This window comes from Planococcus sp. CPCC 101016, from assembly GCF_007859295.1.
Lineage (GTDB): Bacteria > Bacillota > Bacilli > Bacillales_A > Planococcaceae > Planococcus.
In genome coordinates, this window is the sequence record NZ_VOHB01000002.1 from 922,967 (window position 1) to 980,637 (window position 57,671).

A 57,671-nucleotide genomic window follows, 5' to 3' on the forward strand; every position below is an offset into this window, starting at 1 on the left:
CGTGACCGGAAAAGGCAAGCGTGCTATTGAAGTTTACTTTAATCATACATTTGAGTTGGAAAATACACTCGTGATAAAAGGTAAACAAGAAATGCTAGATTCTGTTTTAGAAACTTCTATAGTAGAAATTCACTTTATTCGTCAGAAGCAACCGCTTGGCTTGGGCTATGCAATTTGGTCTGCATGTAAGTTTATCGGTAACGAGCCTTTCACTGTATTATTAGGGGATGATATTGTTGAAAATGATGACATGCCTGGCTTAATTGATGGGTCAGAACGAAAAGACAGGTAAAAGTGTTATTGGCGTAAGGCAAGTAACTGAAAAAGATCAGGAAAGATATGTTATTATTGATCCTGTTCCGTTGAAGGGAAATTGATTTAGGTTAGAAGATTTGTCGGAAAAACAACTCATAGAACTTCTCCATCCAATTACGCCATCATTGGTCGCTATATTTTAACTCCAGAATTATTCAAATACTTAGGAGAACATCAGATTGGGGCTCATGGGGAAATTCAATTGACCGATGCTGTCCAGAAGTTGAATGAAGTCCAGCGCGTTTTTGCATGTGAATTTGAAGGACAGCGTTTTGATGTTGGGGAGAAATTCGGATTTATCGAAACAACGATAGAGTTTGCTCTAAAACGTTCGGAACTTAAAGATCAGTTATTAGTATTATTTGAGAGAAAATTGGCGGAGCAGAAAGTTTTTATTAGACAGTAAAGAAATATCTTTAATTGAAATCTACTTTAACTTATTGACTAATTACGGTTTAATGGTCACTTTAATAGATCAGGTGTATCCGATATTGTAATCTTATTCTTAAAAAGTAGACAACTTTATTCAAGGTGATTGTTTATTAAGCTACCTTGGTACGATATTCAATCGGATTCAGCTGTCTTAATTTTTGAGTTACTTGTGATTTTAATGCCATGTGTATTTACTACTTCTATCACACTGCTCTTACACGTAACTACCTGCCGGTAAAAAGGCCTTGATTTATGAGTACAGCCAACGAGATGAGCCAATTATGCCATATTTTGATCCGAGTCGGACGGATTTCAGAGCTACTTGAGACAACAAGAGAGCCACTACCTGACGGTAGTGACTTTTTTTACCGTAAGCGCGTCCAATGGCGAACACATTCTAATAGAAGATTCTTCATTAGACACTCTTTCCAGAAATTCAATTCTGGAAAGAGTTTTTTTCAAAAGAAAAGAGAAAGAATTGTATTGGACAGCCCAAATCAGCAAATATCGGCAAAGCGGAAAAACGTTGGTGCAGTGGTGTAAATAGAACAAAATCAAAATCCGCGCGATGAAATATTGGCTGCGTAAGCAGTCGTCGGTATCCAGAGAGCCGGCAGAGACCGCTTGGGTCTCCTGTCTGGTGGAAGAACCAGTGAAAGACGCCATTACGTTGAGAATAAAAAATGTGGAAATCGAGGTGATGAGTGGCTTCCAGGACGAACTGTTACTGAAGTTCTTTCGGACACTTGACCAATTATGATGAACGGCCGAATCATCGAGCAGTTGTATCTGGCTGCTGGATCGACGGACTGGCGGTCATCGTCCAGGAACTGTTTCAGCTTGATCCTTTTTCCTTGTCTCACTTTATTGGGTCAGTTCAAGTGCCGGATGCTTATTTTGCTTGGCTACGTGAACAAAAAGAAACTGTTGACCTCAATCAGCAACCGGTAAAGCAATCACTTATTCGTTGAATCAATGCTACAAGCTTACAAAATTTATGAAAGAAGGACATATGGAGATCGACAACAATCGCGCCGAACGGTCGATTAAGCCATTCTTCATCGGTCGAAAGATTTGGCTGTTTGCCGTTTCGACGAGCGGAGCGAATTCTAGTGCCATCATCTACAGTCTCGAAGAAACCACCAAAGAGAATGGCTTGAATCCATTTTTATACCTTCAATTTCTTTTTGAAGAACTTCCCAAGCCGGACATGACGGCTGAACGGGACATCCATCATCTCATGCCCTGGTCGAAGGTACTTCCGAAAGGTTGTTATATCCAAAAGAAAGTGTCTTTCCGACAAAAAAACGGAAAGGCATTTTCTTTTCTAAGAAACAGCGTGTTCACTATTTGACCCTTACGTATCAAATAAAGAAAATGTTTTGGAATTTCCAATAACTTATATCAATTTTTTCAGAAAAGTTTCACTTGTTAAAAAACATATGAAATATAAATGTACGTTATTACTTTTAAAGAAAAAAAGGGATATTATTTTCGATAAAATGAATCAAGATAACTAAAAAAATATTTTTATTATGGTAAAAAGTCATTTTAATAAAAACTAAAAATTTTAAAATTTTAATATATTGTTAAAAAAAAGAGACTTTAGTATTTTTTTTGTAAAAAAAATAATGTGCATTTTACATTATTTTTTTAAAAAACAAAAAAATTAATATTTTTTTATAGATATATAAAATATAATTATAGAAAAATACAACTAAAGGAGCATTAAAAATATGAAAAAACTAATTTATAAAAATTTATGGGTATTTTTTTCTATTTTTTTGTTATATTTTATAATGTTTTTCTCGGTTGAAGTGAAAGCTGAACAGACTGTAAATGTAATGGACTTTGGTGCTAAAGGAAATAACCTTACGGATGATACAAAAGCATTTCAAGATGCCATTAATTTTCAAAGCAAAGCCGGAGGAGGAACTGTAAAGGTTCCGGAAGGTATATATCTGATAAATACTAATAACTCGGTAGTACTGAAAAGTAATATTACTTTAGACTTTGAAAAAAACTCTATTTTAAAAGCTATTGCAAATGATAGAGACCATTATGAAGTTATCAGAATAATTGATGTCGAAAATGTAAAAATTTTGGGTGAACTAAAAATACAAGGTGACAGGGATTACCACCTAGGGGAAACTGGCGAATGGGGATTTGGTATAAGTATAAGAGGGGCAAAAAATATTACCATCGAGAATCCACATATATCTAACTGCTGGGGAGATGGAATTTATATAGGAAGTTCATTAGAAGCAAAATTTAGTGAAAATATACAGATATTAAATCCAACTTTAATTAATAATCGTAGGCAAGGTATTTCTATAATATCTGCAAAGAATTTAGAAATTGTCAATGCTAATATTTCAAATACAAGTGGAACTTTACCAGAAAGTGGTATAGACATTGAACCGAATACTCCCGAAGAACTTTTGCAGAACATACGGATTACTAATTTGACAACAAAAGATAATGCACAGTATGGTTTTAAAATATTTTTAAGAAATCTAAAGTTAAGTGAAAATCCAGTAAGTATTGAAGTAGATTCTATCGCTAATATCACAGATGGGATTGCTGTAAAAGAAATTGAAGGCGTAAAAGGAACAATATTAATAGGAGGATACTATTATTTGTCTGATAGAGAAATAATATCAAAGCCATTAGCAAATATACCAACAAGTACATCAACAACCATAACAGGAACTGCGTTGGCTGGATCTTCAATTAGTGTTAAAGCTGGAACAACAGTAATTGGAACCGCTAAAACGACAGGCAGTGGGAATTACACAATTCCAATACCAACTCAAAAAGCAGGAACTATTATATCTGTAACAGCAAAAGATGCAGCTGGAAATGTAAGCAAAGAAACAAAAGTAACTGTAGTAGCTGAAAAGTTCTCTGATTTAGAGTTTAGTAATTGGTTTTATGATGAAATACTATATCTAATAGAAAAAAATATAGTCCAAGGATTTCCAAATGGAAGCTTTCAACCAAATAAAAATACGACACGTGCTGAAGCAGCAAAGATGCTTGCGACTGCATTGAAGATACCAGCATCGAATAAAAAAACTGAATATTCAGATTTATCAAGTGATCATTGGGCAAGTAGTGATATTGCTGCAGTAACATCTGCAGGCTTGTTCAATGGTTATGCTGATGGAACTTTCAAGCCAAATAAAAATATTACTCGAGCTGAAATGGCGAAGGTTTTGGCATTAGCATATAATCTAGGAGCAACTAATGAACAAGTATATAAAGACGTACCATCCACCCATTGGGCATCTAAATCAGTTTCAGGAATTACCCAAAACGGCATCGCTACTGGATATCCAGATAATACTTTCAGACCTAGTGCAGCTACTTCAAGAGCGGAGTTTTCAGTCTTCCTTGCGAGAGCTTTAAATAATGAGTTCAAGTAAAAAGAAGTTAGTTACATGAAGAGTGTAAAAGAGTGCAGTTAAACTTCATAATGTCTATAAAAAAGAAAGTAGCTAGAACAGATCAGTCTATTTACGCTAGAATAGACACCATATCCTCTATCTTCAGATACTTAGGAGAGTATCAATTAGACGCAGGCGGTGAAATCCAACCGACCGAAGCCATCTGGAAGTTGAAAAAAATATTGAGTTAACTATGATACGTTTGGATCTAAGAAATCAGTTGTTGGAGTTCCTCGAGAAGAAGCTTAGGAGTTACTTTCGTAAGTAAGAATTGAGATGTAAGTTTATCAGACAGCCAAATAACGCTAGCATATTTTCATATGCTAGCGTTATTTTTATATTCAAATTAAAGATTTTGTTAGTTTTAATCAATTCTTAAATATAAAATAAAAAGAGGTATAACATAACGTTATAACGTTATGTTTACAGAATATTAATACTATGTTATCTTGAACTTATAAAAGTACAGAAGAAACAACGGCAGAGCAGAAAAGGTGAAAACAATGGATAACCGAACGGTGCTACAAAATATAAAAATGCTTGATGACAAACAGGTTGATCTTGTCATTGAGCAAGGAAAAATCGCTGAGATTACTGAGGCTGGCAAAGGTCAAGGCGCTGCTATAGATTGCACTGGGATGCACGTATCCAGTGGCTGGATTGATTTGCATGTGCATGCCTTTCCTGAGTTCAAACCGTACGGGGACGACATCGATGAAATCGGTGTGAAGCAAGGAGTCACGACGATTGTCGATGCGGGCAGTACAGGCGCGAATCGTATCGGGGAGCTGGCATCAAATAGCCGAACCGCAAAAACAAATGTCTTTGCTTTTTTAAATATCTCGAAGATCGGCTTGGAACGAGTGGATGAGCTTTCAAAATTGAAATGGATCGACCGGCAGGCAGTGATGGAAGCGTCTCAGGCTCATGGAGAAATGATTGTCGGGTTGAAGGCGCGCATCAGCCAATCGGTGGTGGGTGACAATGGCATTGAGCCGCTGCGGATCGCACGAGAACTTTCAGACGCGACCTCAAAGCCTCTGATGGTGCACATCGGTTCTGCTCCTCCGAAAATTGAAGAGGTCATGCCGCTCCTGCAAAAGAACGACGTCATTACCCATTATTTGAACGGAAAAAAAAATAACTTGTTTGATGAACAAGGGAAGCCGCTTCAAGTGCTGCATGACGCCATCGCAAGAGGCGTCCATTTGGATGTCGGCCACGGAACGGCGAGTTTCTCGTTCAGAGTAGCGGAAGCCGCCAAAGCAAATGGCATCCATTTTGATACCATCAGTACCGATATTTACAAAGCCAATCGCTTGAATGGTCCGGTTTATGGCATGGCGAATCTGTTAACGAAGTTTCTTTCGTTGGGCTATTCGTTGGAAGACGTCATTGACGGGGTGACGGTTAACGCAGCCAAGTGGCTCGGGAAACCGGAGCTTGGCCGCATTCAAGTTGGGGAACCGGCGAACTTAACTTTATTTTCTCTTAAAGACGAACCGATTAAACTGACGGATTCGGTAGGGCAAGAGCGAATGTCAACAACCACCATACAAGCAGAGGGGGTATTTATAAATGGCGAATACATTAAGTGCTAAATACGGATTGAAGCGTGTCATTAATGCAAGCGGCCGCATGACGATTCTTGGAACGGCCACTTCATCCGATACGGTGATGGAGGCCATGAAAAACGGCGGACAAAATTATGTGGAAGTAGCGGACCTGGTCGACAAAGCGGGGCAGCACATCGCGCGCCTCTTAGGTTCAGAAGATGCTGTTGTCGTAAATTCTGCATCCAGCGGCATCGCGTTATCGATTGCGGCGCTGGTGACAAAAGGAAATCGCAGCAAAAGCGAACGCATTCATCAGGAACAGCTGCCAAACAATGAAATTATCTTGCTGAAAGGCCATAACGTGCAATACGGCGCACCAATCGAAACGATGATTTATTTGGGCGGCGGGAAACTGGTTGAAGTGGGCTATGCCAATGAAGGCAAGTCGTACCATATAGAAGATGCGATTTCTGAAAAAACGGCTGCGATTGTTTACGTCAAATCTCATCATGCCGTACAAAAAAACATGATTTCAGTAGAAGAAGCTTGGGAAGTGGCAAAGCGCAATGGGATTCCATTGATTGTCGATGCTGCGGCAGAAGAAGACCTTCAGAAATACATTAGCTGTTCAGACCTCGCCATTTTTAGTGGAGCAAAAGCCATCGAAGGGCCGACGTCCGGAATTGTAGCTGGTAAAAAGCAATACATCGACTGGTTGAAAGTTCAATTCAATTGCATCGGCAGAAGCATGAAAGTCGGGAAAGAAACAACGTTCGGGCTGCTTCAGGCACTTGATGAATACGGCGCAAAAGAAGATACCAGCGTACAGGAAAAAGAAGTGTTGAATTCATTGCTTTCATTAGATGAGCTGAAGGGCGTTTCGGTAAGAATTGTTCAAGACGAAGCCGGCCGCAGTATTTTTCGTGCTCGAATTCAAATTGACGCGAGTGAAGTAAACACGAACGCCATACAAGTCGCAGAAGCATTGCGCGAAGGTGATATCGCGGTCTACACACGAGACTACGGAGTAAGGGAAGGGTTTTTCGATATTGATCCACGCCCGCTCAGCGGCGACGATATCCACGTAATCGAATCCCGAATACGCGAAATCATAGGAGGCAACTAGCATGTCAAATATTTCAAAACGTTTTTATAAAAACCGGGTCGCGCTCAATGTGCTGGCCAACAGTATTGAAAATGCGAAAGACATCTTCGAAGCAGCGGAAGGCTATGTTGTGGTGGGTGTGCTTTCAAAAAATTACCCAACGGTCGAACAAGCGGTGACGGCGATGAAAGCATACGGACAGGAAATCGATGAAGCGGTATCGATCGGCTTGGGTGCCGGAGATAACCGTCAAGCAGCGGTCGTTGCGGACATCGCGAAATATTATCCGGGCAGCCATATCAATCAAGTGTTTCCGGCAGTTGGAGTGACGCGTGGAAATCTGGACGGAAAAGAAAGCTGGATCAATAGCTTGGTGTCTCCAACAGGAAAGGTTGGCTACATCAACATTTCAACCGGACCGATCAGCGCAGCGCAAAGCGAACAGGCCATCGTGCCAATCAAAACAGCCATTGCGCTCGTTCAGGATATGGGCGGAAACGCGTTAAAGTATTTCCCGATGAAAGGCTTGAGTACGGAAGAGGAATTCCGTGCAGTTGCACAAGCTTGTGGGGAAGCAGGATTTGCTTTGGAGCCTACCGGGGGCATTGATAAAGAAAACTTCGAAGCGATTGTACGCATTGCGCTGGAAGCAAATGTCCCGAAAATAATTCCTCATGTCTATTCGTCCATTATCGATAAGGAGTCAGGAGACACCAATATCGAGGACGTCAAGGAATTGCTGGGAACGATCAAACAATTGGTTGATGAGTATGAGTAAAAAAATCGCTGCTTTCGGCGAAGTGATGATGCGGCTGCAAGTTCCCGGGTTTGAATTGCTCACGCAAGCGAACACCTTAAATTATTCGTTTTCCGGAACCGGCGTCAATGTCGTCTCGGCACTGGCCAATTACGGTCATGAAGGCTACCTGGTGTCTGTATTGCCAGCCAACCCACTTGGCGATGCGGCAGCAAGTTATCTTGGGAAGCTTGGAATTTTAAAGAAGTTTATTGCTCGAAACGGTGATTACCTCGGCCATTATTTCCTGGAAACGGGATTTGGTTTCCGGCCGAGCCGCGTGACGTATTCGAACCGGCTGGAAAGCAGCTTTAATACAGCACCGGAAGCGATATACGATTTCGCGAAAATCGCAGAAGACGTCGATGTTGTCCATTTTTGCGGCATCACTTTGGCGATGAATGACGCGGCCAGAAACAATATCCAGAACTTTGCGCGCGCCGTGAAAGACAATAATGGAGTAGTGGTTTTTGACTGCAATTACCGGCCGGCGCTTTGGGGCGAAGGTGGGTACGAAAAAGCAAAGCCTTATTACGAAGCGTTATTGTCTTCGGCAGATATCGTCTTGATGAACGAAAAGGATGCGCTGCATGTGCTTGGCATGAAAACGGACAAAACGGGTCGCCAGGAACAGCTGGAAGAATTGATTCCAGTGGTCGCTGAAAAGTATTCCATTCAGGTGATTGCAGGAACGCACCGGACGATCAATGAAGACCAAACGCATTCCTTGCAAGGATTCCTTTATAAAAACGACACATTCACTTTTTCTGAAACGCTGACGTTTACAGTGCATGACCGAATTGGGGCAGGGGATGCGTTTACGAGCGGAATTATCCACGGTGAAATGGAAGGGTTTTCAAGTGAAGAGACGATTGCTTTTGCGGTTACAGCAGGAGCATTGAAACATACAACCGTAGGCGATACGCCGGTGTTATTGGATAAGGACATTTTTGAATCGATGTCAGTAAAAGGAGGGGATATTAAACGATGATGAACTTATCGAAACGAAAAGGTCCTTTGTATCTGCAGATCAAAAACATTTTAAAAGACCGGATTTCCCACGGTGTTTACGCGCTGAACGACAACATTCCTCCTGAGCCTCAGTTGGAAAAAGAGTTTGAAGTCAGCAAAATCACCATTCGCAATGCCATCAACGAGCTGGTCCAGGAAGGCTATCTTGAAAAAAAGAGCGGCAAAGGGACGAAAGTCATCCGCAATACGATCACGTCTAAGCTCTCTAAGGGTAAGCGCTTTACGGAAATCCTGGTCGGGTCCGGCCATAAAATCCATAAGCAATTGATCCAAGCAGAAATTGTTGAAAACGAACAGGGTACGGAAACCTACGAGTTATTCGGCAAGCATTGCCTGCGGATTGAACGGCTTTATCATTTCAACGATGTTCCGTATATCCACTTTACGCATTATTTGACGACGCGTATGGAAGAAATGGAACTGGGCGATTTGGATAAGCAGTCGCTGTACGGACTGGTTGAAGAAGAAGGAATTTCCTTGGAGAAGTTCCGGGATGAGTTTGCAGCTGTATCGGCACCGCCTGCTATTGCCAAGATATTGGGGATAGACGAAGGAGCACCAGTCTTAAAACGGATGCGCTACGCCTATGACGAGGCAGGAAATATCATTGAAAACAGTGTGGGCTATTACAATACCGAGATGCAGAATTACGTTGTGAATTACGACATCTAAAGATCGAGACTAATGGGGATTGGTTTGGAAATTCATGCTTTACATACTAAAGGGGGAATAATGATGGTAGAAAATCAAGGCGTGTATATTGGCGTTTTTATTGCAGTGACGGCTTTAATGATTTTGGTTGGTGTGTGGGCTTCACGGAAAGTGAAAAGTGGGGACGACTTCCTCATGGGCGGACGGAATTTGCCGCTGCCGCTATTGATCGGAACAACAGTCGCGACACTTGTCGGTACAGGATCCAGTATGGGGGCCGTCGGATTCGCTTACAGCAACGGCTGGGCTGGAGCGTTGTACGGTTTGGGTGGATCAATCGGAATCTTTGCGCTCTTGCTGCTATTTGCCAACGTCCGTAAGTATAATTTCACGACGTTTTCCGAAGAACTGTCGTTTTATTTCGGCGAAAGCAAATTGTTCAGAGGCGTCACAGCCATTCTGTTGTACTTGGCAGCTGTCGGCTGGCTCGGTGCCCACATTATGGGGGGCAGCTTGTACTTATCGTGGATCACAGGCATGGATTTGTTTACAGCTAAAATTGTAACGGCGCTTGGTTTTGCGGTTTATACCATGATCGGCGGTTACTTGGCGGTTGTTTACACGGATACGATTCAAGGATTTATTTTATTCTCAGGCTTTATCATGCTTGCGGTCTTGTCATTGTTCAAGGTGGGCGGTTATGAGACGATGTCTGCGCGAATTCCGAACGAGATGGTTTCATTCCTGGGAGTTGAAGTACTGGGCATCATTCCGGCTATCTCCTTAATTGTCGTCATCGCGATTGGTGTGTTAGCGGCGCCGTCGTATCGGCACCGTATCTACACCAGTAAAAACACACTGACCTTGAAAAAAGCGTTAGTGATTTCAGGTATTTTATTTGCTTGCTTTTCATTGTTCCCATCGATTATCGGGATGGCAACACAAATCATGAACCCGGATCTCGAACCGGGGTATGCATTCCCTTACCTAGCCACTGAAGTCTTCCCGGTATGGGTCGGTGCCATTATTTTGACAGCTGGGTTAAGTGCAACCATGTCTTCAGGAAGCTCCGACTTTATCGCAGGCGTTACCATTCTAGTGACGGATGTTTACCAAGTGGCTCTTGGGAAAGCAGTGCCAAGAGAAAAGCTGAAGATGTACTCTCGAATCGCCCTTCTTGTAACTTTGACGTTAGCGTTCGTAGGGACGATGGGTGCAACAAATATCATCAGCTACATTACCAACTTTATCTCAACCATTATGGCTGGATTGTTTGCCGCAGCCGTTATCGGAAAGTTTTGGCCGCGTGCCACTTGGCAAGGAGGCTTAGCATGTCTGCTCGGCGGATCAATCACTTCATTTATCGTGCTGAGCAGCACATCGCTTATGGAACTGTTCGGAAATCCAGTGCTGCCGGCTTTGACGGTAGCGTTCCTAGCCGGAATCATTGTCAGTCTCGTCACGCCTGCTAGCATCGTGACAAAAGAAGAGTCGTTGAAGAGACTCGAAAAGAAGAGAGAACGTGAACAAGCGGTTGCGGTTGATCCGTTGACGGGTGTTGAAAAGTAAATAGAGTGATTTATAGGAGAGAGGGGCAGCTTTTGGCTGCTTCTTTTTTTATTAGGGTGAGGTAGGAGCGATAAAATAAATAGATGAAAGCGTATATCTGTGAGGCGACTCGTAGGTATACGCTTTTTATGTGTCATTAATTATCTAGTGGAAGTGCTGAAACTTTTATGCTGTACTATATATTTATAATTAGGTATAAAGTATACTATTTAAGGAAATATAAAACACTTATAAAAAGACTTAGTAATCTGAAGGAGATAGTGAAGTGAAAAAGAGTTTGAAGGTTTCATCTATATTACTAAGTGCGGTATTGCTGTCCAATGGTTTGGGAGCTAATGTATATGCCGAAGGTAAAGAACCACTCGTTACACAGGAAGTAGAAACAGATCAAGTGATTGTTACGTTTAAAGAAGAATTGAAAAGTGAACCGGAAGAATTGGATATCGTAAGTGTAAAGACAGTGGAGACTGAAGAAATTGCTACGTTAAAAGTTCCTGAAGGAGAAACAGTTGAAACTTACACGAAAGAACTGGAGGCAAGGACGGATGTTAAAAGAGTGGAACCGGATTACTTGGTTCAACTCACACATACACCGAATGATCCTTATTTTAATTATTTTCAATACCATCATGACAATATAGAAACGGAAAGAGCTTGGGACAAAACAAAGGGATCTTCCGATGTGGTTGTAGCGGTATTGGATTCTGGATTTGATTTAAATCATCAGGATTTAACAAACCAAATCATCTCCGCTTACAGTACTTCATCCACTGGTTTTAGTGTGGATGATCATGGCACTCATGTTGCTGGAATCATCGGAAGTTCAATTGATAATTATGCGTTTGGAGCCGGAGTTGCACCTGAAACGAGTATTATGGCGATCGATGTTTTTGAAGGAGAATTTGCTTATACGACGGATGTGGTAGAAGGAATTTATACGGCTGTCAGTGCTGGGGCAGATATTATCAATATGAGCCTCGGCAGCTATGAGTCTAGTTATTATTACAATAATGCGATTCAGTATGCTTATCAGAATGGAGTAGTCATTGTCGCAGCGGCTGGGAATGATGCCACTACCCGTACTCATTACCCATCTTCATATGACAACGTAATTTCTGTGGGGTCGACAACCTCATATGATGGCTCCTCTTCTTTTTCGAATTATGGTTATGATATAGACATTGTAGCTCCAGGTTCCGGAATTTATTCAACCTTGCCGTACGGCAGCTTTGGCAGCATGAACGGGACATCGATGGCATCGCCTGTTGTAGCCGGTGTAGCGGCCTTGGTTTTAGCAAATGAACCCCAGTTAACGAATGACCAAGTAGTGAACCGGTTGTTAACCACCACAAAAGATTTAGGGAGTTATGGCAAAGACTATATTTATGGCAATGGTCTTGTCAATGCCAGACAAGCTTTGAAAATCATGGACATCCCTTCTCCGACTGTGAATGATATTCAAGATGACTCCACCAGTGTTTCCGGCTATCTTCCATTTGAGATTGAAAACGGAAAAGTTATTATTCGTGACCAGTCAGGGAATGTTATTGGTTCAGGGGACGGATATTCTAGTTATTCGTATTTTGATATCGCGATTCCTAAACAACCCGGTGGAAGTAAGTTAACGGTTTCCGTTATGGATTCTTATGGCAATGAAAGTGAAGGCATAGAAATCTCGGTCTTGGACGGGACAGCACCAGAAAAACCGGACATAGACACAATTACAGATCAATCTACATCCATCACTGGGGGAGCAGAACCAGGTGCAGAAGTAATAATTTCTGAAAGTGGGCAGTCTCTTTATAGCTCTTGGGTAGATGAGAATGGATTTATCAATGTTCCAATCACTCCGATAAAAGCTGATACAAAACTATCGATCGTTGTAAGTGATGCGGCAGGAAATACCAGTGAGCCCGCAGAAGTGACGGTTAAAGACGTAACGGCACCTTCAAAACCAAAAGCCAATGCAGTAACAGAAGAAGCTGTTCGAGTAACCGGAACGGCAGAGGCCGGATCGACTGTGACGGTGAAATCGAAAGAAGGCCTACTAGGTGAAGCTTTGACTGCAAGTAATGGCATATATTCAATCGCTATTGCCAAACAAAAGGCAGGAGTAGTTTTGTTTGTAAATTCAACGGATAAAGCAGGCAATACAAGTGCTGCAACTGAGCTGACCGTTAAAGATTCGAGTATACCAACTGCGCCTGTCGTCAATTCAGTAACAGACAAAATGACACAAGTGACTGGGTCTGCAGAAGCAGGTGCTACGGTATCGGTTAAAGCAAATGGAAATCAAATTGGGACAGCAGTTTCAGGAACTGATAGTCAATTCACTGTAACAATCGCTAAGCAGAAGGCTGGTACAATTTTGACGGTGACAGCAACTGATCAATATGATAATGCCAGTGCGGCCACAGAAGTCACCGTTAAAGATGTAACAGCTCCAACAGTTCCTGCAGTAGACAAGGTGAAAGAAACATCGATCGCTGTAACTGGAACTGGAGAAGTAAACGCGCTGGTAACAGTGAAAAATGGAGCAACCGTTTTAGGCACGGCAACAGTTGACCGTAACGGCATGTATGCCGTGGCTATTGCTAAGCAGAAAGTTGGAACAGTCCTTTCTGTAATTGCGACAGACCAAGCTGGAAACAGCAGCGCAGCAAAAGAAGTGACTGTAACGGATGGAACTGCGCCAGCGATTACATTGAAAAACAAAGTAACCCACCACTCCACACGCGTCATCGGGACAGCGGAAGCTGCTGCTCAAGTTGTCGTGAAGAACGGAACGACCACAATCGGCAAGGCAACGTCCGATGCCAAAGGTGAATATGAAGTGAAAATCGGGAAGCAAAAAGTCGGAACGAAGTTGTCCATCGTTGCGACGGATGTTGCTGGAAACAGCAGTGCAGCCATTCCGGTTACGGTCGTAGACGGCAACTACCCGGATTTGAAAGTCGTTCACTGGGCGTTGGATGAAATCATGTACTTAGCCGACGACCAGATTATCGGTGGCTATCCAGATGGCGGCTTCCAACCTGAGAAGAATACGACACGCGCCGAAGCAGCGAAGATGCTGGCATTGGCGTTGGACTTGAAGATTGAAGATGTTTCATCTGGCTATAAAGATGTGCCAGACAAGCATTGGGGCAAAAATTACATTGCGGCTGTTTCTAAAGCCGGTTTGTTTACGGGGAATCCGGACGGCACATTTGCGCCGAACGATGTGCTGAAGCGTGCGGAGATGGCGAAAGTGATCAGCATTGCTTATGAGTTGAAGGCAAGTGATAAGAATCATTTCAGCGACGTGAAGTCAGGATATTGGGCAAAAGGGTATATTTCGGGACTTTATGAAAATGGCATTACGACTGGTTACCCGGATAAGACTTTCCATCCGTTAGAGCCGACTACTAGAGCAGAGTATTCGGTGTTTCTGGCACGGGCGATGAATGAAGGTTTTAGATAAATAAATTTTATAAGATTACCAAGTATTTTAATGCCAATATAATATTTTAAAGAGAATGAGGTTACTAATTGTGGTAAAAAGACTAGGGTTTAAAAAAATTATAGTTCTATTTACAGTTATTTTAATGATATTTCAACTATTTTCAGGAATTGGTTCGGTATACGCTGTGGGAGATTCCACTGCACCTACCGTAAGTAATATTGAATTGAGTCCGAGCAATGTTGTAACTGGAGGAAAAGTAAAAGTGACAGCCGAGGTGACAGATGATATATCGGGAGTAAAAAATGTAGCTGTCTACTTTAAATCCCCATCAAAAAGCAGTTCGTCGTACAGCCCCCTGTATTACAACGAAACTTCAGGATTATATGAAGGCACTCTTACAGTAGACAAGTATGCGGAAGAAGGTAAGTGGACTTTATACTTCATAGGAGTCGGGGATAAGGCAGGGAATGACAAAAATTATCAGCCAAACGAACTTCCAAATGAAATCTTTTATCAAGTTACTAATGAATTGGGAGACAAGGCACCGCCTGTTATAGAGAGTATTGAAGTATCTGAACAAGAAGTAGGTGCAGGAGAAGTAGTAAAGGTAAAGGCCAATGTGACAGATGATATATCGGGAGTAAAAAATGTAGCTGTCTACTTTAAATCCCCATCAAAAAGCAGTTCGTCGTACAGCCCCCTGTATTACAACGAAACTTCAGGATTATATGAAGGCACTCTTACAGTAGACAAGTATGCGGAAGAAGGTAAGTGGACTTTATACTTCATAGGAGTCGGGGATAAGGCAGGGAATGACAAAAATTATCAGCCATATGAATTAACACAAGTCAGTAAGACTAACAGTTATGTAGTAGTATATAAACCAAGTGATTTAGATTCTCCAGAATTAAACGATCCTCAGTTACCGTATGCAATAACTACGAAAAACGAAACTTTAAGCAACAGAATTATCGAAAAAGATTTATATATAGGCCCTAATTCGACGATTTCGATTGACGGGAATGTAACCATAACCGGAAACGTATATGTATACGGTACCCTCATTAGTCATGGCGGACTAACAATCCAAGGCAGTCTTAATGCTAAAACAGTAACATATGGTTCCAATACTTCTGTATCTCCGGGTGCAGTAAGATTTGTTGGGGGACAAAATTCAATTCCTTCAACAATCGTCTCGAATCAAGCTTATAAGGTTCCATTTACAATCAAAAACAAAGAGTTAACAAATGAAACTGGAACAGCGATATTAGAAGGTAAAACATTGCCTTTCTTGGATGTTTCATTACAAGAAAATCCAATTTCACTGGGGGTGGATGGATCTTTTACCACTACAGCCGAAGATATAACTTCTGAAGGTCTTCAATTCAACTTAAGAGACGTTTTCGGAAACAATATGAAAAAAGACCTCGCAGTAAAAGATGTTTTGCCACCTGCAGAGGTTGTAGGACTTACTGTTTCAAAAACAACTCATAATGAAGCCCAAGTGAGTTGGAACGCAAGTACTGATAGTGACTTAAAAAAATATGCCTTATATTTGAATGGGGAGTTAGTAAGTACACTTCCTCCTGCTGATACTGCATACTTATTCGGAAGCCTTAAGGAAGGTACAGTATATGAAGTGGCTATAGCTGCAATTGACATAGCTGGCAATGAAAGTGAAGTCGTTAAAGCAAATGCGACTACGCTACTTTCAAAACCAAGCGTAGATCCGGTAAGTGATAAATCGCTTGTTGTAACTGGACAGTCTTCTCCTGGCACTACGGTAACAGTTTACAAAGGAGAGTCTATTATTGGTTCAGGAAAAACGGATCTTACTGGGAAATTCATTATTGAAATTCCAGCTCAAAAAGCGGGAACCGAACTAACTGTCACTGCAAGCAACGAAGCTGGCATTGACAGTAAGCAGCTCGTCATTACAGTTGAAGACATAACGGCTCCTGCCAAACCAGCGGTCAATGCTGTTTCCGACAAAGATTTAGCAGTTAGTGGAACAGCTGAAGCAAATACAGCAATTGCTGTAAAAGCTGGAGATAAGGTAGTAGGTGAAGGAACAACTGATGAGCTTGGGAAGTTCTCTATAGCTATTGCAAAACAGCAAGCAGGCATAAAACTGTCTGTGACTGCAACTGATTCAGCAGGTAATATTAGCGAAGCAAAAGAAATTACAGTAAGTGATCTTACAGCTCCGCAAAAACCGGCTGTAGATAAAGTAACTGATAAAACCATTTCAATTACAGGTACAGCGGAAGCTGGATCAGTGGTATCAGTTAAAGCGGGTACTAGTGAAATTGGTAAAGCGACAGTAAATCTAGAGGGCAAATATGCTATCAATATTCAAAAACAACAAGCTGGAACAATCTTGAAAGTAACAGCAACTGATAAAGCAGGGAATATTAGCCAGGCAGCCCAAGTAACCGTTTTGGATGCGACTGCACCTGCTGTGCCAACTGTAGAAGAAGTGACGGACAAATCAACAATTGTAAAAGGATCTGCAGAAGCAGGTTCATTAATTAGTATTAAAGTTGAGGGAACAGAAATTGGTAAAGCAACAACAAGTGGTGACGGGAATTTCAACGTTACGATTTCGAAGCAAAAAGCTGGAACAAAACTAAGTGTAACTGCGACGGACGCAGCTGGAAATGTCAGTGGGGTAAAAGCGGTTACTGTCTTAGATGCGACAGCACCTGCTGCTCCGACAGTTGATAAAGTTACAGACAAGTCAACAGTTATAACTGGTTCAGGCGAAGTGAATGCTTTGATTACCATTAAAGCTGGAAGTACGGAACTTGGAAAAGCCGCCGTTACTTCAGACGGTAAATATAAAGTGACTATCGCTGTACAAAAAGTAGGTACAAAAATTCAAGTCACAGCAACAGATACATCTGGTAATACGAGTACAGTAAAAGAAGTGACTGTAACGGATGGAACAGCACCAGCAGTTCCGACGGTTAACGAAGTAACAGACAAATCAACGACTATTACCGGAACAGCCGAAGTGGCTGCTCATATTTCGGTTAAAGCAGGCAGTACTGAAGTAGGGACAGCAACGGTTGATGCTGAAGGCAATTACTCGATCGCCATCGTGAAGCAGAAAGCTGGTACCAAGCTGTCAGTAACCGCAAAAGATGCAGCTGGTAATGTTAGTGAAGTTAAAGAAGTGATTGTTCTGGATGTTACAGCTCCAAGCACACCAACAGTAAGCAAAGTAACAGATCAATCGACAGCTGTTACAGGTGCAGCAGAAGCAGCATCACAAGTTGCTGTTAAGGTTGGAAGTAAAGAAGTGGGCAAAGCAACTGTAAATGCAGACGGTACTTATTCTGTAACAATTCCAAAACAGAAAGCTGGAACGGTTTTAGCTGTTACTGCGACAGATAAAGCAGGGAATATCAGCGACGTGACAGAAGTAACTGTGGTTGACGGCACACCTCCATCAATAGAATTGACGAGCAAAGTGACGCATCACTCGACACGTATCATCGGAACAGCGGAAGCAACTTCAAAAATTATCGTCAAAGCTGGAACGAAAGCCATCGGTATGGCTACGGCCGATGCAAAAGGGCAATATGAAGTGAAAATCGGGAAGCAAAAAGTCGGAACGAAATTGTCTATCGTAGCGACGGATGCGGCTGGAAACAGCAGCAAGGCGATTCCAGTTACTGTGGTAGATGGCAACTATCCGGACTTGAAAGTGAAGCACTGGGCTTTAGACGAGATCATGTATCTGGCCGATGATCAAATCATCGGTGGCTATCCAGACGGCGGCTTCCAGCCTGAGAAGAATACATCACGCGCCGAAGCGGCGAAGATGTTGGCATTGGCGTTGGACTTGAAGATTGAAGATGTTTCATCTGGCTATAAAGATGTGCCGGATAAGCATTGGGGCAAAAATTACATTGCGGCTGTTTCTAAAGCAGGTTTGTTTACGGGGAATCCGGACGGCACATTTGCGCCGAACGATGTGCTGAAGCGTTCGGAGATGGCGAAAGTGATCAGCATTGCCTATGAATTGAAGGCAAGTGACAAGAATCATTTCAGCGACGTGAAGTCGGGGTATTGGGCGAAAGGATATATCTCCGGGTTATACGAAAACGGCATTACGACCGGCTATCCGGATAAGACTTTTCATCCTTTAGAACCGACTACTAGAGCAGAGTATTCGGTGTTCTTGGCACGGGCAATAAATAAGCAATTTCGTTAATAGGAATTCAAAGATAACAGCAAAAAGCTCATTCCAGATTTTTGGAATGGGCTTTCTTATTAATTTGTAAAGAAAATTGAAGAAGAGCAATAACAGAAAGAAACAAATCATTTGAAATCACGATGCAGTGTCTAATGTTAATAATTTTACTTATGAGTGGTTCTCTGATGTCCGAAGTGGTTCTCAAACGTGTCTGCCATAATTCTATTTCATGGCACGACTGGTTCTCGAGTTTTTCCTTCTTCAATGGAGGAGGAATATATATTTAAGGTGCGTCCAAGCAAAGAAAAAATAGTTTACTCAATTGATTTTAATTTATTGTGTTATAGCTAATAAGTGGATATTTATTATATTTCTTTAAATAGTAGTCAAAAAACCATAGTTATTTGTAAATGTTTTGAAGTATAATGGGTATAGAATTATTTATTCTCATTTTTTCTAGAATATTATTTTAATTGATAGGAGGCTATTATGGATTTTCTTAAAGCAGCATATCCACAATCTACAATAACAAGTGTATTGAACAATAATGGCATTAATCTGAACGGCACTATTGCTATGCCATGGCCAGGGGATCAACTAATCCTGTTGGATTCGACTGGAAATGCGCTTGGTTATATAGCTCAAAATCAAATGGGTGGCATAACGGTCACAGATGCGCATATGGGTGTACAGAGTGTTTCGGCCGAACTACCTGGTGGTGGACAATCCATCATGGATGCTACTTACAATCAGCAAGCTTTTACAGTTGAAAATACTGCAGTAGCTGATATGACTTATACAAATGATTTTCAATTGGAGAGTATGTCTTTTGACAGCTCGACTGGGGAAACTGCCTATTACTCAAGTGATATGGAATTATTAGGTATTACGGAACAACTGGGAGATTCAACGCAATATTACTTCAATGGCTCATTAAATGAAAACAGTCTTCCCACTTTAACGGAATATGTAAGTGGAACCTTCGCCCATGGATCTGATGCAGCTTCAGTACTGGGCGGAGAATTGCTAATGGATTTTGATATGGATTCTTTAGATGCAGGATTAGGGATTTTTGAATGGTTATAAAATCTAAGGAAAAGTGATGAAGAATGAGATGAATAACAAGGGGTACAGTAAGGCTCTAAATGAACAAGTACAGAAACTTAAGATCACAATTAGCGAGGATATAAATCAGAACATTAATCAACAATTGCAGGAGCTGGCGAAAAAGGATGCGGCAAAAGATCTTGAGAAGATTAAAAATGCTATAGATAAACGAATTTTTAATCGCTTGAGTTCCATAGATAGGCAATTGAATGATAAAAAAACTACCCATGATTCACGGAAAAGTTTAGTTAGAGAACTTTCAGTTCTGATTCAACCGAAAACTGTTTTGGCTGAATTAAACAGTGTCTTAACTGTAGCGAATACATGGAAAAATTACAGTGATTTTTATGAAAAAGTCTCGAAGAATTCAATGTTTTCATCGATTCTAAAGAGATATAAGGCAGACAGCAAAGTTTTCACCTATTACCAGCAGGGACTATTGGAAAATACGAATGATTTATTAAAGACTCTTGAAACCCATGGTCAGCAACTACAAAGCTATAATCAGGTAATGCAGGAAATTGCGGCAGAAAGAGGCGAAAAGCAATTACTGAATTTGGGTGTTGGCTTAGTAGGAGCAGTGATTGCAGGACCGTTGGGAGGGATAGTTGGAAGGAAAATATCCCAAGCGATGACCAGCGATGAAGACAGGATAAATTATTCTGGTGGTTTGGTTGATAAAACCTGGGACCAGGTTTACGCCTCTTACCAGAAACTATTAACGAAACTGGGAAGTGAATACTTCAATATATACTTCTCACTTTACGGTGGCTTTGCGCAAAGGATAAATAGCGATTTGAATAAGTTTGGCTATGAAGCCGAAGCTTTCGACGGGGAAGCGATGTGTTTTTCATTTACGATAAAAGCGTCTGAAGTGAAAAAGGTTGATGTCTGGTTGCAGAAGAATACCCAGACGCTGGAAGAAGCTTTCCGTAGAAACCAGCATCCCTTCAGTCAGGATCTGTTTCAAAAAATGGAATCATATGTTAAAAGCAATGTTCCTTTTGGCGAAGTTTCAATAGACGGCGAGAAAGTGAAAGACACAATTTCTGCTCTCAAGTTCAATTATATGTTGGCCTTTATCGAAAAGGAATTCTGGCAGAAAAAGAACGATGCTGAAGCATTAAAGCAATACATGCTGTTATTGGAGAAGATGCCGGTACAAATTGAAACCTCACCTGCTTTCGCGGACATCCAGCTTCCATCCATGCAGGTAATCGTTTCGCGCATGATTCACTTATCCGTTACAAAATTTAAAGAAACCAAAAAATCGGTATTCAATTCTTTCCATCACTATCATTCGCTTCAAGAAGATGCGAAACCAAGTTCTGTTCAAATGATGAAGGTGTTTGAACTATACAATGGTTATACGACAAACAAAAAACGGATTTCATTAAAATTGAGTGATGTAAGTTATAAAGCGTTGCATTCGATTTATATGAAAGTTATTAAGGAAAGAGAATATTCAAAAGATGTCTTTTCAAAGCATCTGAAAAAGAAACTTTATAGAACGAAAACAAAACTAAAGCCTCTGTTCAGTTTCTATGATAGCTACAGGGAGGCATTTCTAAGATTTAAAATCATTCAGCCAAGGTATATTGTCTCTTTCTTGGTGGCTTTATCTCTTATGATGAACTGGGCATCATTTACTTCAGCGGGGAAATTCCTGCCGGGAGCAGACGGACTCTATTTTAATTTTATTGAAAACAAAACGTTCGATACGCAATTGGATGATTATGCTCTGAACAAAGCAGTGATCGCAGACAATAAACCGCGGATTCTGCAGCTATTGTCATTGGGAGTAGACCCAAACTTAGTATTGGATGAAGGGAAAACTCTATTGGAAAAGGCGGTTCTTGAAAAAGCAGGCTTGGCTTACATTGAAAACTTATTGACCTTAGGAGCTGATCCGAATATACGAAGCGGTAAAGTACCTTTAATCTATTTTGCTATTAACACTAAGGATGAGCAATTAGTAAAACTTTTGTTATCCTTTGGAATGGAGCCATTCGTTGAAGGGGAAAATGGTTACGATGCTTTGGTTTATATTGATTCACTAGGGACTTCAAATCAGTACTATGACATTATGATGCTATTACTGGATGAATATGAAAAAATGGATGGCTATGCAGTGGAAGGGACCATGCTTAAAAAAACCCTTGCTGAAAATGATTTGACTGCTTTAGAGAAAATGTTCGAATTGGGAGCAGATGCAAATGATTTAATTGATGAAAAGCCTCTTCTTTTTCACGCAGTTGACTCTGGTGCATCAAAAGAGATCTTTGAGTTCCTTTTTGATAGAGGAGCAAAAATTAATTCTACTGATCATGATGAAAAAAATATACTATTATATTTAACTGATCATCAAAACAAAACAATCTCACTATATAAATACTTTTTGGAAAAAGGTGGATACATCGATGCACAAGACTCCTCGGGTAATTCACCTTTGCTCATAGCAGCAAAAGAAAAAGATAACGCTATAATTAATTTATTGCTGAAGTCGGGAGCAAATCCAAATCTTGAAAATAAACAAGATTATACCGCATTGGAGTATGCAATGGAATATGAAGAACTCGACTCAATTGAAAAATTGCTTCCTTTAACTGAAATAAAAGAGGAAGATTATCTAAAATGGTTGGAAGCTGCAGTTACTGATCAGAATGTGGAATTTGTAAATTTACTGCTTGAATTGGACTCTGTACCTGAAATCATTGAAAAAGAAAAACAAAACCTACTATATATATCAGTTGAAAATGAAGACAGTGAAACTTTACTTTCTTTATTGAATCATGGAATTGATATGAACTTTTTAAATGAAGATAAACTTTCTCCATTAGAATATGCACAGGAAAATGAGTTTGAGAAAATTACTCAAATTTTGTTAGAGGGTGGAGCAATAAAGAATTTAGGGCATTTGGCCAAATTTGAGGGTTACTGGGAATCAGATGAGAATACTATTGCATATATTTATGCAGTAGATAATCACTATATTTGGGAAGAGTATAGTGCAGGAGAGTCTTTGCAGTATAGTATTAGCGATGAATTAGAATTTGTAAAAAACGACGAAGTTCATAGCCTAATAATGTCTAAACACCTTGGAGCAGAATTCAACTTTGATGAAATTAGTTTGGAAACCGAATTTAATAGCTATTTCAATTATAGTAGAATTGAGGAAGATGTATTTGAAACTATGTTAGAAGAGCAAAAAACTGAAAAAAAGGAAAAAGAAGCTTTATTGGCAAAGGAGGAAATTGAGGAAAGAAAGATAGAGAAGGAAGAAAATAGGAAAATAGAACTTATGCAACTTCATGAGCCTTTGGTAGGAGGATGGGTTACTGAAGAAGAAGGAAAAGATAAAGAAGAAATTTTTATCAACATAAGTAGCGAAGATGAGGAAATATTTATAGTAGTAGAAGGTTTAACATATACTTATGCAGTCGCTCTTGATATGAATACTACAACAGTTGATGGGAATGTTTTGCATTTTGGTGACTCTGATTACAACGGGAAGCTTGCGGATAAGGATACATTGCAATTTTACAAAGAAGTACACAAAAGTTCTAGCATATACAAAAGAATAGAGTGATATGTTAAATAATAAATAAAGGAAATCTGTATCGAAATCAATCCTACTAGAGTTCAGTCGATTTCACCATGAGATTTTTTTGGAATTTTTTATAATCATGGTTGATCGACATATAAGAGTATTTATAAACAGTAGAGCATGGTATTGGTAAAGAAAGATTCTATTTATTAGATAGTATGTCAGATTAGGTGTAACACTTCATCCACGGGCGCTTCGTTTACTATTCGCCATTTTATTAAATATCCTTACTTGTGAACGGTAATATTAATTTTGTTCAATAATTTGCTATGAACGTTGTCATCTTCAATGAAATAAAAATAAATCGCGCCACTGTGTCAGAGAGACTTCAGTTTATGCCTGAAAATTTCCTGCATCTTCTCTATATTTATCGGAAAATATAAATCGTTATAAAAGAGTGTGACACCAGGGGAATTTGTGGTCTGTTGGAACCCTCTAATTTTGTTCGCAATCAAATTCTAATTCGAAAAATGTAGTTTCTTTAACACGGAAGCGCCGATCTACCGGAATTATAGGGTCCGACAAATTGTGTTTAAAGCAAAAAACGAAACGGTTCTGACGCCACAACACAATGCCGCATGGGAAAACTCTTTGGAGTATTCCCATGCGGCTTTTCATGCTTATCTATATAGATGTTAGGATAGCCCCTTGTTTCAACCTTCTTAATGAATAGTCCCAGGGCTGTGCATAGTAGTCGCCTTTTTTGTGCGAATGTTGCTATACTATTTTTGTTCTCACACTACATCTTCAAAAGGAGAAAAAGATGCCTGAAGAATTTATGGATAAGTGGTTCAACAAGATAAAACCGCAATGGAAAACGGCATTTTATGCAGCCGCTTTCTTCGGTTTACTGACACATCTATATATTTTAACGAATTATTTGCCTCATCATGATGGCATTATTCGCATCTATACTCCTCAAAATGGATTTTTAATGGGTCGCTTTTTTCTGACGCCGTTTAATGGAATAGGTTCTTTTTTTGATCTGCCCGTGATCAATGGCGTCCTCTCCATTCTTTTTTTGGCACTGACGGCAGTTGCTCTGACCGAGCTGTTTCAGTTGAAAAAGAAAATCTCCATCATTCTGACAGCTGGTTTGCTCACTGCTTTTCCGGCCATCACCTCGACCATGTCCTATATGTACACAGCTACTGGTTATATGGCCGCATCATTCGTTACTGTACTGGCACTTCTCATCACCTGGAGATCTAAATACGGCTTTCTGCCGGGCGCTTTTTTGTTGTATCTGGCAGTCGGTGTCTACCAGGCAAACTTCCCTTTCCTCCTGACAATGGCTACTCTATTTTTTATCAATGAAATTCTGTTCTTTCAAAGCAGCCTGAGAAATCTTCTTCACTCGATTTTCCGTTTCATGTTGATGGCATTTATTGGCATGGGCCTTTATTTCCTGACATACAAGCTCTATACAAGCTTTTTCTCAGACGGGTTAAACGACTACCAGGGAGTAGATGAAATCGGCACGAGTTCAGCAGGCTTGCTGGAGACCATTCTGCTCATTTTAGAGAGGATGGTTGAGTTTTTCTTCAGAGGCTTAGCATCTGATTTTCCGGTAAATTTATTTGAAGTCCTGAATGTTCTGCTCTTCATCTTGATAGCAGTCGCCATTGTCGCAGCGATCATCGAAAACCGGCACCATCAGAAGAGGGGGATGCTGATCCTGGCCATTTCTCTAACTGTCACTCTGCCGCTCTCTGCATTCAGCCTATACTTTATCAATCCGGACATCTGGTATCACATGCTGATGGTTTTATCAGTGATCAGTTTTTATCTATTGCCTGTCTTGATTTATGACAAATTGACTGTTCCGGGTGGATTAACGAAATTCACTTCATGGAGTACGGTGATTCTCCTTGGTTTCATTATCTTGAATTTTGCAATCATCGCCAACATCGCATACTTGAATATGAACTTGAAATTCGAGAAGTCACAGGCCGTGACTTCTCGGATCGTCGACAGAGTGGAGCAGACGGAGGGGTTCGATAAAGATATCCCGGTTGCAATTTATGGCACGGTTCCTATCGATTCGGAAGTTTCCGATACCATCGGCCAGAAAATTCCCGAAGTGACGGGGCCCATGCAGCCAATCCTATTAAGAGATGCACGGCATTTCGAATCAATGATGAATAATTTTCTTGGTGCTTCTTTTAAAGTCATTACTGAAGAAGAAGAACTGTTGGAGATAAGCCAAAGTGAAACCTATGAAGACATGGGTATCTGGCCGGCAGCCTCATCTGTCCAAATGGTCGACGGCGTGCTCATCATTAAATTGGAGGAATAGGCTCGTCACTGGAATGAATAATTTAATGAAATAAGATTCAATGTTTATAAGACAGCCGTATTTCGTAACCATAAAGGTTATTTAATACGGCTTTTGTGTCTTTACTTGAAAAAGTAAATAGTCATTGTAACGGACAAAAGTAAGATTCGAGAATTACTGGAATCATACAAAAAGCTGGCATGAGCGCGGTGCAATACCGTGCGCATGCCAGCTAATTAGTTGCATAGTTAAAATTGTGGGTTCAAGGGATCACTACCTAATGATAGCAATCCGGGAGTTCTTTTTAATGGATGTTATTCAGTAAGCTGCGGCCAGCCATTTTCCCATACCAGCTGACGAATCTGCATACGAATGACTCCATTTGCGTTCGCGTCATAATAATGGTGAAGTAAATAATCTCTTCCTTTGTCAAAGATAACATCTTGTCCTCCTGGACCGTGCTGATTGCCTTCATTGGCAAGAAGAATTGTACCTCCTCCTTCTGTAAGAGGAACACCATTCTGATCATAGTAAGGACCAGCTACATTGTCTGCACGGCCTACAGCAATTTTATAAGTGCTGTCTAAACCATTGCAGCAACGGTCCCATGAAGTGAATAAGTAATAGTAGCCGTCCTTTTCATAAATAGTTGGAGCTTCAATTGGGTTATGTTCTACTCCTGGACGATTTGCGAGCGTCTGCACTTCGCCTTCTGCTTCTGTCATAGAACTTAACTTCTGCAGCTTAATACCGCTAAAGTGAGAGCCGAACGTAATCCACCATTCGCCTTTGTCTTTAAACACGTGCGGATCAATTGCGTTATAGTCAACGGTTCCTTGAGAAGAAGTGAGTACCGGACCATGATCTTCCCATGAATTAGGGTCTGCAGGCGTTTTAGAGCTTGCAACTCCGATCGCTGAGTTGTTGGTTCCGAAAGCAGAAACTGCATAGTATAAGTAAAACGTACCTTGAGATTTCACTACTTGTGGTGCCCATAGGTGGGCGGTGCCATAATCTTTTACCCATTCAGGGGATGGAATTTCTCCTACTGATTTCCATGGATTCGCCATGCTGTTGTTTGCAGTGCGAATATAAATTCCTCCAGGGTTTGATGTATTGCGAAGAATGCCGGTAGAAAATACAATGTATTGATTTCCGTCACGAATGATGGCCGGATCGTGTGCGGGGTCATCTATTTTTCCTTCCACATAATCACCAATAGCCCCCTGCATTGGAATTTTTCCCTCTGCCGGGGGATTTCCTTTTGATGATTGACCAGGAGCCGCAAGAGCACTAACAGATAAAACCAGTGACAATACAATTGCTGTGACAATAGTTATCCATTTCGTCATGTTATTCCTCCTTTTTTATAATAAAAAAATATCGTACAGATAATAGGTTAACTAACTTATACGGACGTGTCAACGCTTACATTTATAATATTCTAAATAGTACGTACAAATCTACAATTAATTTCTTAGATAGATAAAGTTGAAATTAGTGATCAAAAAGAGATAGACTAAGCGTTTATGGATTGATTTTGTATAAGAAGAGAATGTTTACTAGTGAATTAACAGTAGATATATTAGGCATGCGAAATTAAATGGGATAAATCAATACCAATCAGTTTATCCAAAGTGGAGAATCGGTTCTCGTCTTATTGAGTCAGACTCTAGTCATGGCTGAGTTTGGTGATCTGAAAAGATAAACCCGTTATTTTTATCGATGAATATGGTTTCTTAAGTAAGTTGTGATCTTGTTCCAAAGATTGCTCTGTTTAGCCAGGAAGCTTAAAATTGGACTGACGATTCAGCAATTTTTATTACTGTCAAAATATTATAACTACTCTAAATATATTTAGGTATACTAATTATTATAAGTTTTTCTCAATAAAGGAGAGGTAGCTGAACAAGTAGTGAGCAGTTTTGTCAGGTAGGAGAATAGTTAAAGTGCTATTCCTGTATTGATTGTTGTCCTGACTATGGTGAAAGTAACAACAGCTAACCAACAAAAAGAAAAGGCGGTTTTAGAATGAATACGAAAAAACGAATTCAAGCGTTGCGAGAAAAGATGGAAAGCCAAGGGATTGAAGTTTCCATTGTCATGAATTTTGAGAATCAGTATTATTTCAGTGGATTAAAAGCCCTCACGTATTCACGGCCGATTGTCCTGGTGATTGATCGACAGGAAACCGCGTTGATTATTCCGTCTTTGGAAGAAGATCACAGCAAAGAAAAAGCCGATGTCGACCGCCTGTATGTCTATCATGAAACGAAATTGCGTGCAGGGGAAGGGGGTTCGCATCTTGAACACCTGGCTGGGATCATGCGTACGTATCCAACCGGAACAAAAGTGGGGGTAGAGTTTTCATCCTTCCCTGTGAAACTTGAGCGGCTGCTGGAAGAACAAGCTTTTCAACTGGTCAACCTGGATCAGCCGATTGCGGAAATGCGTTACATAAAAGACCAAGAAGAAATTGACATGATTACCGAATCCGGCCGTTTGGTCAGTTTGGCAGTGGAAAGTTCCATTGGCAACGTCAAAGCGGGCATGACAGAAATGGAATTTGATCAGTTTGGCACCAACGCGTTGTTTACAGAGGTGGCGAGAAAACATCCCGATGCTACCTTGGATTATTTCGCGATGTCGCCTTCCGGTCTGGCGCGCACCAATATGCCGCATGTCTTTTCCAATACCCGAGTATTGGAGGAGCAAGACATCCTGATTCACAGCCGCCAAGTTGGATTGAACGGGTACCGTGCAGAATGCGAAAGAACCTTTTTTATCGGCCAGCCGACGGAACGGCAAAAGGAACTCTTTCACTTGATTCGTGAAGCGCAGCTCGTCGCGTTGGATTTCATCAAAGTAGGCGTTACAGCAAAAGAAGTGAACGAAGTGGCCCGCAAGATTTTTGAGAAAGGCGGCGTAGAAGAATACATGAATCACCGAACCGGACATGGAATTGGCATCGGTCTGCACGAAGAGCCTTCTTTGCGCTATGACAACGATCTCGTCTTGCAGGAAGGAATGGTCTTTTGTGTAGAACCCGGGCTCTACATTCCAGATGTCGGCGGTTTCAGGCATTCCGATACCGTTGTTCTGACGGAGAACGGCACAAACTTGATCACTCATTATCCAAACGATTTGGAGAGCTTGATTATTGATGATCGAGTGGGGAAGTCGAGTAAATAAAGTGTGTTGTCAAAAATAATTGGAAATTTAAAATCTCATTCCTATCCGGAGTGAGATTTTTTGATGATAAAATTTGGATAAAATTAGTAATTTATTATAATATAGTATATAATTGATTTATTAAACAAGCTAATAGTGAGACGGGGAGAGAATATGACTGAAAAAATGAAAACACGAGTTAAAAAGCTTACTTTTATTGCGGCAGCTGCATTGCTGTTCTTTATTTTCACGGCATCGCCGTCTTTGGCCGCTTCGTCATTTTCGGATGTTTCGAAAAGTTATTGGGCGCATGCTGAGATTACGGAGTTGGCGGATAAAGGCGTCATCAATGGGCATACGGACGGGACTTTCCGTCCGCATGATTCTGTGACGCGTGCACAGAGTGCCATGATGATTGTACGGGCTTTGAACATTCCAACTGCAGATCGGCCAGATCCGAATTTCAAGGATGTCACGCCTAAAACTTCAGGCTATGCGGAAATTGCAGCACTTGTTGACCTGGGCGTGTTCGCGAAAGATGAGAAATTCAATCCGACACAGCCAGCGACCCGTGCGCAAGTGGCGAAGATTCTGGTAGAGGCATTCGATCTGAAAGGATCGGGTTCAGGAATCAAGGTGTTTACAGATGTACCGGCAACTCAGTGGTATTATTCTTACGTCGATACATTGGTTCATAACGGCATTACCACCGGTACCACGAAAACAACATTCAGTCCAAATCAAAACGTTGACCGCGTACAGATGGCGGTCTTCATTTACCGCATTCAGAATGCAGAAGGTCCGACTTCACCGGGAATTCCAGCCGGAGAGTCGGCAATGATGACGGAAGTGCTGAACCTGGTCAATCAGGAACGAGCAAAAGTCGGCGCGCCTGCAGTTAAGCTGCAGAAAGGTTTACAAGATGCGGCAATGCTCAAATCGAAAGACATGGCTGACAAGAATTATTTCAGCCACCAATCCCCGACATACGGCAGTCCATTTGACTTGATTAAGTCGCGCGGCATTTCCTACACGGCTGCAGGCGAGAATATCGCTGCCGGTCAACGAAGCGCTGAAAGCGTCATGACCTCATGGATGAATAGCCCGGGCCATAAAGCGAATATCTTGAACAAGGATTATACGCATTTAGGTGTTGGCATCTATAAAGGCGGCTCGTACGGCATTTACCATACGCAATTGTTTATACGGCAATAGAAAGTGAGAACCCACTTCAGGGATGAAGTGGGTTTTTTCGTTTGCTTAGTTCCAATTGTGTGGGTGCCTGGCACCAGAAAATAATCTGCCGAAACACTGTTGCCTGATGAAAATCTGTTTTAAACTGAAGAAAGGAGGCGAACGCCATGACAAAGAAAATGTTTGCAAGCGACAATAATTCAGGGATCCACCCTGCCATTTTAGAAGCAATTGCACAGGCGAATGACGGACATGTTCCAGCCTACGGAAGCGACCTTTATACGGACGCGGCCATAAAAAAATTCAAAGAACATTTCGGAGAAGACTGCGAAGTGGCATTTGTCTTTAATGGAACGGGTGCCAATGTGACAGGACTGAAAGCGATGGTGCATTCGCATCAGGCAATTATCTGCACGGACGGCGCTCATATTAATGCCGATGAAGGCGGTGCAGCTGAAGGGTTTATTGGCAGTAAACTGCTGACGGCCCCTTCAGCGGATGGCAAACTAACTGTAAGCCAGATCGAGCAGCACTTGCACCATATCGGCAACCAGCAGCGAAGTCAGCCAAAAGCCGTGTCCATTTCCCAATGCACGGAACTCGGAACCGTTTATACGATTGATGAAATTAAAAAGATCACTCGTTTTGCCCATGACAACGGACTATATGTACATATGGACGGTGCGAGGCTGAGCAATGCAGCAGCTTATCTCGGTTGCAGTTTTGCCGAAATGACAGTGGATGCAGGGATTGACATGCTGGCGTTTGGCGGAACCAAAAACGGTTTGATGATGGGTGAAGCGGTCGTGTGTTTCAACAAAAAAGTGGCGTCCGAGATCAAATACATCCGAAAACAGGGCATGCAGCTGGGTTCTAAAATGCGCTTTATCGCTGCGCAATTCGACCGGTTATTAACAGAAAACCTGTGGCTGGATAATGCCAAGCACGCCAACCAAATGGCGCAGCTGCTTGCAGAAAGCTTGGTGAAATTCCCGGACATTTCACTTTCCCAGCCAGTCGAGTCAAACGCGGTCTTCGCGTCATTGCCAAAATCGAATATCGAACACCTTCAAAAAACCCATTCATTTGCAATATGGAATGATGAAAAAAATGAAATTCGGCTTGTCACTTCTTTCGATACCGCAAAAGAAGACATCGAAGCCTTTCTTGCGGATGTTCAGAAAAGCTTTTCCTAAATAAGTAACCTTCGGCAGTTTCCAGTTCTGCCGGGGGTTATTTTTGACTGACATGGAAATTTACCTGCAAAGCATAAAAATAATTCTATATGCTTTTGGCAATACATAATAATTACATGAAAAAGAAATGCGGTTTAAATATTTTGGAGAACGGGAAGTTTTATACAAATGACCTTGCATAAGGAGGAACTTTTATGAAGCAAAATATCGGCACGTACAACTCAATGATCCGCATTGCCGGCGGCCTGACGCTGCTTGCTTATTCGACGGCGAAGATGTCTCGTGAAGGCACGTCCGGTGCGCAGATGGGACTGGCTTTTGTCGGCGCACAGAAAGTCGCAGAAGGCATCACCTATTATTGTCCGCTTTCAGATGCACTGAATCTGGAAGGTTCGAAGTTTTTGAAATGAGAAAGACCGTCTCTGGCGAAATCCGGAGACGTTTTTTTCTGTCCATTTACTTTTCTGAAAAACCGCTTTCTTAGGAATGAAGAAACAACAGCTGGAGAGCCCCAGCTGCTGTTTTTCGGTAACACTATCAATGGCCGGTAGAAAGTTTCCGTACAAAATCATCCAACGTATCACCGTTCAAGATCATGAAGCGGGGAAGCTCATAGCGGTTGTCCTTGTCAGTACTTATGCCCCCCTCTATTGTGAATGCGCCTTTAAATCCAAGATTTTCAAGGACTGAAAGCGTGTCGGCATTGTAAGCTCCGTATGGATAAGCGAAAACATTTATCCTTTTGCCAGTAAGAGAATTGAGCGCCGCCGTCGCATCATTAATTTCGTCGTATTGTTGGTCGTAGCTCAGGTGGTCGAGAGACGGATGGGTGGCTGTATGGTTTTGGATATCGATGCCATTCTTCATGACGGTGGTGATTTCTTCTGCAGTCATGCTCCAGCTGTCGTTTACCCAATCAGAAACCGTAAACTGGGTTGCTTTTAAATCGTATTTGTCCAGGATTGGGAAGGCGTTCGGATAAAAATCGCTGGTACTGTCATCAAATGTGATCAGGATCGGTTTAGCCGGCATAGCCGCTTTTCCATCCAAAATTCTGAAGTACTGTCTGAGGGTCAATGAACGGTAGCCGTTTTCCTTCAAGTAAACCATTTGTTCCTCAAATTCTTCTACGCTGTACTGATACAGGTTATTGGGGTCGGGATTATGAGAAATAACATGATAATTCACGACGGGAATTTCAATGTCAGTTGATTTTTCAGCTGCCGATGTGTGAGTGCTGAACCCCATTAAGATCAGGGAAACAAGAAGCAGGGAAACTACCAGTAATTTTTTCATGAAAATCATCCTTTCCAAATTGAGCTTGTTTTCACTGTAAAGCGTATGGCAGGTATGGAGGTAAAACGTCTACTGCTTTGCAAGTTATTGCCCAGCCCTCCTTTTTTATTGTCGTCTGCAAATCGGTTCGGAGAAGTAAAGAAAATGCAAACTCTATCCAGTTTGTATACGCGTACATTATAACACCCTTACCAGCTTGTTTAACATTTAATATAGTGATTTTTCAGATTTTTCTGTTTACTTTATTTGTAGAGTACTTTGTTGTGCCTCTATGACCGGAAAGACTCCGTTTATTAAAGAAATAGGCAAAGACAAAATGCCATCTTCACTGAAATCAACTGATTTTGAAAAGTGTTTTCGCGTATTTATTGAGATTGGTAAATATTCATAATTGTTTGGTTCGCAGGGGCCGTTTGGGAACGGCTAGATGATGAATTCACTCTTTTCTGTCCATTTCCCTGTATGATAAAACAAAGACGAAAGGGGGAAAATTATGAATATTCATTCTGTCGAGCACGAAATGCTATGGGAAGTGAAAACAGGCGATGAACCGATTTATTCGACTCCTGTGTTTGCAGTTTTCAGCAACGGCAAGCGAGTGGTCATCTACCAATCCTGGGACTGGTACATCTATGTCCGGGAAGTGGAGACGGGTGAATTGGTTTGGAGGTACCTGTTTGGTGAGTCGAATTACGGCCGGCCGCAAGCAGCCGATGTGAACGGTGACGGGCGGATTGAAGTTTTCGGCGCATCTCATGATGGGCATGTCTATTGCCTGAACGAAGAAGGCGAGAGGGTCTGGTTCCACTCGAATCTGTATGCTCGGGAAGGAGGCGGCAAGGTCACCTGGGCAAATGAATGGGGGATAGCGGATTCCACGAAGAGCTGGGTGGAGAACTCCTTCATGCGGGTAGATGGAGACCATGCCAATCTGGTGATTACTTCCGGCAAGGGAAAAGGGCAGGTACGTAAGATAAGCGGAGTTGAAACGGATACGGTTTGGATCGAGGAAGAGTTTACAATCTGGCCTGACGAAACCTCGACTTACGAAATTCAGCCTTTTCACGAATCCGATACATATTACCAGCATGCCGGCCAGCTGATGGAAGAGCCGGACGGTTGGTATTTATACACCACCAGCTTTGACAATCAATGCGTAAAGCTTAAAGCGGACACGGGAGAATTGATGTGGCGGTTCAGTGCACTGGAGCAGAACGAACCATTTCCGACAATCGTGGATATTGATGGGGATGGCAAATTGGAATGTCTTTTCAACAGCATTGATGAATATGTGTATTGTCTGGACGCGGAAACCGGGAAGCTGAAATGGAAGAATAACGTCGGGTTCGGCGTTGATTGTTTTGGGAGCTGTGCCGATATGGACGGTGACGGCGTCTCCGAATACATCATAAATGGCCGGGGCGGAAGAACACTCTATTTAGACGGTGTAACAGGCGAGACGAAATACAAGTCTACGGACTGGTCGGTTTGGGCGACGAGTGAAACGAATTCGAGAGCGACTGTATTCGATTATGAACCGGACAAAAAAGCGGTGGTGTTCGGTGGATTAGCTGGATTTGTGTATTGTTTGGACGGCCAGGCAAATACCATTTGGCGAACCCACTTAGTTGCGAATATGAGAGGATCGACCACTATCCTGGATATCAATTCAGACGGGGAGCATGAAATTCTGGTCCCTGATATGATGGGGACCCTCACGATTCTGAACAAGCACGGAAAAGAAATCGGCCAAGTCAACATGAAAGGCGGAATCGAAGGGACGCCATTGGTCGGGGATTTGGACGGAGATGGCAAGATTGAAGTATTCCTGACGAGCCTTGACGGCTACGCGAGCATGTTCAGGTTCATTTGAGAAATCTGCATAGAAAAAATGCCACCTTCGAAATCAACTGATTTCGAAGGTGGCATTTTTGTATTATATACGATTGGCAAGGGGCCCTAAATCTTCATTCATAGGGCTGTTTACTTTCTAGCCGAAGTCTGACCTTCTTCCAGGTAAGGCATCACGACATCATGGAACGTTGTCTGATTCACAATGATCCGGTTGATGAGAAAATCATCATCGACTGGCTGGATGACTTGAGGAGCTAAAATATAGGCAGCTTCAAGTCCCTGCTCTTCTACTATACGCCTGACCGTTTTATTGGAATTGCCATAAGGATAAGCAAAACTTTTAACAGTGATGTCCAGCTCCGACTCGATTAGATCCACGCTTTTTTTCAGGTCTTCCCTAAATCTGTCCGCTTGTTCCGGTAGTAGAAAGACAGGCGTATCGTCTTCGAATCGATGCATGTCATAGGTATGCGAGCCGAAATCAGCTAAGCCGCTTTCTTTCATGTCCCGCAGTTGATCCCAGGAGGTCATCTCGAGGTTGCTGAAGTCTTCTGCTCCGACATGCCCGGCAATTAGGAACAGGGTGAAAGGAACGTCCGCTTCTTCTAAAATAGGAAAGGCGTTTTCATAAACCGAGGTGTCGACATCGTCAAATGAAATCCATACGCATTTTTCAGGAAACACATTGTCAGCTTTTGCTTGCAATAATTCTTCTTCCGTCAAAAATACCGCACCGGCTGCTTTCAATGTGTCGATTTGCTCTTTAAACTCACTTTGCAGGACGCTGTATTGCACAAGTTCTTTAGACTGCAGGATGGCTCGGGCAGATTTAATCAGCAGGGTATCGTCCAGCACCCGGTGATAATTCAATCCCATGCAACCATTTTCCAGCAACTTTTTTGGAAATGACATCGCCGGTTTATCCGATGAAATGGCCTCGATGAAAAGCTCTTTCCGTGAGATGAAAAATAGGCTGACCAATGCGATGACAGCAAACCAAATAACCAACTTTTTAATCATAACTTTTCACCTCCAAGAGGAGCAATCGGGTTTGTATCAAAAACGCTATAATCTTCCCTCTGCAGTTTCTCGATCGTCTCTATATCCAGTAATCCTAATGCTTTGAGATCTTCGTTGCAGACGGGAGCGGGATAGCTTCGTCTTTTTAATGCACCGAATTTTTTTTTATTGTATAGGCGGTTTATATAAAGCAACGCGTATGAGAGAAGGAAAACAGCAATGGCGACAATAACCAGATTGCGGATATCCTGATTGATCGTATTCAGTGAAGAATTTATGATTTTTGTCAAAGTAGTATTAAACCCAAAAGTGGCCAATAGGAAAAACAGGACCACTACCAAGCCGTATAACCAAAAAAACAAGGAAAGAACGAAATCAATGCAAGCGCGAAACCAGGACCGGTTGCCTACGATCAGGAAGCTTTTTTCTTCATACCTCGGTCTGGACTGTTCCATACAGCGTAACCTCCTTTCAGACGGGATGAAATGGATCGGGGCACGGCTGCCATGACGACGAACGTGTTAACCATCCAATAGAGGGCGGGATACCAGGCTGCCCAGAAATAGTATTTAAATACACGGTTGTATCGGGAATCGATTAAGAGTGCAACGAATAATTGAATCAGGCTGATGAACACCAGAACAAAGGAACTGAGTGTAAACCAAAGGAACATATCCTGCAGCGTGTCGGCCGTAAACAGCAATAACAGCGTGACGGAAAGCCAACAGAAAGCCCACAGGATACTGGCGCATTGCTCGAGGTAAATAGGCCAGATTCTCCGCTGTTTCCAGCTGAACAAGACTCTCCAATGGCGAAGAATGACTTCCTGGCCGCCCTGTGCCCAACGGACGCGCTGTTTCCAAAGTCCGGATAAAGTTTCCGGTACAAGCATCCAGCAGATGGCCCGGGGTTCATAACGGATATCCCAAAATCGCTTTTGGAGTTTCCAGCTGATCGCAATGTCATCCGTAATCATATCGCGGTCCCATAAGCCGACATCCACAAGCGCTTTTTTGCGGAAAGCGACCACGACTCCAGAGACAGTCATTACTTTCCCAAGCAGCCTCTGTGTCCGCTTAATCGCTCCGATGATCGAAGAATATTCGACCAGCTGCATCCGGCTAAGCAGGTTATTGCGGTTGCGGATAGCGGGATTGCCGGTCACAGCTCCAAGTCTTTCTCCACCTTTGAAGAAGTGGCGGATCAAATAATAAGGAGCGGTATCAGCAAGTAGGGCATCCGAGTCGACGCAAATAAGGTACTCGGCTCTGCTTGCGAATAAGCCGACTTGCAGAGCATTCGCTTTGCCGCGATTTTCATGCAGCTGAATGGCTCTGACAGTATCGTATTGCTCTGACAATCTTTTGATTATTTCAGCGGTCCTATCTTTCGAGCCATCGTTGATTAGAATGATTTCTTTTTTGGGATAAGAAAGTCCGGTAAGGTTGCGGACGGTTTCTTCAACGGTCTCCTCTTCGTTATAGCATGGCACCAGTATACTGATCATGGGCCAATCGACTTCCTCAATGTTTAAAGAATCAACTTTGGACTCTTTGGTTCTAAGGAAAAGGAGGGAGCCGGCCATCCAAAAAAGGGCCATCGCAAAGGGATATGCAAAAACAAATGCCGTTATGAAAATATAAGGGCCGGAAAAAAGTTGAGAAAATCCCATTAGTATACCTCCTATCTGAATTTTTTAAACATTTAAATTACGATGTCACAACTATAACCAAGGGGGTAAAAAGAGTCAATGATTTTACCGAAAAAACAGGAAACATACAGAGTGGTAAGTTTAAATACCTATTTTTAGTTATGTGAATTACATATTATTATCTTTGATATTAATATTTTATTTTAGCTGGTGGCTGCTTATGGCAACTGCCATAGAGCAAGTAGACAGTTAAAGTCTTCAGCAACCTTATTTTCCGTTTTGTAAAAATGATCGGGACATTACTTCACCATGTGCATTTCATGTATTGCTGCACGAACTTTGTCTTCTTCTGAAACCCGTTTCCAGGGAAAGTTCCAAAGTCAAAATTCCATTTGCTTAAAAAGTGGGTCGGATCTTTATTGGGTGTTTCAACTGGGACTATCCGTTGCCTGATAGGATCTGGATTTGTAGAAGCGCCGCGATAAATTTATATTTGTTAACGGGATATTAAGAAAGTTGGATGAGCTCATCGAGGACTCTCTAAAACTACAATGATCGCTGCTGTTAAGGTGGGGCACTCTGCAGTTGCAGGCAACTACTTAAGCATAGGAAATAATCCAAGCTTGAAAGTACAAATTGCATGAGGGCATTTTAATGAGTTCAGCAATACATATAATAAAAAAACGTAAATATTCTAAATAATCTTCCTTTTTGACGCAATAATGGTTTATAATCAGCTTATTGATGAAATATGATTAAAAATTATTAAATAAATAAGTTAGGTTAGGTAATAATAACTATATATATCCATGTAAATATATTCATTTTTTACGAAAACTGTGTATAAAGTCTCTTATTATGGAAAATTTAAGTACTTATAGATTCATTGAAAGATGTGAGGCAATACTTCCTCTTAATATAAAAACGATGCGATGAAGGTGATATTGAAAAAGAAGTTGAAAGCAATATAACCAATTACCGGAATTAGAGACGCCAAAAGGGAGTGTCAGCCTAATGAACATGCTACTAATCGGTAGAGTTGGCTATATCGGTTCTCAGACATCCATCGGCTTGCTGTAAGAAGGACGTCCAGTAATGATTACTGGTGACTTCTGCAGCGGTAAGCATGGAACAAATGACCATATCATGCAGCGTACAGATGGAGAAGTGGATTTTTATAAGAATGATGTAACGGATGCACAAGTGGTTGAGAAGGTTTTCAGCAGTTGTGAGGATGACTGGATAAATAGACTTGAGATGGAAGGGACGAAGGGACTCGATAAGGCATTCGGATAATGACGAACTTACCGGAGGAATTGCGACGTTATTTATAAGCTGAAAATAACTATTCTGCAGAGAGAGCCTTTTAGCTGATTTTTATTATGAATTTAAATTTATTTAATTGGATAAAGGGCAATTTCAGGATCAAAATGCAGCATTGGATTTGTGATCCAAGCAATCTAGGGAGGCAGTGGCAATGGGTATAGTAAAAGATAAGGCGTTTAAAAATAGAGGATATATGAAATATGAAAAATCTGTGAGCAAAGATATTTCCTATAATCAGATGTTTCAAGTCATGATAGAGAATGCATCTGTCAGCATGTATGTGTTAAAAGGAGAAGATTTTTTATATGTGAATCAAAAGCTTTGTGACATGACCGGTTATTCAGAAGAAGAATTCACCAGCGGAGAAGTGACAGTGAAAAAGTTGGCTCATCCAGACGACATGTCGATTGTGAAAGAGAATACCAGGAAAAGGGTGGAGAACAAAGGGGCGAGTATTCGTTGCCGGGTGAGGATGTATAGAAAGAGCGGAGAGTTGCTGCACATCGAGCTTCAATCGACCAGTTTTCTTCAAGGTGGAGCGATAATTTCATATGGTTCGGTAGTAGATGTGACCGCAGAAGTCGCCTCAAGCGTATTGCTGCAGGAAAGTGAAGAGCGGGCGAGATCTCTTTTCCACAATAATCCGGATGCTCTTTTCCATTTTGATTTATCCGGAAACTTCCTGGATGCGAACACGGGATGTGAGGAGCTGACCGGTTTCGGGAGGGATGAATTGATGGACATGTCGTTTGCCCCTCTTGTTGCCCCGGAAGATTTACAGATTGCTGTCGAATATTTTGAGGAAGCTGCAAGAGGAATTTCGAACAGCCATGAAATCACCATTATCCGGAAAGATGGGCAGCGCAGAAATATCGAAATCACTAAATTTGCTATGAATTCCGGTGGAAAAACAAGAGGCGTCTATGGCATAGCAAAAGATATTACACAAAAAGTTGAGCATAAAACGCTGATGGAAAAACTTGTTTTCTATGATTCGTTGACCAAGTTACCGAATCGCAAATTATTCGAAGATCGGCTGGAACAGGTGTTAAACCATTCAAAAGAGCAAGAAAACCGGCCAGCTGTGCTGTTTTTGGATTTGGACCGCTTTAAATTCATTAACGACTCGCTGGGTCACCACCTGGGAGACGAATTCTTAAAAATCGTTTCACACCTGTTGGAAGAAAATGTACGGGTTACAGATACAGTCGGAAGGTTTGCGGGAGACGAATTTGCGATTTTGCTGCCGAATATCACTGAAGATGAAGCTGTACTGCTGGCAAAAAGGCTCAACACGATATTGGCGCAGCCATTTGACGTCAAAGGCCATTCCGTCACCGTGTCTGCAAGCATCGGAATTGCTTTCAGCAACGGAGAAGAGGAAAACATAGACCAACTGATCAAAAAAGCGGATACTGCCATGTATTATACGAAAAAACTGGGTAAAAACAATTACACGGTCTATACCGAAGAACTGGATCAAAAAGCAGTTTACAAGCTGAGAATTGAAAAAGATTTAAAAAACGCAATCGCCAATGATGAATTTTCTCTTCACTATCAGCCGATCACCAATTTGAAGACAAAGGAAATCAATGCGGTGGAAGCGTTGATCCGTTGGAATCACCCTCTCCTGGGTATGATCCCGCCAGGCCATTTTATCCCGATTTCTGAAGAAAGCGGACAGATTGTGCCGATCGGCAAGTGGGCGCTGCAAGCAGCCTGCTTCCAAAACAAGAAATGGCAAGAGCAGGGGGTTCCGCCTTTTAAAGTTTGTGTGAACATTTCAGCCATCCAGCTGCAGCATCCCAACTTTATCAAGACAGTTAAGGAAGTGTTGGAAGAGACGGGTCTTGCTGCGGAATGGCTGGAACTCGAAGTGGCAGAGGGCATTCTCTTGGGAGACATAGTAAAATTACAGGAAAGCTTATGGGATCTGAAGAAATTAGGTGTTTCTATTTCCATCGATAATTTCGGAACCGGTTTAACCTCGCTCAGCTACTTAAGAAAGTTTTCGTTCGACCAAGTCAAGATTGATCGCAGTTTCATCAGCGACATCAGCGAGGATTCCGATCAAAAGGCCATTACCTCTACAATCATTTCACTGGCTCATAAATTTAATATGAACGTAGTTGCTGGTGGAATTGAAGACGAGGCGCAGTTGGAATTTCTACAAAGTGAAAATTGCGATAGTGGGCAAGGTTATTATATCAGCCATCCGCTGCCGGCGGAAATGCATGAGCTGGTAAAGGATTCGCAAAGAGCATGAAATTTGGCCTGTCCTTGCCTTTTGTTCACATGGTGTCCAAGTCAGATTATCCAAGGCAAATGCATGATGAAACTGCCACAATCAGGAATTCCAAAGGTGTCCAAATACGGAGTCGACATAGCTGGAGGAATTCTTGGACAGCTAGTTTGGCTGAAGCAAGGACTATAAAAATACGGTGAAACGATTGTTCAGCAAGAGCAGTGAAAATTACTGCTCTTGCTTTTTAATTGCGTTAATAAAGATCGGCCTTAGTTTTGTAATGCTGGCGACGATGCGGATTGTGTGGGTGCCTGGCACCCACACATCTTTTTTTTATGTGAGATATGTAGCAGTTCACTCATATCGCGTTTATTCTTTTTTGACAGGGGAAAAAAGATAACATCTTATAAATAATTATGGAAAATATTACAAATAAAGAAAGGGAGAAATTTTATGTTGGATATTCATCCGCTCTTATTGGTGGTTATCATTTTCAGTATCAGTCTCAGTTTTGTCACCCTGGCGACAATCAGGATGATACTGACATTGAAAGGCTATCAATATTCAGCTGCGGCGCTGTCGATTTTGGAAGTGATCATTAACATCCTGGGTCTGGGGCTGGTACTGGATAATATTGCGAATGTACAGAATTTATTGGCCTATGCGCTTGGTTTTGCATCGGGAGTTGTCGTCGGTTCCAAGATCGAAGACAAACTGAGTCTCGGATATGTGACAGCGAATATCATTTCTCAGGACAACAGCGGGAGGCTGGCTGTGCAATTGCGGGAAAAAGGCTATGGGGTGACGGACTGGGAGGCGAACGGTTTTGAAGGTAAGCGCAGTTCGATGCAGGTCCTCATGCCTAAAAAGCAAGAAGTGACTCTGTACCGGACCGTCAAAGAACTGGATCCGCATGCGTTCATTGTGGCATATGACGCCAAAACGATTTACGGCGGGTTCTGGATACGCGCCATCAAAAAACGGAATATCGCTAGGTAAATTGTGCGGGAATTGTGTGGGTGACTGGCACCCGCTGGAAGAACCGCAAAAAATAATTATTTTAGTATTTTACTATCCCTAAATGTTTCGTGCAGAGAACCCATCTCCTAGTTGATTTGCCCTTTTGTTACTGAGATTTTCTAATAAATTTTCCTGATTTCTGTTTAAAACGGTTCTGGCTGGGGAAATATTTCATATCTTGAAATAACTTAGGGGGAAAGCAGTTGGAACGTTTTTTACAGGGGATTGCTGATTTTTCAGCATGGTTATGGGGAATTCCGCTCATCGCCATGCTGTTGATATCGGGTCTTTATATGACAGTTAAACTTGGATTTTTTCAATTCCGTTATTTTGGTTACATCGTTGGACAAACGTTCGGCAGCGTCTTTAAAAAGCCGAAAGGAGAGGGAACCGTTACGCCTTTTCAGGCGTTGACGTCTGCTCTTTCTTCTACCATCGGAGCAGCCAATATTGTCGGTGTTCCAGCAGCGATCATGTTCGGTGGACCGGGAGCTATTTTTTGGATGTGGGTGATTGCGTTGATTGGCATGGCGCTCAAATTTGCTGAAAGCGTACTTGCTGTCGAGTACCGTGAGAAAAACGCCACTGGGGAGTTTGTTGGTGGGCCCATGTATTACATGACGAAAGGTTTGAACATGAAGTGGCTGGGCATTTGGTTTTCGTTCGCCTTGATGATTGAATTGATTCCAAGCATCATGGTTCAAGGGAATTCCATCGCCAATACGGTAGAATCGACCTTCCAAATTCCTTCATTGTGGACGGGGATTGCGACTGCCGTTCTTGTCTCAATTGTTGTATTCGGTGGCATCAAGCGAATCGGCAAAGTCACTGAAATTTTAGTTCCGTTTATGGCATTGGTTTATGTCGGCGGGGCCTTGTTGATTCTATTCATGAATATTAGTGCAGTTCCTGAATTCTTTATGCTGATTTTTAACAACGCATTTTCTCCTGCCCCGGTTATGGGCGGTTTTGCAGGTGCAGCCATTGTGGAAGTCATTCGTTGGGGATTTGCCCGTGGCCTTTATTCAAACGAGGCTGGACTCGGTACGGCACCGATTGCACATGCAGCTGCCATGACTGACCATCCTGTTCGTCAAGGATTCTGGGCAGTCATTGGTGTGGTCGTCGATACCTTGATCGTCTGTACGGCAACGGCTTTTGTCATTTTATCTTCAGGTGTTTGGACGGGAGAAGGCGCGATGGAAAATTCCTCGGCGTTGACGAGCCTTGCCTTTGAATCTTATTTCGGCGAACTCGGCGCTATTCTCGTTACCGTCTCATTGATTTTCTTTGTTCTCTCAACGATCCTTGTCGTTATTTTCTACGGCGCCAAGCAGGCTGAGTTCCTGTTCGGCATGAAAGCGTCTTATGGCATGCAAGTGGTTTACATCCTTGCCGTCATTTTAGGCGCGGTAGGTGCAGCAGAAGTGATCTGGGGATTCCTCGACATCATGTTGGCGGCCATCCTCATTCCGAACGTCATCGCCATCCTGCTGTTAAGCAAGAAAGTGAAAGCATTGACCACAGAGTTTTTCACGTCGGATCGGTATTATAAAAAAGATCAAAAAGAGAAAAGAAGAAACAAAGAGAAAAAAGCAGCGAGAGCGGGTTATGATTCTTAATTGTGTGGGTGCCAGGCACCCACACAATTTCTTTGAATGCTCCTCGTTTTTCATCCATAATAGAAGATAGCTAGTCACAAAGTTTGGAAAGGGTCAGGTGAATCGATGGATAGCATTATTTTTGATTTGGATGGAACGCTTTGGGATTCTCGGGAAGTTCTTGTCGAGGCTTGGAATCAGGTATTAAAGGAAAACGACGTGCAACGTGAATTGACAAAAGACGATGTCAAAAGCGTAATGGGGCTGCAGCAGCAAGAAATCGGGCAAACTTTGTTTCCGGAGTTGTCCAGTGACCAACAGCAGGACTTGTTGCGTCAGTTTTCTACAGCTGAGTGCAAACAGCTGCGGGTTCAAGGCGGGCAGTTGTTTGAAGAATTAGAGACGGTATTAAAAGAGTTGGAAAAGCACTATCAATTGTTTATCGTCAGCAATTGCCAGGAAGGCTATATCGAAAGCTTTTATGCCTACCATGAGTTGGATAAGCATTTCCGTGATTTCGAAAATCCGGGAAGAACGGGGCTGACTAAAGGCGAAAACATCCAACTGGTGATGGAGCGAAATGGTTTGAAAAACCCCGTATACGTGGGGGATACAGAAGGGGATCACAAAGCTGCGAAATCGGCAGGAGTTCCTTTTGTTTACGCCGCTTATGGTTTCGGGGAAGTTAGCGGATATGATCATTCGATCGACAAGCTTGAGGATCTCTTGGAGTTGTTTGTTAAGTAGCAGGTCAAATACCCAGGAATGGTTTTCTATTAATGAAGCATAGGCACAATAAATGCCACATCTAGAAACCCGAAAGGTTTTTGATGTGGCATTTTTTATGTTCGGCGTTTGCACCAATTCAATTCATTAAGAACTTTTAACTTGGTCTTGCTTGATGACTTTCCGCGCTGTATGCTTGGCGCCCCATTCGTGCATGGCCTCAAGGACCGGCTCGAGGCTCCGGCCATATTCGGTCATGGAATACTCGACTTTCGGCGGGACTTGGGCATAGACTTCGCGTTGGATGATGTCTTCGTCTTCCAGTTCGCGCAATTGCTTGGTCAGCATTTTTTGTGTGATGCCGGGCATTTGCCGTTTCAATTCGCTGAAGCGTTTCGTGCCTTCCTGCAACAGGTATAAAAGGATGACGGGCTTCCATTTACCGACAATGATGCCCAATGCATCGTCTACTTGGCAGTTTTCTGGTTTCTTTTCCAAGCTCATTCCCCCCCCTTGGTATCTTTTTGTATACTATACCACTTTGAAGTGCGTACTTATCAATAAATGCTTTATTGCTTATACTGATACGAGAGGCAAGAATAGAAAGGTGGATCCACTGATGGAAAAATACCGCATCAACCCGGACAACGGGATCGAATTTGGGATCTATACGCTGGGAGATCACCTCCCGAATCCCGCTACCGGAGAACGAATCTCTGTAAAAGAACGGATTCATGAGATTATTGAGTATGCCGTGCTTGCTGAACAAGCAGGCGTTGACTTTTTTAGTGTAGGCGAAAGCCATCAGGAATATTTTGCGACGCAAGCGCATGCCGTCGTACTTTCGGCCATTGCGCAGGCGACTTCAAAAATCAAGATCGCCAGTTCTTCGACCATCATCAGCACTTCAGATCCGGTTCGCGTTTACGAGAACTTTGCGACGCTTGATTTGATTTCCGATGGACGCGCAGAAATTGTCGCAGGACGTGCTTCACGTATTGGATTGTATGAGTTGCTTGGGTACAATCTCCGCAATTACGAAGAGTTATTTGAAGAGAAATTCGATCTTCTTCGGTTGATCAATGAAAACGAAATCGTCAACTGGAGCGGCGAGTTCCGTGCGCCGCTGCGCGATGCGCAGGTTCTTCCGCGTCCGGTCAATGGCTCGATGCCGATTTGGCGCGCAGTGGGCGGTACGCCAGCCAGTGCGATGAAAGCGGGATACGCAGGTGTGCCAATGTTCATGGCTCATCTAGGCGGTGCTGCGTCGCAATTCAAACGCACAGTGGACAGCTACCGGGAAGCCGCAAGAGCAGGCGGGCATAATCCGGACGAACTGCCGATCGCAACCGCAGGCTTTTTCTACGCAGCAGAAAATTCCCAGCAGGCATTAAAGGAATTATACCCTCACATTAATGAAGGTATGAAGAAAACCAATGGCGGCGGATTTCCGAAGCAGCTTTTCGCGCAAGGCGTGGACCCGCATAACATCATGAACATCGGCAGCCCGCAGCAGATCATTGAGAAAATCCTGTATCAGCATGAAGTATTCAACCACCAGCGCTACATTGCCCAGATCGACTTTGGCGGCATGCCGATGGACAACATCAAGAAAAACTTGGAATTGATCGGCACGGAAATTTTGCCGGCAATCAAAAAATACACAGCCAAAAAATGAGGAGGAAGTGGAATGAAGATTGTTGGTTTATCCGGTTCCCAAATCGGCTCCAAAACAAGAATCGCCATTGACGCAACGCTTAAGGTGATTGCAGAAAAGTACCCGGAAGTGGAAACGACCTTGATGGATCTGGCTGACTATAAGATGGAATTCAGCGACGGCCGCAATTACCTGGACTACGAAGGCGACACCGGTTATGTGACAAAGACTTTGATGGAAGCGGATGCTATCGTCATTGGCACACCGATTTTCCAGGCGTCGATACCGGCCAGTTTGAAGAACATTTTTGACTTGCTGCCGGTCAATGCTTTCCGCGACAAAGTCGTCAGCATGCTCGTAACAGCTGGGTCCGCCAAACATTATATGGTCGCCGATACCCAGTTAAAGCCGATTTTGGCTTATATGAAGGCGCAGATGGTGCAAACCTTTGTATTTATTGTAGAAGAAGATTTCTACCAGAAAGAAATCATCAACCACGATGTGCTGTTCCGCCTGGAACGTCTTGCAGAAGACACGGTGGTGTTGACGGAAACCTTTGCGAAAATTCGCGAGGAAAAAGAAGCGGCATATGATTTTTAAGAGAATTGCATAGAATGATGGAATGAGAGAGCAGCTAAATGTTTAGCTGCTCTCTTTTTTAATTTGAATATTTAGATAACTTAATCTATGATGAAAGTAGTTCTTTAAATCTAGTTAAATTAAATAATTGATTTATTTTAAATTATTAATTAGGTTAAATGAACTGTTTATTTGGAATTTGAATTACAAATATGAGCTTATCTTCTTATATGTCAAAAAGAAGTAGAGCAAAAGGAGAAATGAGGTGATGCGAAAAATAACCTTGCTGGCCATTTTGCTTATTCTCACAGCCATCGGTGTTTTGCTTTTCTGGTTGATTGTCGGGGAGGGGTTGGCCTTTTTACAGGTAGGTGTAAACAGCAAGCTGCGCGTAAGGTGAAGTATTTAGAAGAGGGAGGGGAAAAGATGCTTAGAAAGATCAGCGCTTTATGCATGGCAGTTTTGCTATTCGGCTTGTTGCTGCCGACCGCACCGCCGGTTTCCGCTGCGGTATTTGGAGACGTGAAAAATTTTAAGCAAGAAATTCAGTACCTGACAGACCGGAAAATCATCAATGGTCATCCGGATGGAACCTACAGGCCGGAAGATCCCATTTTGCGTGTACAGGCGGTCATGATGATTATGCGTGAAATGGGGCTGGAGATGGATAAGATTCCGGATCCGGGCTTTCGGGATATTAAAAAAGGCGACATGGGCTATGAAGATGTGGCCGCTGCCTCTTATTATGGCTTGATCGAAGGAAAAGGAAATCAGCAATTCGATCCGAAAGGGCATATGACACGCGGCGAAATGTCGAAAGTGCTGGCGCTTGCCTATGAACTGGCCGGCATGTACCCGACAGGCTTTAAAGATGTGACGGAAAAGCAATGGACCTATCCCTATATCTCCGCTTTGGCAGCGCATCACATCACCAACGGCTACCCCGACGGCACGTTCCGTTCCGGAGTAACGATCAACCGGGAACAATTTGCCGGATTTTTAGCCCGAATTCTGAAGCCGGAATTCAAACCCGTTTCTCCTGGCATGCCTGATTCGTTTTTGGATGAAATCATTGATGTGGAAATGCTGGATGTCGTCCAGCATCCGGAAAAGCCGGTGTTCTACATATTGGACGGGCTGACGAACAGCCTGGTGTCCTTTAATTACGAAACCTCTGAAATGACGAACGCCGGATTGCCGTACAGGGCGGAAAGCCTCGCATACGCCAACGGCAAAGTTTATGTGACGCAGCATAAAATGAACCACGAATACCATACCGGCGACCGGAAAGAAGAAGGCGCATATGCCATTTTTGATGCCGAGTCATTGGAAATGGTGAAGCTGTGGCATTTGGAAATGGACCCGTATGACATCGAAGCCAATAATGAAGGACAGGTGTTCATTTCCGGAGGTTCCAATCAACATACCAAGCTTACGAGTTATGATTCGAAAACCGGTGCCATTTTGTCTCAGCAAACGCTTTACATGGAGGCGCGCATCGCGTTGACGCCGGATCAGAAAAACTTGCTGGTCATTTCAACGGCACTTTCTCCGCGGAACGTCTCGACGTTTCCAATCTTGGGCGGTCTGCTGCAGCTAGAAATCCGTTCGCCGTACCACGGGGACTACGCGATGACGCCGGACATCGGTTTGACGCCAGACGGCAAATATATACTGAATGGGTACGGCAGCATGTTCAGCGCCAACACGATGAGGTATTTGGGCACACTGGACCGGTCGTTTACTGCATTCGCGGTGGATGTCGGTTCCGGCGAACTGCATACTTCATTTGATGCCAATTTGATTCAAACCTATGATTATCCCTCTCTGATCAGCAAGGATCAGCTTGTGACCTACGGAAAAATCAACAAGCTCTTTTACAACAAGCAAAGAGACGAGTTGGTCGCATTGACGACGGTGAGGTTTGGAAAGTCTACGTATCCTTATTTGGGGATTGAGACGATTGATGTAGGGAAATAGATAGGCGGGCCGGCAGAGGGATTCTTCTGCTGGTTTTTTTTGTGCGTGGAAAAGGGGGCATGCGGGTTGGAGATGTGAACACCCGGGTTTAGACGGTGAACACCCGGGTTGAAACAGAAAACACCCGGGTTGAAACAACGAACACCCGGGTTGAAAAAGAGATGCTTGTTTACTAAAAGAAAACCTCCAAGTGAGATATCAAGAGATCAATTTAAAAAATGAAGTCTATGTAATACTTATTTCCTGTAAATACCATCTATTTTAATACTTTTTTAACTATTATCTGTATAAAATTAGTTTTATTTGATATGATAAATGGCAATGCTAGTATCAAAATGATACAAAAATCACTAGTTGAGCAGTCTCGGGAGGCAAAGGCAATGGGCAAGGTAGAGAACGTGGATGTTGAAGATAAAAGCCTTCTGAATAATGAAGAATTTCAAGAAGAAGAAATTTCCTATAAGCAAATGTTTGAAGTGATGGTGCAAAATGCGTCTGTCAGCATGTATGTGTTAAAAGGGGATGGCTTTTCATACGTGAACCGTCATTTCCGCGAATTGAGCGGATACACGGAAGAAGAACTTATTAGTGGAAAAGTAACGATCAAAGAATTGATTCATCCGGAAGATTTGCCGGTGGTGGAACAGAACATCCAAAAAAGAATGGCAAACAAAGAAGCCACCAGCCGATACCAGGTGAGAATGTATAAAAAAGACGGAGAATTGATTTACATCGAAATCCAATCGACCAATTTTATGGTGGAGGGAAAGATGATTTTATATGGCACGGTATTTGATGTGACGGCAGAAGTCACTTCGAGTTTATTGCTGAAGGAAAGTGAAGAGCGGTCGCGTTCCCTTTTCCACAACAATCCGGATGCTATTTTCAGTTTTGATTTAGACGGAAATTTCCTCGATGCCAATCCAGGATGCGAGCAGCTGACTGGTTTTCAGAAACAGGAGCTGGTGAACATGTCGTTTGCCCCTATTATTGCCCCTATTATTGCCCCTGAAGATTTGGAAATCGCTATCGAATATTTCGGGAAAGCAACGACAGGGATTTCGAACAGCCATGAAATCTCCATTATCCGGAAAGATGGACAACGGAGAAATATTGAAATCACCAAATTCGCCATGAATTCCGGTGGAGAAATCAAAGGCGTTTACGGAATTGCCAAAGACATTACAGAGAAAATCGAACATCGGAAACTGATGGAAGAGCTGGTTTTCTATGACTCGCTGACCAAATTGCCGAATCGCAAATTGTTTGAAGACCGGTTGGCGCAAGTATTAAGACGTTCGATAGAACAAGAAAACCGGCCAACTGTGCTCTTTTTGGATTTGGACCGCTTTAAGTTTATCAATGACTCTTTGGGCCATCACATGGGAGACGAATTTTTGAAAATCGTTTCGAACCGCTTAAAGGAAAATATCCGGTTTTCAGATACAGTCGGAAGATTTGCGGGAGACGAGTTTGCGATTTTATTGCCAAGCGCTACCGAAGAAGAAGCGGTGTTGCTGGCTAAACGGCTCAATACGGTTTTGGCACAGCCATTCGACGTGATGGGCCATTCCATCGCAGTGTCTGCAAGCATCGGAATTGCTTTCAGCAGCGGGAAAGGGGAAAGCATCGACCACCTGATCCGAAAAGCGGATACGGCGATGTACTATACGAAGAAACTAGGGAAAAACAATTACACGGTTTACACCGAAGAACTGGATCAAAAGACGGTCTATAAGCTGACCATCGAAAAAGATTTGAAAGAAGCCATCACCAATAATGAATTATTCCTTCATTACCAGCCGATCAATGATTTGAAAACAAATGAAATCAATGGGATGGAAGCGCTGATCCGCTGGAATCACCCCGTACTCGGAGTCGTCCCGCCAGATCATTTCATTCCGATTTCTGAAGAAAGCGGACAGATTGTGCCGATTGGCAAATGGGTGCTGCAAAAAGCCTGTTCCCAAAACAAAGCTTGGCAGGAGCAAGGGATTCCGCCATTTAAAATTTGTGTAAACATCTCGACCATCCAGCTGCAACACCCTAATTTTGTGGATGCGGTCAAGGAAGTGCTCGAAGATACGGGTCTTGCGGCGGAGTGGCTGGAACTCGAAGTGACGGAAAGCATTCTGTTGGAAGACACCGTGACATTGCAGGAAAGCCTGTGTAACTTAAAGAAACTGGGAGTGTCCATTTCCATTGATGATTTCGGAACGGGTTACACCTCACTCAGCTATTTGAGGCAGTTTTCGTTTGACCGGGTCAAAATCGACCGCAGTTTTATCAATGACATCAGCAAGGACTACAACCGCAAAGCCATCACGTCCACCATCATTTCGCTGGCCCATAAATTAAACATGAGCGTGGTCGCCGAAGGAATTGAAGACGACACGCAATTGGCCTTTTTGAAAAGCGAAAACTGCGATAGCGGACAAGGGTATTATTTCAGTCGTCCGTTGCCGGCGGAAATGCATCAATTGGTTAGAGGAGCGCGGAAAGTTTAGTATTTAGGGGACGATTCCGGTTGAAAAGGTGAACACCCGGGTTGAAACAGCGAACACCCGGGTTAGAAAGGTGAACACCCGGGTTGAAACAACGAACATCCGGGTTGAAAAAATCCAACTAATAAAACCGCACATAAAAGACATCCCGTGGAAGTTTTCCAACTTCCACGGGATGTCTTTTCTACTTTCTTTATTTCTTCTCCAACGCAATCACAAATCCTAAATACATCAACGCATTGCGTGCTTTAAATGTGTTGGACATAGCCATGCGTTCGAGTTCCACTTGGGTCATTTGGTGCTTACGCAGTTCGCCGGTTTGGGCGATTTCTTCTTTTTTGGTGATGACTTGCACGAAGCTTCGTTCCATCTGGTCGCGCAGCAGCAAGGCGCGGACAGTGGCAATGTTCTGCGTCTGGGATTGCTCGTAGCCGAAGATTTCTTTTGACAGCCAGAACAAAGCTTTCAGCGCACCGTTTTTGGTGTCGCGGATAAACGGCTTGAGCGCATTTTTCGGCTGCTCGTCTTCGAACCAGATACGCTGCATGCCGGCGCGCGGATCTTTCATGTCGAGCTGGTAATACTGGCTGACGAACTGGGCGGTTTTCGTGAACAGCGAGAACGACTGGCGGTAAACGGTCTTCAGTTGCTCGTTGCGTTCGGTGCCTGGTTCCTGCTCGAGTGCTTCGAAGAGTTTCCAGCGCAGTGCCGTAAATTCTGCGACCATCGAGTCCATGAAGGTTTCGAGGAATAAACCGTGTTCTTTATCGTCGCCTTTGTGGCGGTAATTCAGAGTATCAACTTTCATCGTTCCTTCCGGATCGACTTCATTGTTGTCATTCAGCAACAAGCGGTGCTTGGCACACCAGTCGCGGTAATCGCGTTCGCGGCCTTCGAAAAAGTTTGGCTTGTAGCCGCCTGTGATGTCGATTGGCCCGATTTCTTCGAGCATTTTCACTGCCAGCTTCAGGCGGTCTTCATACAAAGCGCGTCCGTTGGTGTTGCTGATCTTTTCTACGCCGTCGCGGATTAGGTCACGGGCTAAGTGAAGCGCTTCGGCTTTTTGGTCTTTATCGCGCAGGAACGTGGAATAAAAAATCAGTCCCCAGCCACGTTCAGCGTCTTTGCGTTCGTAGGACGGATCTTTTTCAGCTTCCGTCATTTGTTCCAAAACGTCCAGGCCGTCAAGAGAGCGTCCTACATATATCAAGACTTCTGCATAGTTCAGGCAGATTTGATTCCATATAGTCGGCGGCACTTTGCCGCGGAACTGTGCGTGAAGGCTTTCAAATAAAAACAGCTGGCGCTGCTTCATCGGGCTGTTCCACTCTTTTTGCAGTTGATGCTGAACACCCAGCTGGCTGCATTCTAAAAGAATTGCCAGTGGATAGGCAGCCTGTCCTTCCAAGCGCTTCTTCAAGTGTTCAATCACTTCTCTGAGTTTTTCCGGCTCAGTCCGAGACTTCTGAAATTCCTGCAGCAGCAATTGTGCTGCCTGGTATACTTCCTTCAAATCAAATTGCCCGTAATCATCGGATTGGGCAATGTCGTGTAATGTCGCCATGGGTAAACCTCCTTGAATAATTGCTTCTTTCTTTATTGTAACGAACTGGAAGGAAAGGGTCACGCATTGTTGTCGGAATTTTTAGGGATTAGGTAATTGTGTGGGTGCCAGGCACGCACACAATTCAACACGAATTATATTCTGAATATTTAGTAAATAACTGATGTAAAACTAACTTTCAGCTGTTAAAATGGGGGCAAGAAGTGAAACAAAACGAGTGGAGGAGTGACGATTGTGAAGAAGTTTATGGTTCCTTTTGTCCTGCTGTTGTCTTTGTTCCTGGTCCTGCCTGTTGCCGCTGCAGCTCCTGATCTGCCGGAAGACCATTTATTTTATGAGGAAATCACGTATTTGATGGAGAAAGGAGTAGTCACCGGCTACCCGGATGGTACGGTCCGCCCGGATGTAGCAGTGTCACGGGCTGAAGCGGCTGTGATGATTGCCCGCTTGAAGGGACTGGATGGTACGAAGCGGGCAACGCCGTTTCGTGACGTGCCGGCTGGCCATTATGCTAGTGGCTTCGTTGCGGCCGCTGCCGAAGCTGGCTATATCAAGGGCTACGGGGACGGCACTTTCCGTCCGAATGCCCCGATTATCCGCGGAGACATGGCTTTGATTGTGGAGCGGGTCTTTAATCTGGCTTTCACGTTCAATAGTTCATTTACGGATGTGCCAGAAAATGCGTATTACACTGGTGCCATCAGCAAGATCTTGGCGGCGAACATCACCATCGGTTATCCGGACAATACGTTCCGGCCGCGCCAGGAAGTGACGCGCGGCCAGTATTCTGCCTTTTTGGCACGGGCTTTGGAGCCGAGGTTCAAAAATGATGCGGTCATCGAAGACTCTTACCAAAAAGACAAAACCAAAGCTTACACGTATCGAATGTCTGACGGGACGACCGCTGTTCACCGGTTTGTCGATGTGCCGGACCGCGGAGGACTGAGCTACGGATTTATGTGGACAGTCGAAGTGGATGGCGATAGCTACGAATACCTGGAGCTTGAAAATCACCAGCTCTTTGCGTTCGGCTATCCGTATTCCGAGTACGATGTCGCGCTTGTTTACCCGGTTCGCCTCGGCAAGACTTTCAATACGGGATTAGGTGACGAAACCATTCTTCACACGATCACCGGCGTCAATAAAACGGTTGAAACAGAGTATAAAACTTTTACAAATGCGACAGAAGTTACGGTGCAGAGTGGCTTAAAGTACTACATGGCAGAAGGCTTCTCTACAATAAAATCAATAAATGCTCAAGGAATAGTTGAAAGTGAGTTAATTAGTGTTGAATAATGGGTATTGTGTGAGAGTGAAGGAGTGTAGGCATGAAAAAAACATTAAAATTTATGATGATTGTACTATCTTTATTTCTGGTATTTTCGGTAGCGAAACCAGCACAAGCCGCTACGGATTTGCCCGAGAGCCATCCGTTTTATGAAGAAATTACTTATTTGATGGATAAAGGCGTGGTAACCGGTTATCCGGATGGCGAAATTCGTCCAGATCAAATTGTGACCCGAGCTGAGGCTGCGGTGATGATTGGCCGTGTTAAAGGGCTGGATAAAACTCAAAAAACGACGCCATTCAAAGATGTACCGATCGGGCATTACGCCAGCGGGTATATTGCAGAAGCGGCTGAAGCCGGCTATCTCAAAGGTTACCTTAACGGCACTTACCGTCCGGAAGAACCGGTTTCCCGTGGCGACATGGCTTTGATTATCGAGCGGGTCTTTGATTTGAATTTCATTTACTTCCATGACATCAAAGATGTGCCGTACGTCACCTATTATTACGAGGCCATCTGCCGGTTGCTCGCAGCAAACATTGCCATCGGTTACCCAGACGGCACATTCCGTCCAAAGCTCGAAGTGACGCGCAGCCAATTCTCAGCGTTTTTGGCGCGAGCGTTGGAACCGGAATTCAAAAACAAAGCGTCGATTGCCAACTCCTACAAACGGGATAAAACTAAAACCTACACGTACTTGAGACACGAAAGAGGCACAAGCGTGGACCGATACGTCAAAGTTCCAGGAACTGACGGAGGAGAAGATCAATTTGTCTGGGAAACCCAAATCGGGGAAGAGCGATACCCAGAGCAGGAATACGAAACCTATAAGGAATTCGCCATCGGCTATCCGTATTCATTCCAAAATGCGCATCTCGTTTACCCGATCGAAGTCGGCAAATCCTTTGTCGCAGGCTATAATCCGGATCCGGTGTACTACACCATCACGGGCGTCGATCAAACGGTCGAAACCGAATACAAGACATTCACCAACGCCGTGGAAATCACCACGGATGATGGCGGGAAGTATTATATGGTAGAAGGTTATGCAGTGGTGAAATGGATTCAAGCAGATGGAACGATTTACTCAGAGTTGAAGAGTGTGGAATAAAGGTGGAATTATGTGAGTGCCTAAATTGTGCGGGTGCCTGGCACCCGCACAATTCAAAGAAAACAGCCAGCTTCGGCAAGAAGCTGGCTGTTTTTGTTTTATATAAGTCAGTCATAGAGTTAATTATTGTGTGGGTGCCAGGCACCCACACAATAAGACACAATTCACCTGAGTTGCATATTTCCTAAAACGGGTTTATATTATATGAGTCATCAATCATTGATGTATCAACTAATTAATCATCACAAACTAACAGATGAAAAAGGAGTACTTACACCATGCAAACTATACAGAAAACAAATGATTTCAACGAAATTGTAAACGGACGCCGCTCTATTAAGCAGTACGATCCGACGGTTAAAATCAGCCGGGAAGAGATGAGTGAAATTCTTGCTCAAGCTTCGAAAGCCCCGTCTTCGATCAATATGCAGCCGTGGCGTTTTCTGGTTATCGACAGCGCCGAAGGAAAAGAAAAACTGGCGCCACTTGCCTCGTTCAACAAGGACAAAGTGATGAGCTCATCTGCAGTCATCGCTGTTTTCGGCGATCGCCAGAACTTCGACTATGCCGAAGAAATCTACGGCAAAGCGGTAGAACATGGCTATATGCCTGAAGAAGTGAAGGAATTCCAACTGAATTATTTCAAACCTTTGTACGAAGGAATCTCCGATGAACAAATGAAGGATATCATCCTGCTTGATTCAGGTTTGGTCTCGAAGCAGCTGATGCTGGTGGCTCGCGCTTACGGCTACGACACGAACCCGATTGGCGGTTATGACAAAGAGCAGATTGCCGAAGCTTTCGGCTTGGAAAAAGAACGCTATATTCCGGTGATGCTCATTTCCATCGGCAAAGCGATGAATGAAGGCTTTCAATCGTACCGTTTGCCTGTCGATGCCATTACAACGTGGAGCTGAGATAAAGCCGGCTTAAGTTGAGTATTCAGGAGTTATGTATTATATTTGACTGGTCAATGAATAGCGGGCATGGCTATAAATTGGCTCTAACCAGTAAGGAGGTCAATTGATGTCTTGTTCATTTTCAAAGCAGGAACACATCCTGCAGCAATTCAAAGGGCTTACGAATCAAATCAGCCCAAAGTTTGAACGATGCACAGGCATTAGTGCATCGCGCTATGAATTGCTGTCCCAGCTTTATAAAACAGATGAAATCAACCAGTCGACACTTCAAAAAGCGGTCAATATAGACGGCGCGGCAATTACCCGCCATCTTAAACAATTGGAAGCAAACGGGATGGTCGCCAGACGCAGAAGCGCTTCCGATAACCGGGTGATTTTCGTCAGCCTGACAGAAGAAGGGCGGAAGCAGATTGTTGAATACCGAAAAGAAAATGAAGGATTCGTCAAACAAATGCTTCACGATTTTTCACCCGAAGAAGTAGATGCCTTGTCTGACATGCTTACCCGCATGCAAACAAATATTAGTGAATATTGATTCACAAAAATAGAAGTCAAAGGATGGTTGATTCGAATTATGATGATTATTCACGCACACCTTCAAGTAAAAGTAGACCAGGAGCAAGCCTTTTTAAAAGAAGCGAAAACGCTGGTGGAAGCATCAAGAGCGGAAGCAGGCAACATCAGCTACGATTTGATGAAGTCGACTGAAAAAGACGGCCACTTTACAATGGTCGAAGTCTGGAAAGATGCCGAATCCATTGACGCTCACAACAAGAGCGAACATTTCACAGCTTTCGGCCAGAAAGCATCAGCCTTCATGGCCGCGCCAATGGACCTGAAAGTGTTCAGCGGAGAGCCTGTACAACTTTAATATCATTACTCATTTATCGCCGCGTTGCTTCTATATGAAAGCAGCGCGGCGATTTTTTTAGATGAAGAAAGTAGTGAATTTTATTAATGAATAGGGAAATTAGACTAGTCATTGTGTATCAATGGACATATAATAAACAGAAGGAAATCAATTAGAGTTTCTAAGTGCTTATTTTACAGTGCTAAGTGTCGTCTTGTTTTACGTTCTGAAGATGTATAGCACATATAGATAGAAAAGATTGAAGGGAAGAAACCCGTGAAAGCTAAGTACATACCGGTAATCCTGTGGGGGCTATGCATCCTGCTGGCCACCAACAATTATAATTTTCAGTCCCTGCTGTTCGCCCAGGATATAAACTTCAATATTCGCCTGATCCCTAATTTTTCAGATCTGTTCATCACAAACGATATTCATTTGGACAGCAAAACCTATGTGTTTCAAAAGGTCGGCCATGCCTTGTCTTTTGGCATCCTGTTTCTCTTGCTGGCGAGAAGCATTGGGGATAACGTTAAAGCCATCATTCTATGCGGCTTGTTTGCTTTTTTCACGGAAGTTCTGCAGCTGTTCTTTGAGCGAAGCGGGAGATTGTCCGATGTGCTGATCGACATCGGAGGCGTTTACCTGGCTTACCGTCTGAGCATGACTGTAAAAGCGCAAGGTGGGGTAGTTCCAGCTTTTTGGCATACGGTCCAAAAGATAGCCGGTGCATTTGCGGACGAAAAGCCGCGCTGACCAGAATTGTACTACTACCGCCGTCTCTTAACCTTAATGGAAGAGGCGGCGGTTTTCTGTTACGAATTAAAGAATCACCAGCTCTTATATTTACATAGAAAATATAATTCTCAATACCCTTAAATTTGTATTGCGTCCTATAATTTTCCACTATATAATAAATCAACCACATATACATGGGGCAATGGGAGAGGCGGGAATAGAAGGATATGAGAGCGACAGAGATAAAGACAGCGCAACAAGTAGTCGAGGCGATCCGGCAGTTATGGGCAGGACGTTCGATTCGGGAATTGCGTCATTTTTTAGGGGAACTGGACACGGAAGAAGATTTTTACCGCTTGATTCAATTAACGGATCAGGCGGATTTATATACGTACAGCCATCTGTTGGCAATACAAGCGCATAAACGTTTCGGATCATTGCGGACTTTTGCTTGGCAATGTTCCCGACTGATGGAGACCGGGCGCAGTTTAGAAGCGGAAGAACGGATGATGGGCAGGCTGCAGGGCATCGCGTCCATCAATGATTCCACAGAAGAACTGGCGTATGCGCATCAATTGCTGCTGCGGGTATTCGCACAGTTGAACCGGCTGCCGGAAGCAAAAGCGCAGCTTGAGCG

44 protein-coding genes and 1 pseudogene (2 of these 45 running past the window's edge) are annotated in these 57,671 nt (G+C 43.0%); 38 read left to right on the forward strand and 7 right to left on the reverse strand.

Annotation, left to right across the window (positions count from 1 at the left end; translation table 11 throughout):
• From FQV26_RS04310 to FQV26_RS04390, 16 genes and pseudogenes are all read left to right on the forward strand, one after another.
• Positions 1–721, forward strand: a pseudogene (locus tag FQV26_RS04310) (UTP--glucose-1-phosphate uridylyltransferase); it begins 160 nt to the left of the window's first position.
• A 594-nt stretch (positions 722–1,315) separates the two neighbouring features.
• Positions 1,316–1,507: an immunoglobulin domain-containing protein gene (locus FQV26_RS04315; protein ID WP_146556133.1), complete on the forward strand. Its 192-nt coding sequence runs from the start codon at positions 1,316–1,318 to the stop codon at positions 1,505–1,507.
• A complete protein-coding gene (locus tag FQV26_RS04320) occupies positions 1,494–1,718 on the forward strand; it encodes a transposase (protein ID WP_146556134.1) in 225 nt (74 codons plus the stop codon). Before FQV26_RS04315 ends, FQV26_RS04320 begins: the two co-directional genes overlap by 14 nt.
• Positions 1,715–2,101 (forward strand): IS66 family transposase, encoded by a 387-nt coding sequence (locus FQV26_RS04325; protein ID WP_186759611.1) that lies wholly within the window; start codon positions 1,715–1,717, stop codon positions 2,099–2,101. The genes FQV26_RS04320 and FQV26_RS04325 overlap by 4 nt, the downstream gene beginning before the upstream one ends.
• A gap of 382 nt (positions 2,102–2,483) precedes the next feature.
• Entirely contained in the window at positions 2,484–4,175 is a 1,692-nt protein-coding gene (locus tag FQV26_RS04330; RefSeq protein WP_146556136.1) for an S-layer homology domain-containing protein, read from the forward strand.
• Between the two features lie 524 nt (positions 4,176–4,699).
• Positions 4,700–5,797 (forward strand): amidohydrolase/deacetylase family metallohydrolase, encoded by a 1,098-nt coding sequence (locus FQV26_RS04340; protein WP_146556137.1) that lies wholly within the window; start codon positions 4,700–4,702, stop codon positions 5,795–5,797.
• Entirely contained in the window at positions 5,775–6,878 is a 1,104-nt protein-coding gene (locus FQV26_RS04345; protein ID WP_146556138.1) for a DgaE family pyridoxal phosphate-dependent ammonia lyase, read from the forward strand. The genes FQV26_RS04340 and FQV26_RS04345 overlap by 23 nt, the downstream gene beginning before the upstream one ends.
• 1 nt (position 6,879) lies before the next feature.
• Positions 6,880–7,635, forward strand: a complete 756-nt coding sequence (gene dagF / locus FQV26_RS04350; protein ID WP_146556139.1) for a 2-dehydro-3-deoxy-phosphogluconate aldolase — start codon at positions 6,880–6,882, stop codon at positions 7,633–7,635.
• A complete protein-coding gene (locus FQV26_RS04355; protein WP_146556140.1) occupies positions 7,628–8,644 on the forward strand; it encodes a sugar kinase in 1,017 nt (338 codons plus the stop codon). The genes dagF and FQV26_RS04355 overlap by 8 nt, the downstream gene beginning before the upstream one ends.
• A complete protein-coding gene (locus FQV26_RS04360; protein WP_146557760.1) occupies positions 8,644–9,357 on the forward strand; it encodes a GntR family transcriptional regulator in 714 nt (237 codons plus the stop codon). The genes FQV26_RS04355 and FQV26_RS04360 overlap by 1 nt, the downstream gene beginning before the upstream one ends.
• Before the next feature lie 63 nt (positions 9,358–9,420).
• Positions 9,421–10,905 (forward strand): sodium:solute symporter family protein, encoded by a 1,485-nt coding sequence (locus FQV26_RS04365; protein WP_146556141.1) that lies wholly within the window; start codon positions 9,421–9,423, stop codon positions 10,903–10,905.
• A 265-nt stretch (positions 10,906–11,170) separates the two neighbouring features.
• Positions 11,171–14,368 (forward strand): Ig-like domain-containing protein, encoded by a 3,198-nt coding sequence (locus FQV26_RS04370; RefSeq protein WP_146556142.1) that lies wholly within the window; start codon positions 11,171–11,173, stop codon positions 14,366–14,368.
• Positions 14,369–14,492: 124 nt separating this feature from the next.
• Complete coding sequence (locus FQV26_RS04375; RefSeq protein WP_186759613.1) at positions 14,493–18,572, forward strand: Ig-like domain-containing protein; 4,080 nt, start codon at positions 14,493–14,495, stop codon at positions 18,570–18,572.
• A gap of 471 nt (positions 18,573–19,043) precedes the next feature.
• Positions 19,044–19,640, forward strand: a complete 597-nt coding sequence (locus tag FQV26_RS04380; RefSeq protein ID WP_146556144.1) for a hypothetical protein — start codon at positions 19,044–19,046, stop codon at positions 19,638–19,640.
• A gap of 16 nt (positions 19,641–19,656) precedes the next feature.
• Positions 19,657–23,250, forward strand: coding sequence for an ankyrin repeat domain-containing protein (locus tag FQV26_RS04385; RefSeq protein ID WP_146556145.1), 3,594 nt, complete (start codon positions 19,657–19,659; stop codon positions 23,248–23,250).
• 781 nt (positions 23,251–24,031) lie between these two features.
• Positions 24,032–25,567, forward strand: coding sequence for a glucosyltransferase domain-containing protein (locus tag FQV26_RS04390; protein ID WP_146556146.1), 1,536 nt, complete (start codon positions 24,032–24,034; stop codon positions 25,565–25,567).
• A gap of 293 nt (positions 25,568–25,860) precedes the next feature.
• Here the strand turns inward: FQV26_RS04390 and FQV26_RS04395 are convergent, their stop codons facing one another.
• Positions 25,861–26,898, reverse strand: coding sequence for an arabinan endo-1,5-alpha-L-arabinosidase (locus FQV26_RS04395; protein ID WP_146556147.1), 1,038 nt, complete (start codon positions 26,896–26,898; stop codon positions 25,861–25,863).
• A gap of 679 nt (positions 26,899–27,577) precedes the next feature.
• On the opposite strand from FQV26_RS04395, the gene FQV26_RS04400 reads away from it, so the two are divergent.
• The 4 genes from FQV26_RS04400 to FQV26_RS04415 all read left to right on the forward strand — a co-directional run bounded on the left by FQV26_RS04400 (position 27,578) and on the right by FQV26_RS04415 (position 31,517).
• Positions 27,578–28,738: a M24 family metallopeptidase gene (locus tag FQV26_RS04400; protein ID WP_146556148.1), complete on the forward strand. Its 1,161-nt coding sequence runs from the start codon at positions 27,578–27,580 to the stop codon at positions 28,736–28,738.
• A 153-nt stretch (positions 28,739–28,891) separates the two neighbouring features.
• On the forward strand, positions 28,892–29,932 hold the full coding sequence (locus FQV26_RS04405; RefSeq protein WP_146556149.1) for an S-layer homology domain-containing protein: 1,041 nt from the start codon (positions 28,892–28,894) through the stop codon (positions 29,930–29,932).
• Between the two features lie 146 nt (positions 29,933–30,078).
• Positions 30,079–31,107 (forward strand): threonine aldolase family protein, encoded by a 1,029-nt coding sequence (locus FQV26_RS04410; RefSeq protein WP_146556150.1) that lies wholly within the window; start codon positions 30,079–30,081, stop codon positions 31,105–31,107.
• A gap of 194 nt (positions 31,108–31,301) precedes the next feature.
• On the forward strand, positions 31,302–31,517 hold the full coding sequence (locus tag FQV26_RS04415) for a YgaP family membrane protein (protein ID WP_146556151.1): 216 nt from the start codon (positions 31,302–31,304) through the stop codon (positions 31,515–31,517).
• A 127-nt stretch (positions 31,518–31,644) separates the two neighbouring features.
• On the opposite strand, the gene FQV26_RS04420 is transcribed toward FQV26_RS04415, so the two are convergent.
• Positions 31,645–32,403: a polysaccharide deacetylase family protein gene (locus tag FQV26_RS04420; RefSeq protein WP_186759615.1), complete on the reverse strand. Its 759-nt coding sequence runs from the start codon at positions 32,401–32,403 to the stop codon at positions 31,645–31,647.
• Positions 32,404–32,896: 493 nt separating this feature from the next.
• Between FQV26_RS04420 and FQV26_RS04425 the strand changes: the two genes are divergently transcribed.
• Entirely contained in the window at positions 32,897–34,276 is a 1,380-nt protein-coding gene (locus tag FQV26_RS04425) for an outer membrane protein assembly factor BamB family protein (RefSeq protein WP_146556153.1), read from the forward strand.
• A 110-nt stretch (positions 34,277–34,386) separates the two neighbouring features.
• On the opposite strand, the gene FQV26_RS04430 is transcribed toward FQV26_RS04425, so the two are convergent.
• From FQV26_RS04430 to pgaC, 3 genes are read right to left on the reverse strand one after another with little or no spacing between them, the layout of a single operon-like run.
• Positions 34,387–35,277: a polysaccharide deacetylase family protein gene (locus tag FQV26_RS04430; RefSeq protein WP_146556154.1), complete on the reverse strand. Its 891-nt coding sequence runs from the start codon at positions 35,275–35,277 to the stop codon at positions 34,387–34,389.
• Entirely contained in the window at positions 35,274–35,732 is a 459-nt protein-coding gene (locus FQV26_RS04435) for a hypothetical protein (RefSeq protein ID WP_146556155.1), read from the reverse strand. The genes FQV26_RS04430 and FQV26_RS04435 overlap by 4 nt, the downstream gene beginning before the upstream one ends.
• Complete coding sequence (pgaC, locus tag FQV26_RS04440; protein ID WP_146556156.1) at positions 35,690–36,949, reverse strand: poly-beta-1,6-N-acetyl-D-glucosamine synthase; 1,260 nt, start codon at positions 36,947–36,949, stop codon at positions 35,690–35,692. Before pgaC ends, FQV26_RS04435 begins: the two co-directional genes overlap by 43 nt.
• A gap of 1,074 nt (positions 36,950–38,023) precedes the next feature.
• On the opposite strand from pgaC, the gene FQV26_RS04445 reads away from it, so the two are divergent.
• From FQV26_RS04445 to FQV26_RS04465, 5 genes are all read left to right on the forward strand, one after another.
• A complete protein-coding gene (locus tag FQV26_RS04445) occupies positions 38,024–38,224 on the forward strand; it encodes a hypothetical protein (protein ID WP_146556157.1) in 201 nt (66 codons plus the stop codon).
• Positions 38,225–38,405: 181 nt separating this feature from the next.
• Positions 38,406–40,520 carry a bifunctional diguanylate cyclase/phosphodiesterase gene (locus tag FQV26_RS04450; RefSeq protein WP_261384260.1) on the forward strand — a complete coding sequence of 705 codons (2,115 nt, stop codon included), beginning with the start codon at positions 38,406–38,408 and terminating at the stop codon, positions 40,518–40,520.
• A 432-nt stretch (positions 40,521–40,952) separates the two neighbouring features.
• Positions 40,953–41,498: a DUF2179 domain-containing protein gene (locus FQV26_RS04455; RefSeq protein WP_146556158.1), complete on the forward strand. Its 546-nt coding sequence runs from the start codon at positions 40,953–40,955 to the stop codon at positions 41,496–41,498.
• Positions 41,499–41,722: 224 nt separating this feature from the next.
• Positions 41,723–43,141: an alanine/glycine:cation symporter family protein gene (locus tag FQV26_RS04460; protein WP_146556159.1), complete on the forward strand. Its 1,419-nt coding sequence runs from the start codon at positions 41,723–41,725 to the stop codon at positions 43,139–43,141.
• Positions 43,142–43,246: 105 nt separating this feature from the next.
• On the forward strand, positions 43,247–43,867 hold the full coding sequence (locus FQV26_RS04465) for an HAD family hydrolase (RefSeq protein WP_146556160.1): 621 nt from the start codon (positions 43,247–43,249) through the stop codon (positions 43,865–43,867).
• Between the two features lie 126 nt (positions 43,868–43,993).
• On the opposite strand, the gene FQV26_RS04470 is transcribed toward FQV26_RS04465, so the two are convergent.
• Positions 43,994–44,344, reverse strand: coding sequence for a winged helix-turn-helix transcriptional regulator (locus FQV26_RS04470; protein ID WP_146556161.1), 351 nt, complete (start codon positions 44,342–44,344; stop codon positions 43,994–43,996).
• 121 nt (positions 44,345–44,465) lie between these two features.
• Here FQV26_RS04470 and FQV26_RS04475 point away from each other — a divergent pair, with 121 nt between their 5' ends.
• The 5 genes from FQV26_RS04475 (at position 44,466) to FQV26_RS04490 (ending at position 50,569) form a co-directional block, all read left to right on the forward strand.
• Positions 44,466–45,524 carry an LLM class flavin-dependent oxidoreductase gene (locus tag FQV26_RS04475; protein WP_146556162.1) on the forward strand — a complete coding sequence of 353 codons (1,059 nt, stop codon included), beginning with the start codon at positions 44,466–44,468 and terminating at the stop codon, positions 45,522–45,524.
• Positions 45,525–45,536: 12 nt separating this feature from the next.
• Positions 45,537–46,103 carry an NADPH-dependent FMN reductase gene (locus tag FQV26_RS04480; protein WP_146556163.1) on the forward strand — a complete coding sequence of 189 codons (567 nt, stop codon included), beginning with the start codon at positions 45,537–45,539 and terminating at the stop codon, positions 46,101–46,103.
• A 244-nt stretch (positions 46,104–46,347) separates the two neighbouring features.
• Positions 46,348–46,482, forward strand: a complete 135-nt coding sequence (locus FQV26_RS18970; RefSeq protein WP_261384261.1) for a hypothetical protein — start codon at positions 46,348–46,350, stop codon at positions 46,480–46,482.
• Between the two features lie 26 nt (positions 46,483–46,508).
• The gene (locus FQV26_RS04485; RefSeq protein ID WP_146556164.1) at positions 46,509–48,062 is read left to right on the forward strand and encodes an S-layer homology domain-containing protein; all 1,554 of its coding nucleotides are present in this window, start codon (positions 46,509–46,511) and stop codon (positions 48,060–48,062) included.
• Between the two features lie 380 nt (positions 48,063–48,442).
• The gene (locus tag FQV26_RS04490) at positions 48,443–50,569 is read left to right on the forward strand and encodes a bifunctional diguanylate cyclase/phosphodiesterase (RefSeq protein WP_146556165.1); all 2,127 of its coding nucleotides are present in this window, start codon (positions 48,443–48,445) and stop codon (positions 50,567–50,569) included.
• Positions 50,570–50,759: 190 nt separating this feature from the next.
• Here FQV26_RS04490 and FQV26_RS04495 read toward each other — a convergent pair whose 3' ends face one another.
• Positions 50,760–52,130 carry an LA2681 family HEPN domain-containing protein gene (locus tag FQV26_RS04495; RefSeq protein WP_146556166.1) on the reverse strand — a complete coding sequence of 457 codons (1,371 nt, stop codon included), beginning with the start codon at positions 52,128–52,130 and terminating at the stop codon, positions 50,760–50,762.
• 234 nt (positions 52,131–52,364) lie between these two features.
• Between FQV26_RS04495 and FQV26_RS04500 the strand changes: the two genes are divergently transcribed.
• From FQV26_RS04500 to FQV26_RS04530, 7 genes are all read left to right on the forward strand, one after another.
• Positions 52,365–53,426: an S-layer homology domain-containing protein gene (locus FQV26_RS04500; RefSeq protein ID WP_146556167.1), complete on the forward strand. Its 1,062-nt coding sequence runs from the start codon at positions 52,365–52,367 to the stop codon at positions 53,424–53,426.
• 32 nt (positions 53,427–53,458) lie between these two features.
• The gene (locus FQV26_RS04505) at positions 53,459–54,529 is read left to right on the forward strand and encodes an S-layer homology domain-containing protein (RefSeq protein ID WP_146556168.1); all 1,071 of its coding nucleotides are present in this window, start codon (positions 53,459–53,461) and stop codon (positions 54,527–54,529) included.
• Positions 54,530–54,807: 278 nt separating this feature from the next.
• Entirely contained in the window at positions 54,808–55,446 is a 639-nt protein-coding gene (locus FQV26_RS04510) for a nitroreductase family protein (protein WP_146556169.1), read from the forward strand.
• Between the two features lie 109 nt (positions 55,447–55,555).
• Positions 55,556–55,984: a MarR family winged helix-turn-helix transcriptional regulator gene (locus FQV26_RS04515; RefSeq protein ID WP_146556170.1), complete on the forward strand. Its 429-nt coding sequence runs from the start codon at positions 55,556–55,558 to the stop codon at positions 55,982–55,984.
• A gap of 39 nt (positions 55,985–56,023) precedes the next feature.
• Positions 56,024–56,320, forward strand: coding sequence for a putative quinol monooxygenase (locus FQV26_RS04520; protein WP_146556171.1), 297 nt, complete (start codon positions 56,024–56,026; stop codon positions 56,318–56,320).
• Between the two features lie 255 nt (positions 56,321–56,575).
• Entirely contained in the window at positions 56,576–57,052 is a 477-nt protein-coding gene (locus FQV26_RS04525; protein WP_146556172.1) for a VanZ family protein, read from the forward strand.
• Between the two features lie 209 nt (positions 57,053–57,261).
• Positions 57,262–57,671, forward strand: partial view of a tetratricopeptide repeat protein gene (locus FQV26_RS04530; RefSeq protein ID WP_146556173.1) — the beginning only. The gene runs 3,742 nt beyond the window's last position; the window shows 410 of its 4,152 coding nt (coding positions 1–410); it begins with the start codon at positions 57,262–57,264; its stop codon lies beyond the right edge, outside the window.

Coding starts and splice junctions, on each gene's coding strand:
- FQV26_RS04465 (WP_146556160.1), top strand. CDS start 43,247: ATGGATAGCATTATTTTTGATTTGGATGGAACGCTTTGGGATTCTCGG.
- FQV26_RS04450 (WP_261384260.1), top strand. CDS start 38,406: ATGGGTATAGTAAAAGATAAGGCGTTTAAAAATAGAGGATATATGAAA.
- FQV26_RS04415 (WP_146556151.1), top strand. CDS start 31,302: ATGAAGCAAAATATCGGCACGTACAACTCAATGATCCGCATTGCCGGC.
- dagF (WP_146556139.1), top strand. CDS start 6,880: ATGTCAAATATTTCAAAACGTTTTTATAAAAACCGGGTCGCGCTCAAT.
- FQV26_RS04380 (WP_146556144.1), top strand. CDS start 19,044: ATGGATTTTCTTAAAGCAGCATATCCACAATCTACAATAACAAGTGTA.
- FQV26_RS04495 (WP_146556166.1), bottom strand. CDS start 52,130: ATGGCGACATTACACGACATTGCCCAATCCGATGATTACGGGCAATTT.
- FQV26_RS04385 (WP_146556145.1), top strand. CDS start 19,657: ATGAAGAATGAGATGAATAACAAGGGGTACAGTAAGGCTCTAAATGAA.
- FQV26_RS04505 (WP_146556168.1), top strand. CDS start 53,459: ATGAAAAAAACATTAAAATTTATGATGATTGTACTATCTTTATTTCTG.
- FQV26_RS04425 (WP_146556153.1), top strand. CDS start 32,897: ATGAATATTCATTCTGTCGAGCACGAAATGCTATGGGAAGTGAAAACA.
- FQV26_RS04400 (WP_146556148.1), top strand. CDS start 27,578: ATGAATACGAAAAAACGAATTCAAGCGTTGCGAGAAAAGATGGAAAGC.
- FQV26_RS04485 (WP_146556164.1), top strand. CDS start 46,509: ATGCTTAGAAAGATCAGCGCTTTATGCATGGCAGTTTTGCTATTCGGC.
- FQV26_RS04375 (WP_186759613.1), top strand. CDS start 14,493: ATGATATTTCAACTATTTTCAGGAATTGGTTCGGTATACGCTGTGGGA.
- FQV26_RS04360 (WP_146557760.1), top strand. CDS start 8,644: ATGAACTTATCGAAACGAAAAGGTCCTTTGTATCTGCAGATCAAAAAC.
- FQV26_RS04330 (WP_146556136.1), top strand. CDS start 2,484: ATGAAAAAACTAATTTATAAAAATTTATGGGTATTTTTTTCTATTTTT.
- FQV26_RS04315 (WP_146556133.1), top strand. CDS start 1,316: ATGAAATATTGGCTGCGTAAGCAGTCGTCGGTATCCAGAGAGCCGGCA.
- FQV26_RS04455 (WP_146556158.1), top strand. CDS start 40,953: ATGTTGGATATTCATCCGCTCTTATTGGTGGTTATCATTTTCAGTATC.
- FQV26_RS04430 (WP_146556154.1), bottom strand. CDS start 35,277: ATGATTAAAAAGTTGGTTATTTGGTTTGCTGTCATCGCATTGGTCAGC.
- pgaC (WP_146556156.1), bottom strand. CDS start 36,949: ATGGGATTTTCTCAACTTTTTTCCGGCCCTTATATTTTCATAACGGCA.
- FQV26_RS04420 (WP_186759615.1), bottom strand. CDS start 32,403: ATGAAAAAATTACTGGTAGTTTCCCTGCTTCTTGTTTCCCTGATCTTA.
- FQV26_RS04445 (WP_146556157.1), top strand. CDS start 38,024: ATGATTACTGGTGACTTCTGCAGCGGTAAGCATGGAACAAATGACCAT.
- FQV26_RS04410 (WP_146556150.1), top strand. CDS start 30,079: ATGACAAAGAAAATGTTTGCAAGCGACAATAATTCAGGGATCCACCCT.
- FQV26_RS04520 (WP_146556171.1), top strand. CDS start 56,024: ATGATGATTATTCACGCACACCTTCAAGTAAAAGTAGACCAGGAGCAA.
- FQV26_RS04510 (WP_146556169.1), top strand. CDS start 54,808: ATGCAAACTATACAGAAAACAAATGATTTCAACGAAATTGTAAACGGA.
- FQV26_RS04475 (WP_146556162.1), top strand. CDS start 44,466: ATGGAAAAATACCGCATCAACCCGGACAACGGGATCGAATTTGGGATC.
- FQV26_RS04395 (WP_146556147.1), bottom strand. CDS start 26,898: ATGACGAAATGGATAACTATTGTCACAGCAATTGTATTGTCACTGGTT.
- FQV26_RS04345 (WP_146556138.1), top strand. CDS start 5,775: ATGGCGAATACATTAAGTGCTAAATACGGATTGAAGCGTGTCATTAAT.
- FQV26_RS04405 (WP_146556149.1), top strand. CDS start 28,892: ATGACTGAAAAAATGAAAACACGAGTTAAAAAGCTTACTTTTATTGCG.
- FQV26_RS04480 (WP_146556163.1), top strand. CDS start 45,537: ATGAAGATTGTTGGTTTATCCGGTTCCCAAATCGGCTCCAAAACAAGA.
- FQV26_RS04340 (WP_146556137.1), top strand. CDS start 4,700: ATGGATAACCGAACGGTGCTACAAAATATAAAAATGCTTGATGACAAA.
- FQV26_RS04515 (WP_146556170.1), top strand. CDS start 55,556: ATGTCTTGTTCATTTTCAAAGCAGGAACACATCCTGCAGCAATTCAAA.
- FQV26_RS04435 (WP_146556155.1), bottom strand. CDS start 35,732: ATGGAACAGTCCAGACCGAGGTATGAAGAAAAAAGCTTCCTGATCGTA.
- FQV26_RS04490 (WP_146556165.1), top strand. CDS start 48,443: ATGGGCAAGGTAGAGAACGTGGATGTTGAAGATAAAAGCCTTCTGAAT.
- FQV26_RS04390 (WP_146556146.1), top strand. CDS start 24,032: ATGCCTGAAGAATTTATGGATAAGTGGTTCAACAAGATAAAACCGCAA.
- FQV26_RS04355 (WP_146556140.1), top strand. CDS start 7,628: ATGAGTAAAAAAATCGCTGCTTTCGGCGAAGTGATGATGCGGCTGCAA.
- FQV26_RS04365 (WP_146556141.1), top strand. CDS start 9,421: ATGGTAGAAAATCAAGGCGTGTATATTGGCGTTTTTATTGCAGTGACG.